Annotated in this window: 55 protein-coding genes and 1 pseudogene (2 of these 56 only partly in view); 24 read left to right on the forward strand and 32 right to left on the reverse strand. The window is 62.2% G+C overall.

Annotated elements, in window-relative coordinates:
- The 3 genes in view from spoT to BLX42_RS19355 are tightly spaced (at most 55 nt apart) and all read left to right on the forward strand, a layout consistent with a single transcriptional unit that may run on beyond the window.
- Positions 1 to 1700: the 3' portion of a bifunctional GTP diphosphokinase/guanosine-3',5'-bis pyrophosphate 3'-pyrophosphohydrolase gene (spoT, locus tag BLX42_RS19345; RefSeq protein WP_046786862.1), read on the forward strand. 409 nt of this gene lie to the left of the window's left edge; only the last 1700 of its 2109 coding nucleotides appear in the window; its start codon lies beyond the left edge, outside the window; it ends in the stop codon at positions 1698 to 1700.
- 23 nt (positions 1701 to 1723) lie between these two features.
- A complete protein-coding gene (locus tag BLX42_RS19350; protein WP_012312121.1) occupies positions 1724 to 2104 on the forward strand; it encodes a RidA family protein in 381 nt (126 codons plus the stop codon).
- A 55-nt stretch (positions 2105 to 2159) separates the two neighbouring features.
- Positions 2160 to 2885 (forward strand): hypothetical protein, encoded by a 726-nt coding sequence (locus BLX42_RS19355; RefSeq protein WP_161872411.1) that lies wholly within the window; start codon positions 2160 to 2162, stop codon positions 2883 to 2885.
- A 74-nt stretch (positions 2886 to 2959) separates the two neighbouring features.
- On the opposite strand, the gene BLX42_RS19360 is transcribed toward BLX42_RS19355, so the two are convergent.
- A complete protein-coding gene (locus BLX42_RS19360) occupies positions 2960 to 3817 on the reverse strand; it encodes an SDR family oxidoreductase (RefSeq protein WP_161872412.1) in 858 nt (285 codons plus the stop codon).
- A gap of 191 nt (positions 3818 to 4008) precedes the next feature.
- On the opposite strand from BLX42_RS19360, the gene exbB reads away from it, so the two are divergent.
- From exbB to BLX42_RS19390, 6 genes are all read left to right on the forward strand, one after another.
- Positions 4009 to 4980 carry a tonB-system energizer ExbB gene (gene exbB, locus BLX42_RS19365; protein ID WP_046786859.1) on the forward strand — a complete coding sequence of 324 codons (972 nt, stop codon included), beginning with the start codon at positions 4009 to 4011 and terminating at the stop codon, positions 4978 to 4980.
- A gap of 3 nt (positions 4981 to 4983) precedes the next feature.
- Positions 4984 to 5412: a TonB system transport protein ExbD gene (gene exbD, locus BLX42_RS19370; protein WP_046786858.1), complete on the forward strand. Its 429-nt coding sequence runs from the start codon at positions 4984 to 4986 to the stop codon at positions 5410 to 5412.
- On the forward strand, positions 5409 to 6143 hold the full coding sequence (locus BLX42_RS19375; protein WP_125924405.1) for an energy transducer TonB: 735 nt from the start codon (positions 5409 to 5411) through the stop codon (positions 6141 to 6143). Before exbD ends, BLX42_RS19375 begins: the two co-directional genes overlap by 4 nt.
- 94 nt (positions 6144 to 6237) lie before the next feature.
- Positions 6238 to 7164: a hydrogen peroxide-inducible genes activator gene (locus BLX42_RS19380; RefSeq protein ID WP_046786856.1), complete on the forward strand. Its 927-nt coding sequence runs from the start codon at positions 6238 to 6240 to the stop codon at positions 7162 to 7164.
- A 3-nt stretch (positions 7165 to 7167) separates the two neighbouring features.
- Positions 7168 to 9246: an ATP-dependent DNA helicase RecG gene (recG, locus tag BLX42_RS19385; protein ID WP_161872413.1), complete on the forward strand. Its 2079-nt coding sequence runs from the start codon at positions 7168 to 7170 to the stop codon at positions 9244 to 9246.
- 78 nt (positions 9247 to 9324) lie between these two features.
- Positions 9325 to 10728, forward strand: coding sequence for an aminoacyl-tRNA deacylase and HDOD domain-containing protein (locus BLX42_RS19390; protein WP_115273271.1), 1404 nt, complete (start codon positions 9325 to 9327; stop codon positions 10726 to 10728).
- Between the two features lie 32 nt (positions 10729 to 10760).
- Here BLX42_RS19390 and BLX42_RS19395 read toward each other — a convergent pair whose 3' ends face one another.
- From BLX42_RS19395 to BLX42_RS19410, 4 genes are all read right to left on the reverse strand, one after another.
- Complete coding sequence (locus BLX42_RS19395) at positions 10761 to 11138, reverse strand: helicase (protein WP_039605049.1); 378 nt, start codon at positions 11136 to 11138, stop codon at positions 10761 to 10763.
- A 147-nt stretch (positions 11139 to 11285) separates the two neighbouring features.
- Positions 11286 to 11585, reverse strand: coding sequence for an HU family DNA-binding protein (locus tag BLX42_RS19400; RefSeq protein WP_039605050.1), 300 nt, complete (start codon positions 11583 to 11585; stop codon positions 11286 to 11288).
- 188 nt (positions 11586 to 11773) lie between these two features.
- A complete protein-coding gene (locus BLX42_RS19405; RefSeq protein WP_161872414.1) occupies positions 11774 to 12922 on the reverse strand; it encodes an NAD(P)/FAD-dependent oxidoreductase in 1149 nt (382 codons plus the stop codon).
- Positions 12923 to 12956: 34 nt separating this feature from the next.
- The gene (locus BLX42_RS19410; RefSeq protein WP_012312109.1) at positions 12957 to 13124 is read right to left on the reverse strand and encodes a rubredoxin; all 168 of its coding nucleotides are present in this window, start codon (positions 13122 to 13124) and stop codon (positions 12957 to 12959) included.
- A 131-nt stretch (positions 13125 to 13255) separates the two neighbouring features.
- On the opposite strand from BLX42_RS19410, the gene BLX42_RS19415 reads away from it, so the two are divergent.
- Together BLX42_RS19415 and ubiA are read left to right on the forward strand one after the other, a co-directional pair.
- The gene (locus BLX42_RS19415) at positions 13256 to 13813 is read left to right on the forward strand and encodes a chorismate lyase (RefSeq protein ID WP_161872415.1); all 558 of its coding nucleotides are present in this window, start codon (positions 13256 to 13258) and stop codon (positions 13811 to 13813) included.
- Complete coding sequence (gene ubiA, locus BLX42_RS19420) at positions 13813 to 14703, forward strand: 4-hydroxybenzoate octaprenyltransferase (protein ID WP_046786850.1); 891 nt, start codon at positions 13813 to 13815, stop codon at positions 14701 to 14703. Before BLX42_RS19415 ends, ubiA begins: the two co-directional genes overlap by 1 nt.
- Positions 14704 to 14775: 72 nt before the next feature.
- Here the strand turns inward: ubiA and BLX42_RS19425 are convergent, their stop codons facing one another.
- Positions 14776 to 15147, reverse strand: a complete 372-nt coding sequence (locus BLX42_RS19425) for a hypothetical protein (RefSeq protein WP_039604143.1) — start codon at positions 15145 to 15147, stop codon at positions 14776 to 14778.
- 174 nt (positions 15148 to 15321) lie between these two features.
- Between BLX42_RS19425 and phoB the strand changes: the two genes are divergently transcribed.
- The 3 genes from phoB (at position 15322) to BLX42_RS19440 (ending at position 18913) form a co-directional block, all read left to right on the forward strand.
- Positions 15322 to 16011 carry a phosphate regulon transcriptional regulator PhoB gene (phoB, locus tag BLX42_RS19430; protein WP_012312105.1) on the forward strand — a complete coding sequence of 230 codons (690 nt, stop codon included), beginning with the start codon at positions 15322 to 15324 and terminating at the stop codon, positions 16009 to 16011.
- A 137-nt stretch (positions 16012 to 16148) separates the two neighbouring features.
- On the forward strand, positions 16149 to 17456 hold the full coding sequence (gene phoR, locus BLX42_RS19435) for a phosphate regulon sensor histidine kinase PhoR (RefSeq protein ID WP_161872416.1): 1308 nt from the start codon (positions 16149 to 16151) through the stop codon (positions 17454 to 17456).
- Between the two features lie 116 nt (positions 17457 to 17572).
- A complete protein-coding gene (locus BLX42_RS19440) occupies positions 17573 to 18913 on the forward strand; it encodes a hemolysin family protein (RefSeq protein WP_046786848.1) in 1341 nt (446 codons plus the stop codon).
- A gap of 33 nt (positions 18914 to 18946) precedes the next feature.
- On the opposite strand, the gene BLX42_RS19445 is transcribed toward BLX42_RS19440, so the two are convergent.
- From BLX42_RS19445 to BLX42_RS19480, 8 genes are all read right to left on the reverse strand, one after another.
- Positions 18947 to 19849 carry a peptidoglycan DD-metalloendopeptidase family protein gene (locus BLX42_RS19445; RefSeq protein WP_161872417.1) on the reverse strand — a complete coding sequence of 301 codons (903 nt, stop codon included), beginning with the start codon at positions 19847 to 19849 and terminating at the stop codon, positions 18947 to 18949.
- Positions 19850 to 20074: 225 nt separating this feature from the next.
- Positions 20075 to 20977 (reverse strand): response regulator, encoded by a 903-nt coding sequence (locus tag BLX42_RS19450; protein ID WP_046786845.1) that lies wholly within the window; start codon positions 20975 to 20977, stop codon positions 20075 to 20077.
- Positions 20978 to 21142: 165 nt separating this feature from the next.
- Positions 21143 to 21913, reverse strand: a complete 771-nt coding sequence (phoU, locus tag BLX42_RS19455; RefSeq protein WP_012312100.1) for a phosphate signaling complex protein PhoU — start codon at positions 21911 to 21913, stop codon at positions 21143 to 21145.
- Positions 21914 to 22044: 131 nt separating this feature from the next.
- Positions 22045 to 22878: a phosphate ABC transporter ATP-binding protein PstB gene (gene pstB / locus BLX42_RS19460; RefSeq protein WP_012312099.1), complete on the reverse strand. Its 834-nt coding sequence runs from the start codon at positions 22876 to 22878 to the stop codon at positions 22045 to 22047.
- Between the two features lie 102 nt (positions 22879 to 22980).
- Entirely contained in the window at positions 22981 to 24651 is a 1671-nt protein-coding gene (pstA, locus tag BLX42_RS19465) for a phosphate ABC transporter permease PstA (protein WP_119688039.1), read from the reverse strand.
- Positions 24652 to 24668: 17 nt separating this feature from the next.
- Complete coding sequence (locus BLX42_RS19470; RefSeq protein WP_161872418.1) at positions 24669 to 26957, reverse strand: ABC transporter permease subunit; 2289 nt, start codon at positions 26955 to 26957, stop codon at positions 24669 to 24671.
- A gap of 138 nt (positions 26958 to 27095) precedes the next feature.
- Positions 27096 to 28094, reverse strand: a complete 999-nt coding sequence (locus BLX42_RS19475; RefSeq protein WP_012312096.1) for a phosphate ABC transporter substrate-binding protein PstS — start codon at positions 28092 to 28094, stop codon at positions 27096 to 27098.
- 165 nt (positions 28095 to 28259) lie between these two features.
- The gene (locus BLX42_RS19480; protein ID WP_046786842.1) at positions 28260 to 29549 is read right to left on the reverse strand and encodes an MFS transporter; all 1290 of its coding nucleotides are present in this window, start codon (positions 29547 to 29549) and stop codon (positions 28260 to 28262) included.
- Positions 29550 to 29906: 357 nt separating this feature from the next.
- On the opposite strand from BLX42_RS19480, the gene BLX42_RS19485 reads away from it, so the two are divergent.
- The gene (locus BLX42_RS19485; protein WP_003253317.1) at positions 29907 to 30305 is read left to right on the forward strand and encodes an acyl-CoA thioesterase; all 399 of its coding nucleotides are present in this window, start codon (positions 29907 to 29909) and stop codon (positions 30303 to 30305) included.
- A gap of 71 nt (positions 30306 to 30376) precedes the next feature.
- Positions 30377 to 31273, forward strand: a complete 897-nt coding sequence (locus BLX42_RS19490) for a D-hexose-6-phosphate mutarotase (protein ID WP_161872419.1) — start codon at positions 30377 to 30379, stop codon at positions 31271 to 31273.
- Positions 31274 to 31355: 82 nt separating this feature from the next.
- On the opposite strand, the gene BLX42_RS19495 is transcribed toward BLX42_RS19490, so the two are convergent.
- From BLX42_RS19495 to purE, 4 genes are all read right to left on the reverse strand, one after another.
- Positions 31356 to 31889 carry a DUF3299 domain-containing protein gene (locus tag BLX42_RS19495; protein ID WP_371316821.1) on the reverse strand — a complete coding sequence of 178 codons (534 nt, stop codon included), beginning with the start codon at positions 31887 to 31889 and terminating at the stop codon, positions 31356 to 31358.
- Between the two features lie 48 nt (positions 31890 to 31937).
- Positions 31938 to 32183 carry a GlsB/YeaQ/YmgE family stress response membrane protein gene (locus BLX42_RS19500; protein ID WP_046786839.1) on the reverse strand — a complete coding sequence of 82 codons (246 nt, stop codon included), beginning with the start codon at positions 32181 to 32183 and terminating at the stop codon, positions 31938 to 31940.
- Positions 32184 to 32291: 108 nt separating this feature from the next.
- Entirely contained in the window at positions 32292 to 33374 is a 1083-nt protein-coding gene (locus tag BLX42_RS19505) for a 5-(carboxyamino)imidazole ribonucleotide synthase (RefSeq protein WP_046786838.1), read from the reverse strand.
- Positions 33375 to 33384: 10 nt separating this feature from the next.
- Entirely contained in the window at positions 33385 to 33876 is a 492-nt protein-coding gene (gene purE, locus BLX42_RS19510; protein WP_003253304.1) for a 5-(carboxyamino)imidazole ribonucleotide mutase, read from the reverse strand.
- Between the two features lie 271 nt (positions 33877 to 34147).
- Between purE and BLX42_RS19515 the strand changes: the two genes are divergently transcribed.
- Positions 34148 to 34768: a hypothetical protein gene (locus tag BLX42_RS19515; protein ID WP_046786836.1), complete on the forward strand. Its 621-nt coding sequence runs from the start codon at positions 34148 to 34150 to the stop codon at positions 34766 to 34768.
- On the opposite strand, the gene BLX42_RS19520 is transcribed toward BLX42_RS19515, so the two are convergent.
- Positions 34760 to 35677: a LysR substrate-binding domain-containing protein gene (locus BLX42_RS19520; protein ID WP_046786835.1), complete on the reverse strand. Its 918-nt coding sequence runs from the start codon at positions 35675 to 35677 to the stop codon at positions 34760 to 34762. The two genes, BLX42_RS19515 and BLX42_RS19520, sit on opposite strands and share 9 nt — an antisense overlap.
- A gap of 182 nt (positions 35678 to 35859) precedes the next feature.
- Here BLX42_RS19520 and aspA point away from each other — a divergent pair, with 182 nt between their 5' ends.
- The 4 genes from aspA to BLX42_RS19540 all read left to right on the forward strand — a co-directional run bounded on the left by aspA (position 35860) and on the right by BLX42_RS19540 (position 40692).
- Entirely contained in the window at positions 35860 to 37284 is a 1425-nt protein-coding gene (gene aspA, locus BLX42_RS19525) for an aspartate ammonia-lyase (protein WP_042111854.1), read from the forward strand.
- A gap of 157 nt (positions 37285 to 37441) precedes the next feature.
- Complete coding sequence (locus BLX42_RS19530; protein WP_161872420.1) at positions 37442 to 38434, forward strand: AraC family transcriptional regulator; 993 nt, start codon at positions 37442 to 37444, stop codon at positions 38432 to 38434.
- A 111-nt stretch (positions 38435 to 38545) separates the two neighbouring features.
- A complete protein-coding gene (locus tag BLX42_RS19535) occupies positions 38546 to 39589 on the forward strand; it encodes a histone deacetylase family protein (RefSeq protein WP_161872421.1) in 1044 nt (347 codons plus the stop codon).
- On the forward strand, positions 39589 to 40692 hold the full coding sequence (locus tag BLX42_RS19540) for a polyamine ABC transporter substrate-binding protein (protein ID WP_046786832.1): 1104 nt from the start codon (positions 39589 to 39591) through the stop codon (positions 40690 to 40692). Before BLX42_RS19535 ends, BLX42_RS19540 begins: the two co-directional genes overlap by 1 nt.
- A gap of 97 nt (positions 40693 to 40789) precedes the next feature.
- Here BLX42_RS19540 and BLX42_RS19545 read toward each other — a convergent pair whose 3' ends face one another.
- The 5 genes and pseudogenes from BLX42_RS19545 to BLX42_RS19565 form a co-directional block, all read right to left on the reverse strand.
- Positions 40790 to 41422, reverse strand: coding sequence for an SCO family protein (locus tag BLX42_RS19545; protein ID WP_161872422.1), 633 nt, complete (start codon positions 41420 to 41422; stop codon positions 40790 to 40792).
- Positions 41419 to 42307: pseudogene (cyoE, locus tag BLX42_RS19550) on the reverse strand (heme o synthase). Before cyoE ends, BLX42_RS19545 begins: the two are co-directional and overlap by 4 nt.
- Positions 42292 to 43365 carry a heme A synthase gene (locus BLX42_RS19555; protein WP_161872423.1) on the reverse strand — a complete coding sequence of 358 codons (1074 nt, stop codon included), beginning with the start codon at positions 43363 to 43365 and terminating at the stop codon, positions 42292 to 42294. The pseudogene cyoE and the gene BLX42_RS19555 overlap by 16 nt, the downstream one beginning before the upstream one ends.
- Positions 43366 to 43375: 10 nt before the next feature.
- Positions 43376 to 43960, reverse strand: a complete 585-nt coding sequence (locus BLX42_RS19560; protein WP_046786830.1) for a hypothetical protein — start codon at positions 43958 to 43960, stop codon at positions 43376 to 43378.
- A complete protein-coding gene (locus tag BLX42_RS19565) occupies positions 43926 to 44666 on the reverse strand; it encodes an SURF1 family protein (protein ID WP_161872424.1) in 741 nt (246 codons plus the stop codon). Before BLX42_RS19565 ends, BLX42_RS19560 begins: the two co-directional genes overlap by 35 nt.
- A gap of 51 nt (positions 44667 to 44717) precedes the next feature.
- Between BLX42_RS19565 and BLX42_RS19570 the strand changes: the two genes are divergently transcribed.
- A complete protein-coding gene (locus BLX42_RS19570) occupies positions 44718 to 44921 on the forward strand; it encodes a twin transmembrane helix small protein (protein ID WP_012312078.1) in 204 nt (67 codons plus the stop codon).
- 32 nt (positions 44922 to 44953) lie between these two features.
- On the opposite strand, the gene BLX42_RS19575 is transcribed toward BLX42_RS19570, so the two are convergent.
- Genes BLX42_RS19575 through coxB form a run of 4 tightly spaced genes read right to left on the reverse strand, consistent with a single transcriptional unit; the run spans position 44954 to position 49195 of the window.
- Positions 44954 to 45841, reverse strand: a complete 888-nt coding sequence (locus tag BLX42_RS19575) for a cytochrome c oxidase subunit 3 (protein WP_161872425.1) — start codon at positions 45839 to 45841, stop codon at positions 44954 to 44956.
- 16 nt (positions 45842 to 45857) lie between these two features.
- The gene (locus tag BLX42_RS19580) at positions 45858 to 46424 is read right to left on the reverse strand and encodes a cytochrome c oxidase assembly protein (RefSeq protein WP_161872426.1); all 567 of its coding nucleotides are present in this window, start codon (positions 46422 to 46424) and stop codon (positions 45858 to 45860) included.
- Positions 46425 to 46434: 10 nt separating this feature from the next.
- A complete protein-coding gene (gene ctaD, locus BLX42_RS19585; protein WP_012312075.1) occupies positions 46435 to 48024 on the reverse strand; it encodes a cytochrome c oxidase subunit I in 1590 nt (529 codons plus the stop codon).
- A 43-nt stretch (positions 48025 to 48067) separates the two neighbouring features.
- Positions 48068 to 49195, reverse strand: coding sequence for a cytochrome c oxidase subunit II (gene coxB, locus BLX42_RS19590; protein WP_046786826.1), 1128 nt, complete (start codon positions 49193 to 49195; stop codon positions 48068 to 48070).
- Between the two features lie 369 nt (positions 49196 to 49564).
- On the opposite strand from coxB, the gene BLX42_RS19595 reads away from it, so the two are divergent.
- Positions 49565 to 50206: a hypothetical protein gene (locus BLX42_RS19595; RefSeq protein WP_012312073.1), complete on the forward strand. Its 642-nt coding sequence runs from the start codon at positions 49565 to 49567 to the stop codon at positions 50204 to 50206.
- A gap of 115 nt (positions 50207 to 50321) precedes the next feature.
- Positions 50322 to 51410: a hypothetical protein gene (locus tag BLX42_RS19600; protein WP_161872427.1), complete on the forward strand. Its 1089-nt coding sequence runs from the start codon at positions 50322 to 50324 to the stop codon at positions 51408 to 51410.
- 2 nt (positions 51411 to 51412) lie between these two features.
- On the opposite strand, the gene BLX42_RS19605 is transcribed toward BLX42_RS19600, so the two are convergent.
- The 4 genes from BLX42_RS19605 to BLX42_RS19620 all read right to left on the reverse strand — a co-directional run.
- Positions 51413 to 52939, reverse strand: coding sequence for a SulP family inorganic anion transporter (locus tag BLX42_RS19605; RefSeq protein ID WP_046786823.1), 1527 nt, complete (start codon positions 52937 to 52939; stop codon positions 51413 to 51415).
- A 192-nt stretch (positions 52940 to 53131) separates the two neighbouring features.
- Positions 53132 to 53851, reverse strand: coding sequence for a carbonic anhydrase (locus BLX42_RS19610; protein WP_012312070.1), 720 nt, complete (start codon positions 53849 to 53851; stop codon positions 53132 to 53134).
- A 271-nt stretch (positions 53852 to 54122) separates the two neighbouring features.
- Positions 54123 to 55181 carry a PA0069 family radical SAM protein gene (locus BLX42_RS19615; RefSeq protein ID WP_161872428.1) on the reverse strand — a complete coding sequence of 353 codons (1059 nt, stop codon included), beginning with the start codon at positions 55179 to 55181 and terminating at the stop codon, positions 54123 to 54125.
- Positions 55182 to 55246: 65 nt separating this feature from the next.
- Positions 55247 to 56381, reverse strand: partial view of a M3 family metallopeptidase gene (locus BLX42_RS19620; RefSeq protein WP_161872429.1) — the 3' portion only. Its footprint extends 860 nt past the window's final position; only the last 1135 of its 1995 coding nucleotides appear in the window; its start codon lies off the right edge, out of view — the gene reads right to left on this strand; it ends in the stop codon at positions 55247 to 55249.

Raw genomic sequence — 56381 nt, forward strand, 5'->3', positions numbered from 1 at the left:
TGGCCGACCGCCTGCACAACATGCGCACCCTGGAAGTGCTGTCTGGCGAAAAACGCCGACGCATCGCCAAGGAAACCCTGGAAATCTACGCGCCCATCGCCAACCGGCTGGGCATGCACACTGTGCGCGTAGAGTTTGAAGACCTCGGCTTCAAGGCCATGCACCCGATGCGCTCGTCGCTGATCCACCGGGCGGTCAAGAGCGCGCGCGGCAACCGTAAAGAGATCGTCGCCAAGATCGAACACTCGCTGGCCAACTGCCTGGCCGCCGACGGTATTCAAGGCGAGGTCAGCGGCCGGCAGAAACACCTCTATGGCATCTACAAGAAGATGCGCGGCAAGCGCCGCGCCTTCACCGAGATCATGGACGTGTACGCCTTCCGCATCATCGTCGACAAGGTCGACACCTGCTACCGCGTGCTCGGCGCCGTACACAACCTGTACAAGCCGCTGCCCGGGCGCTTCAAGGACTACATTGCGATCCCCAAGGCCAACGGCTATCAGTCGTTGCACACCACGCTGTTCGGCATGCACGGCGTGCCCATCGAAATCCAGATCCGCACCCGCGAAATGGAAGAGATGGCCAACAATGGCATCGCCGCACACTGGCTGTACAAGTCCAACGACGACGAGCAGCCCAAAGGCAACCATGCGCGCGCGCGCCAGTGGGTCAAGGGCATCCTCGAGCTGCAGCAGCGTGCCGGCAACTCGCTGGAATTCATCGAGAGCGTGAAGATCGACCTGTTCCCTGACGAGGTCTATGTCTTCACGCCCAAAGGCAGGATCATGGAGCTGCCCAAAGGCTCCACCGCCGTTGATTTCGCCTATGCGGTGCATACCGATGTGGGCAACAGCTGCATCGCCTGCCGCATCAACCGGCGCCTGGCGCCGCTGTCCGAGCCGCTGCAGAGCGGTTCGACGGTCGAGATCGTCAGCGCCCCGGGCGCGCGGCCCAACCCGGCCTGGCTCAACTTCGTGGTCACCGGCAAGGCCCGTACGCACATCCGCCACGCACTCAAGCAGCAGCGACGCTCCGAGTCGATCAACCTTGGCGAGCGCCTGCTGAACAAGGTGCTGACCGGTTTCGACAGCAGCCTCGAGCAAATCCCTCAGGAGCGTATCAACGCGATTCTCGCCGAGTACCGCCTGGAGCTGATCGAAGACCTGCTCGAAGACATTGGCCTGGGCAACCGCATGGCCTATGTGGTGGCCCGCCGCCTGCTGTCAGCCGAAGGCGAACAGCTCCCAGCACCGGAAGGCCCTCTGGCGATCCGCGGCACCGAAGGCCTGGTGTTGAGCTATGCCAAGTGCTGCACGCCCATCCCAGGCGACCCGATCGTCGGCCACCTGTCGGCAGGCAAGGGCATGGTCGTGCACCTGGAGAACTGCCGCAACATCAGTGAAATCCGCCATAACCCGGAGAAGTGCGTACAGCTTTCCTGGGCCAAGGACATCACCGGCGAATTCAATGTCGAGTTGCGTGTCGAGCTGGAACACCAGCGCGGCCTGATTGCCCTGCTGGCCAGCAGCGTCAATGCCGCCGACGGCAACATCGAGAAGATCAGCATGGACGAACGCGACGGCCGCATCAGCGTTGTCCAACTGGTGGTCAGCGTGCACGACCGCGTGCACCTGGCTCGTGTGATCAAGAAGCTGCGTACGCTGACCGGCGTGGTCCGCATCACCCGCATGCGTGCGTAGTCCGCCAACCGCAAGGAGTCATCATGAGCAAGACCGTCATCAACAGCGACAAGGCCCCTGCCGCCATCGGTACCTACTCGCAAGCGATCAAGGCCGGCAATACCGTTTACATGTCGGGCCAGATTCCGCTGGACCCGAACACCATGGAACTGGTTGAGGGCTTCGAAGCCCAGACCGTACAGGTCTTCGAGAACCTCAAGGCCGTTGCCGAAGCTGCGGGCGGTTCGTTCAAGGACATCGTCAAGCTGAACATCTTCCTCACCGACCTGAGCCACTTCGCCAAGGTCAACGAAGTGATGGGCCGCTACTTCGAGCAGCCGTATCCAGCCCGTGCCGCCATTGGCGTTGCCGCGCTGCCAAAAGGCGCCCAGGTAGAAATGGACGCCATCCTGGTCATCGATTGATGCCGCAGGTGACGGGCGCCTTGCCCGTCACCTTTCAGTTCAAGGTTAACCTACCATGCGTCAAGCACTGCCCCTCGCGCTGGCAGCCCTGCTTCTGAGCGGCTGCGCCAGCCACAAACCCGAAGATTTCAACGGCACCTGGATCAACCAGGACGCCATCAACGCCGCCGTCAAAGGTGGCAGCCTGCGCCAGGCCCTCAATGAGCACGGCCCCATCTTCGAGTGGAAACTCGATGTGGCCAGCCAGCAGGCCAGCTACAGCAATGGTTTCGAGGCCGCCGACGGCCAATTGAGCGCCGCTGACAAGCAATGGCAGGCCAACTTCCCGGGCGGCCAGACTGAACAGCTGGCGCTGGATGGCGACGAGCTGAAAGCCACGGACACAACCGGTGCCGAACGCAGTTTCGTCCGCGCCAAACAGCCCGGTAATGTGCCGTTGGGCAGCAGCTTCGAGAAAGCACTGTACCAAGCGTACCTCGGCGGGGACTGGAAGATTGTCGAAGGCCAGGGCACAGGTAGCGTCGTCCGGTTCACCGATAACGGCGGCGTCACCGGCCTGCCCGGCCCTGACCGCTACGCCCTGTGCCTGGCCGGCGATTGCGCAAGCATGGGGGGCAGCAACGACAGCCTTTGGCTTGAGCGCAACCAACGTGGCGCGCCATTCATCTTCAAGCGCGATGGCGACAAGCTGGAGATCTTCCAGGCGCTCAACCGCGCACAGCCCGATGAAATCCCGCAACTGGCAGCCGGTACCCGCCAGTGGGTGCTGGAGAAAGACTGACCCAAGTCGCGCCTGGTTTCACTGGCCTAATCGCCGGCTTGCCGGCGATAGGGCCAGCAGCAACACAGCAGGCTTCAGCCTTCGCCTTTCAGGATCGCCGCGTATCCTTCCTTGTAACTCGGATACTCCGGCACCCAACCCAATGCCCGCACCCGGGCATTGCTGCAGCGCTTGCTGCCGGTGCGGCGCACCCGCTGCTCATCGGACCATTCGGTAACGCCCATGTAAGCTCGCAACCAGCCAACCACATCGGCCAGTGGCGCAGGGTCGTCATCAACACCTATATAGCAATCGTCCAACGCCACACCATCGGCATCGGCCTGCAGCAGGAACGCCAGCAGGCTTGCGGCATCCTCGGCATGGATACGGTTGCCATACAGCGGCGGCTCGGTCGCCACCCGATAGCCCTGACGCACCTGGCTGAGGAGCCACTCACGCCCTGGGCCGTAGATCCCCGTCAGGCGCACGATGCTTGCCGGCATGCCGCCAGCCAGGGCCAGCCGCTCAGCCTCCAGCATCACACGCCCCGAATAGCCTTGCGGCTCGGTAGGTGCGGCCTCATCGATCCACTCCCCATCCTTTTGTGCAAACACACTGCTGCTGGACACGAACAGCAGGCGGCGCGGGCGCTGCCCACGCTCGGCCAGCCAACCCAGCACGTGACGCAAGCCTTCAACGTAAGCGCTTTGATAACCCGCCTCATCGTGCTGGCTGGCGGCTACGCAATACACCAGATAATCCGGGGAATGCTGTGGCCAAGCCTGGGGCATGCCCGGATCGGACAGGTCGGCAGCGATCGGTACAACACCCTGTGGCAGGTGTTCGACCGAACGGCGCAGGCCGCTTACCTGCCAGCCACGGGCGAGCAATTGGCGGGCCAGCCGGCCGCCGACATCACCACAACCTACGATCAATACGGAACGGTCTGACATCACTTAACTCCCTAGACCAAAGGATCAGGCTAGCCGGATTACACGATAGGCGGCTAGACCATGGGCGAAAAAAGCAACGAGATTACTTTTGTTAACAAGAATTACTTGCAATAATGGCACCCCTATCTGTTCTCGGCCTATCTCGAGGCCTTGGAGAACGCACACTTTTTTCTTCATCAGGTCCGGCCAGCATGACACGTACTCACACTTCCGCTTCGCCAACCCCGTCACGCGCCTGGCGCGCCATTGCCGCGCTGATGTTCAGCCTGGTGCTGGCCCCAGCGGCTATGGCCGATGAGCCCAATACCAACGTCAGCGCCCCAGCAGCTGCAAGCGCACCGGCCACCCCAGCCACCGAAAGCCAGGCACCTGCTGGCGACGCTCAGGCCGCTACGCCGGTCGATGCGCCAGCGGCAGCGGCCCCAGGCACCGAAGCCGTGGTCGAGAACACTTCGCTGGGCATGGCCCATGACCTGTCCCCATGGGGCATGTACAAGAACGCCGACGTGGTGGTGAAAGCGGTCATGATCGGCCTGGCCATTGCCTCGATCATCACCTGGACCATCTGGATCGCCAAGGGCTTCGAACTGATGGGCGCCAAGCGTCGCCTGCGCGGCGAAATTGCACAGCTGAAGAAGTCTGCCAGCCTCAAGGAAGCCAGCGAGGTCTCCAACAAGGAGGGCACCCTGGCCCACACGCTGGTCCACGACGCCCTGGAAGAAATGCGCCTGTCGGCCAACGCCCGTGAAAAAGAAGGCATCAAGGAACGCGTGAGCTTCCGCCTGGAGCGCCTGGTGCATGCCAGCGGCCGCAACATGAGCAGCGGCACCGGCGTGCTCGCCACCATCGGTTCCACCGCGCCGTTCGTCGGCCTGTTCGGTACCGTGTGGGGCATCATGAACAGCTTCATCGGCATCGCCAAAACCCAGACCACCAACCTGGCCGTCGTTGCCCCGGGTATCGCCGAAGCCCTGCTGGCCACCGCCCTGGGCCTGGTCGCAGCGATCCCGGCCGTAGTTATCTACAACGTCTTCGCCCGCTCCATCGCCGGCTACAAAGCCCAGGTTTCCGACGCTTCGGCGCAGGTCCTGCTGCTGGTCAGCCGTGACCTGGACCACCAGGGTGGCGAGCGCGTCGCCCCGCACATGGTGAAAGTGGGGTAAGCCATGGGCCTGCATCTGAACGAAGGTGGCGACGACCTCGCCGAAAACCACGAAATCAACGTCACGCCGTTCATCGACGTGATGCTGGTACTGCTGATCATCTTCATGGTGGCCGCGCCCCTGGCCACGGTCGACATCAAGGTCGACCTGCCGGCCTCGACCGCCAAGCCGGCACCGAGGCCGGAGAAACCGGTGTTCGTCAGCGTCAAGGCCGACCAGAAGCTGTATGTCGGTGACGATCAGGTGCCTGCCGCCGACCAGCTTGGCCCGATGCTCGATGCCAAGACCAAGGGCGACAAGGAAACCACCATCTTCTTCCAGGCCGACAAAGGCGTGGATTACGGTGACCTGATGGAAGTGATGAACAACATGCGCGCGGCCGGCTACCTCAAAGTCGGTCTGGTAGGTCTCGAGACGGCAGCCAAGAAATGACGAAGACGCGGCACAATATGGCGCGTTACAGCGGCAGCCTGGCACTTGTGCTGGGTGTCCATGCCGTCGCTGTGCTGCTCACGCTCAACTGGTCGGTGCCCCAGGCCGTCGAGCTGCCCCCGGCAGCCATGATGGTCGAACTGGCACCGCTGCCCGAGCCCGCACCGCCACCACCACCGAAGGCCGCTCCACAGCCACCGGCACCGGTCGAAGAGCCGCCGCTGCCCAAGGTGGCCGAAGCGCCCAAACCAAAGATCGCCATCGCCAAGCCGCCCAAGCCCAAACCCAAGCCTCAACCGCCGAAGCCTGAGAAAAAGCCTGAGCCGCCAAAGGATGAGCCACCGACCAAAGAACAGGTCGTGGACACGCCGCCAACCAACACGCCACCGCAGAAGTCGGCGGCACCGGCACCCAGCATTGCCGCGAACAGCAAAGCGTTGCCTACGTGGCAGAGCGACCTGCTGCGCCACCTGGCGAAGTACAAGCGCTACCCGGAAGACGCACGCCGCCGGGGCCTTCAGGGCATCAACCGCCTGCGCTTCGTGGTCGACGCCGAAGGCAAGGTGGTCTCGTACTCCATGGCCGGTGGTTCGGGCAGCGCGGCGCTGGACCGGGCAACCCTGGAAATGATCCGTCGGGCCGGCAAGGTACCCAAGCCGCCTGCCGAATTGCTGAACAATGGCACGATCGAAGTAGTGGCACCGTTCGTCTACTCGCTGGACCGTCGCTGATACTTTTGTTTCTGTCACAAATCGGCAAGTCTGATAACGTGCGTCTATCGATTGCAGCCGCTATGCTGGGCTCGCAACTTCATGGACGCACGTTATGACCCTCACAGAATTACGCTACATCGTCACTCTCGCCCAGGAGCAGCACTTCGGCCACGCCGCCGAGCGTTGCCATGTCAGCCAGCCCACCCTGTCCGTCGGTGTCAAAAAGCTTGAGGACGAGCTTGGCGTGCTGATCTTCGAGCGCAGCAAGAGCGCGGTACGCCTGACGCCAGTCGGTGAAAGCATCGTCGCCCAGGCACAGAAGGTACTGGAGCAGGCGCAGGGCATCCGCGAACTGGCCCAGGCCGGCAAGAACCAACTCACCGCGCCGCTCAAGGTCGGTGCTATCTACACCGTCGGCCCTTACCTCTTCCCGCACCTGATCCCGCAGCTGCACCGCGTGGCACCGCAGATGCCGCTGTACATCGAAGAGAACTTCACCCATGTGCTGCGCGAAAAACTGCGCAATGGTGAACTCGACGCAGTGATCATCGCCCTGCCGTTCAACGAAGCCGACGTGCTGACCCTGCCGCTGTACGATGAGCCATTCTGTGCCCTGATGCCCGCCGACCACCCCTGGACGGCGAAAAAGACCATCGACACCGCCATGCTCAACGACAAGAGCCTGCTGCTGCTCGGCGAGGGCCACTGCTTCCGCGACCAGGTTCTGGAAGCCTGCCCGACGCTGAACAAAGGCGGCGAAAGCGCCAAGCACACCACGGTGGAGTCCAGCTCGCTGGAAACCATACGCCACATGGTCGCTTCGGGCCTGGGCGTGTCGATCCTGCCGCTTTCGGCGGTGCACAGCCACCACTACGCACCAGGGGTCATCGAGGTGCGGCCGCTTACCGCACCGGCACCGTTTCGCACCGTAGCCATCGCCTGGCGCGCCAGCTTCCCGCGGCCCAAGGCCATCGAGATCCTTGCCGACTCGATTCGCCTCTGCTCGGTAGCCAAGCCCGCTGTGGAACAACCGGCCTGAGTCATGACTGAGCTGTCGAAGGTCTCTGTCACCGCGCTCAAGGGCGTAGGCGAAGCCATGGCGCAGAAGCTCGCCAAGGTGGGCCTGGAAAACCTGCAGGACGTGTTGTTTCACCTGCCGCTGCGTTACCAGGACCGCACCCGGGTGGTGCCTATCGGCGCCCTGCGCCCCGGCCAGGACGCCGTGATCGAAGGGGTGGTCAGTGGCGCCGATGTGACCATGGGCAAACGCCGCAGCCTTGTCGTGCGCCTGGGTGATGGCAGCGGCGTGCTCAGCCTGCGCTTCTATCACTTCAGCAATGCGCAGAAGGAAGGCCTCAAGCGCGGTACCCACCTGCGCTGCTATGGCGAGGCCCGCCCCGGCGCCTCGGGCCTGGAGATCTACCACCCGGAGTACCGTGCACTCAATGGCGACGAGCCGCCACCGCCGGTCGAGCAGACCCTGACGCCGATCTACCCGTCCACCGAAGGCCTCACCCAGCAGCGCCTGCGCCTGCTCTGCCAGCAGAGCCTGGGCATGCTTGGCCCACGCAGCCTGCCGGACTGGTTGCCGGACGAACTGGCCCGGGACTACCACCTGGCACCGCTGGACGATGCCATCCGCTACCTGCACAACCCGCCGGCCGATGCCGACCTTGATGAGCTTGCCGAAGGCCAGCACTGGGCCCAGCACCGCCTTGCCTTCGAAGAGCTGCTCACCCACCAGCTGTCGCAACAGCGCCTGCGTGAAAGCCTGCGCAGCTTGCGCGCTCCGGTTCTGCCCAAGGCCAAGCGCCTGCAGGTGCAGTACCTGGCCAACCTGGGCTTCAAGCCGACCGGCGCACAGCAGCGGGTAGCCGATGAAATCGCCTATGACCTGAGCCTGGCCGAGCCGATGATGCGCCTGGTACAGGGCGATGTCGGCGCCGGCAAGACCGTGGTTGCCGCACTGGCGGCGCTACAGGCACTGGAGGCCGGCTACCAGGTGGCGCTGATGGCGCCCACCGAGATTCTCGCCGAGCAGCACTACATCACCTTCAAGCGCTGGCTGGAGCCGCTGGGCCTGGAAGTCGCCTGGCTGGCCGGCAAGCTCAAGGGCAAGGCCCGCGCCAGCGCCCTGGAACAGATCGCCAACGGTGCGCCGATGGTGGTGGGTACCCACGCGTTGTTCCAGGAAGAAGTGCAATTCAAGCACCTGGCCCTGGCGATCATCGACGAACAGCACCGTTTTGGTGTGCAACAACGTCTGGCCCTGCGCAAGAAGGGTGTTGCAGGCGAACTGTGTCCGCACCAGCTGATCATGACCGCCACGCCGATCCCGCGCACGCTGGCGATGAGCGCCTATGCCGACCTCGACACCTCGGTGCTCGACGAACTGCCGCCAGGGCGCACGCCGGTGAACACCGTGCTGGTCGCCGACAGCCGGCGTTTCGAAGTGGTGGAGCGGGTGCGCGCCGCTTGCGCCGAAGGGCGCCAGGCCTATTGGGTCTGCACCCTGATCGAAGAGTCCGAAGAGCTCACCTGCCAGGCAGCCGAGAGCACCTACGAAGAACTGGGCAGCGCCTTGGGTGAACTGCGCGTGGGCCTGATCCACGGGCGCATGAAGCCTGCGGAAAAGGCCGCAGTGATGGCCGAATTCAAGCAAGGCGACCTGCAACTGCTGGTCGCAACCACGGTGATCGAGGTGGGTGTGGACGTGCCCAACGCCAGCCTGATGATCATCGAGAACCCTGAACGCCTGGGCCTTGCCCAACTGCACCAGTTGCGCGGCCGGGTTGGCAGGGGCAGTGCGGTGAGCCACTGCGTGCTGCTGTATCACCCGCCCCTGTCGCAGATCGGCCGCGAACGCCTGGGGATCATGCGCGAAACCAACGACGGTTTCATCATCGCTGAAAAGGACCTGGAGCTGCGCGGCCCCGGCGAGATGCTCGGGACGCGTCAGACCGGCCTGTTACAATTCAAGGTCGCCGACCTGATGCGCGATGCCGACCTGTTACCAGCCGTGCGCGACGCCGCACAGGCCCTCATTGCACGCTGGCCCGAGCACGTCAGCCCGCTGCTCGACCGTTGGCTGCGCCACGGCCAGCAATATGGCCAAGTGTGACGCCAGTACCAGAATGGATCCAGCTTTGCGACCAGACTGGTTATACTTCGCGTTTAAAAGAATCAGTGGATACGGACCATGACTGAAGCTGCCCTGGACACCGCAACCCCACACGCACCGTCTGTTATCCGGCTGTTGCTCGAAAAACTGGGCGTTGCCTATCGCGAGGTGCCAGAGCATACGCAACTGCCGGCTGCTTCACGGGTACAGGCGATCCTGCTGGATGACGAGATCGGCGCATTGATGGTGCTGTTCCCGCAGAGCAAGCTGCTGGACCTCAATCGTCTGGAAGAGCTGACGGGCCGCAAGCTCAAAGCCGTGCCGGTACAACGCCTGAAACAGATGCTCGACAAGCACCATCTGAAGGCCTTGCCTGCGATTCCGGCGCTGACCAGTTCGCCCTGCCTCTATGAAGGCAAGTTGCTCGATGCCGAACGCCTGCTGATCCAGTCCGGTGAAGCCGGTCTGTTGCTGGAAATCCAGCGTGACGACTTCAAGCACATGATGCAAAAGGCCAGCGCTGGCACTTTCGGCCAACCCGTCAGGGAAATACGCCCCAATCTCGACCGCCCGGATGATGACTCCAGGGAGATTACCCTAGCAGTGCAGGCATTCACCGCCCGCCGCATCCAGAAGCGCCTGGAAGAAACCATCGAGATACCGCCGCTGGCCGATACGGCGCAGAAAATCATCAAGCTGCGGGTCGACCCCAATGCCAGCATCGACGACATCACCGGCGTGGTCGAAACCGACCCGGCCCTGGCCGCACAGGTGGTCAGCTGGGCTGCTTCACCCTATTACGCCTCCCCAGGCAAGATCCGCTCGGTGGAAGATGCCATCGTCCGCGTCTTAGGCTTCGATCTGGTGATCAACCTGGCCCTGGGCCTGGCATTGGGCAAGACGTTGAGCCTGCCCAAGGACCACCCGCAACAGGCGACGCCGTACTGGCAGCAGTCGATCTACACTGCGGCGATCATCGAAGGCCTGACCCGGGCCATGCCTCGGGCCGAACGCCCTGAAGCCGGCCTGACTTACCTGGCCGGGCTGTTGCACAACTTCGGCTATCTGCTGCTGGCGCATGTGTTCCCGCCGCACTTCTCGCTGATCTGCCGCCATCTGGAGGTCAACCCGCACCTGTGCCACACCTATGTGGAGCAGCACCTGCTGGGTATCAGCCGCGAGCAGATCGGCGCCTGGCTGATGAAGCTGTGGGACATGCCCGAAGAGCTGTCGACCGCGCTGCGCTTCCAGCATGATCCTGCCTATGACGGCGAATACTCGGCGTACCCCAATCTGGTGTGCCTGGCGACCCGCCTGCTGCGCTGCCGCGGCATCGGCTCGGGGCCGCAGGAGGCAATCCCCGACGAATTGCTGGAGCGCCTGGGCATTACCCGGGAGAAAGCTGAGGACGTCGTGAACAAGGTGCTCGAGGCCGAGAGTTTGCTGCGCGAACTGGCGTCGCAGTTCAACGCACCGCACTGAAAACGTTGGGGCTGCACAGCAGCCCCAGCTGTTCAGCCTTTTTTCTTCTTCGGTTTCAGGTATTTCATCAAACCCTGGAACCACATCACCAGCGCCGGATTGCCCTTGATCTGGATGCTCTTGTCCTGGATGCCCTGCATGAACGCCAACTGCTTGTTGCTCGCCTGCATCGTGGCGAAGCCATAGGCAGCGTCCTTGAAGGCAATGGCAAAGGCTGGCTGCGGATGAGCGCCACCTTTGCTGCTGATGCGTTCGCCACTGACGATGAAGTGCCGGGCAACCTTGCCATCGAGCGTCTGCATCTGGAACACCAGGTCCTTGTCCTTGAGTTGCTGCTGAAATGCCGGGTTGTTACGGCTGGCCTTGGCCATCAACAACCCCATGGCCCAGAGAAGAAAGCGGAACTTCATCAACGCGCCTCGAATATAAAATGACCGAAGCGCACAGTTTATCCGTTTCCTGAACTATTTACGCACATTCGCAGCTCGATGCTTTCCGAAAGCACAACGGGCGCACTGAGGCGCCCGTTTGAGCAGAGGCTGCAAGTCAAGCGTCGGTCATTTGGCTTTCTTGGCCGGCTTGGCGGGCACATTGACGCTGTCACGCAGGTTTTTGCCAGGCTTGAAGGCCACAGTATTGCTGGCCTTGATCTTCACTGGCTCACCGGTCTGAGGATTCTTGCCGGTACGGGCGCCGCGATGCCGTTTTTCAAAAGTGCCGAAGCCGACGAGGGTCACGGTGTCTTTGTCCAGCGCACCGGTGATGCTGTCGAGAATGGCATTGAGCACCTGATTGGCCTTTTCCTTGGTCAGATCGGCCTTTTCGGCGATGACGGCGGCGAGTTCTGGTTTACGCATAATGAAGCCTCTTTGACGGGAATTCTTGTTGTTATTGCCGTGCTGCCCGTGAAGCAGCGTTCAAGGCACCGCAGGCTCTAATCTGCGGCAGACGGAAGTGAGAATGGCACGCCGACCGGGGCCGCGCCAGTATCTGGGCGGCCATTGTGCGGTCAACTACAGGATAAATCCGACAGAACGCCCGCTGTTTACGCCATCAGCGCAGGCAGCTGCCGATTCAGGGCCAGTTTTTCCATGACGGCGCTGCCTGTCAGGGCATAGCCCAGCAACTGGCCGTCAGCAGCGTGACAGAGCACTTTCAGGTCACTGCCCTGCCCTTGCACCTGCCAGGTACCTTCGCAACCAGGCGGCGGCGGCGAAACCACCAACGGGCAAGCCGGTGTTTTCACAGTGATGGGCATCGGCCCGTAACTGACCTGCGTCGGGTTGCCTGTCAAAGTCTGGGCCAGGGCTCGAGCGCAGGCCATCAATGGCATCACATAGAGCAGGTTGATACCCTCGACTTCAGCGCAGTCGCCCAGCGCGAAAATGTTGCCGTGGGAGGTGCGCAGTTGGCGGTCCACGACTACGCCGCGGTTGGTCTGCAGGCCCGCTGCAGCGGCCAGGTCGGTACGCGGGCGCAGGCCGATGGCCGATACCACCAGGTCGCAGGCGATCACGCTGCCATCGGACAAATGCGCCTCAAGGCCCTCACTCACCTGCTGCAGGCGAGTGAGTACGGGGCCCAGGTGAAAACGCACACCCAGCCCTTGCAACCCACCCTGAACGGCAGCGGCAGCGGCAGGATGCAACAGGGTCGGCATGACCTGCTCGCACGGCGCCACCACATCGACCTCAAAACCACCCAGGCGCATGTCATTGGCGAACTCGCAGCCGATCAGGCCGGCCCCGAGGATCAATACACGCTGCTTGCCAGCCGCGGCAGCACGCAAACGTGCGTAGTCTTCCAGATCATTGACCGGGAACACATGATCTGCCCCGTCACCCTCCACCGGCACCTGCACGGTCTGCGCGCCCCAGGCCAGCACCAGATCGCGATACTCCACCGCTTCTTCACCAATCCACAGGCGCTTGTGGCCAGGGTCGATACCGCTGATGCGCGTGTGGGTGCGGATAACCGCCTTGAGTTGCTCGGCCATGGCCCCCGGCTCGGCCATGCACAGGCCGTCCGCGTCCTTTTGCTTGGCGAAGCCGGTGGAAAGCATGGGCTTGGAATAGGAGCGACCGTCGTCGGCCGTAATCAGCAGCAGCGGCGTATCGCCATCGAGCTTGCGAAACTCACGGGCGAGGTTATAGCCGGCCAGGCCGGTCCCGATGATGACCACGGGGGACGTCATGTCGTGCTTTCCTCTTGGTTGAACAGCATGGCGATCAGCCGATGGCGATCATTTCAAAGTCGCTTTTGCCGACGCCGCAATCGGGGCACAGCCAATCTTGCGGCACATCCTCCCAGCGGGTACCCGGCGCGATGCCGTCATCCGGCCATCCTTGGGCCTCGTCGTAGATCAGGCCACAGACAATACACTGCCACTTCTTCATGATTTGTCGTTCCTCGGTACAGGCTCAGGCTTTGTCATTCGGGCTCAGGGCCCTTACGCGGGCATTATGCAAGCAGTTGGGGCAATCATGCTAAGCTCGCCGCCTCTCTGGCTGTAATCAAGCATACCGACGTGTCGTACGAATCCCCGCAAGCAGCCGCTGTCGCGTGGCTGGCGTATCCACAACTGGCGGTCGATACCGACCAGCCTGCCCTCGACTGGCTGTTCGACGAAGGTTCCCTGACCCGCCGCCTGACCCGACTGTCCAACGATCATTTCAGCGTGACGCCACTGTTCGAGGGCTGGCAGGCGCTGCGCGATGACGAATGCCTGGCGCTGGGTATCGCGCCAGGCGCTGAAGGCTGGGTGCGCGAGGTGTACCTGCGCGGCCATGGTCAGCCCTGGGTCTTCGCCCGCAGCGTGGCCAGCCGTAGCGCCCTGGAGCGCGGCGGTTTGCACCTGGAGACCTTGGGCAGCCGTTCGCTGGGCGAGTTGTTGTTCTGCGACCAGGCGTTCATCCGCCACCCCATCGAAGTGTGCACTTATCCACAGCAGTGGTTACCTGTCGAGGCGGCGCACGCAGGGTTGTGGGGGCGGCGCTCGCGCTTCGAGCGCGATGGCCTCGACCTGCTGGTGGCCGAAGTATTCCTGCCGGCACTGTGGCAAGCCGCCAAGGGGGAAAACCGCTGATGTACCTGCAACTGCTCAAGTCGCTCAACCGCGTGCACCCGCGCGCCTGGGACTTCATCCAGCTCAGCCGCATGGACCGGCCGATCGGCATCTACCTGCTGCTGTGGCCGACCCTGACGGCGGTGTGGATTGCAGGCCTTGGTTCACCAACCTTGGCCAACGTGCTGATCTTTGGCCTGGGCGTGGTGCTGATGCGTGCCGCTGGCTGCTGCATCAATGACTTCGCCGACCGCAAGGTCGATGGCCACGTCAAACGCACCGCCGACCGCCCGCTGGCCAGTGGCCGGGTCAAGCCGCGCGAGGCGCTGGCGCTGTTCGCGGCCCTGGTGGCGGTGAGCTTCCTGTTGGTACTGTGCACCAACAGCCAGACCGTGTGGCTGTCATTCGGCGCGGTGGCTTTGGCGTCTTGTTACCCCTTCATGAAGCGCTACACCTACTACCCGCAGGTGGTGCTGGGGGCTGCGTATTCGTGGGGCATCCCCATGGCCTTCACGGCCGCCGGCGGCGAATTGCCGGCCAGCGCCTGGCTGCTGTACATCGCCAACCTGCTGTGGACGGTGGGCTACGATACCTACTACGCCATGGTCGACCGGGACGATGACCTTAAGATCGGGGTGAAATCGACCGCGATCCTGTTTGGCGAGTCCGACCGGGTGATCATCCTGACCCTGCAGATGCTGTCGCTGGGCTGCCTGTTGCTGGCGGGAAGCCGCTTCGAGCTGGGTGGCTGGTTCCACCTTGGGCTGCTGGGTGCCGCACTGTGCTTTGCCTGGGAGTACTGGTCGACACGCAAACTGGACAGGGAGTCGTGCTTCAAGGCGTTTCTGCACAACCACTGGGCGGGGCTGCTGGTGTTCATGGGTGTCGTGCTCGATTACGCCCTGCGCTGAACACAACCCCGGCAAGCCACCCTGTGGAAGCCGGCTTGCCGGCGATTGGGCCGCAAAGCGGCCCCAGCCACCTCAAGGCTTGGCGACGTGCCAGACGTCTTTCAAACCATCACCGGTCATGTCCCCAGCCTTCTTGTCCTTCACGAAGGTATACAGGGGCTTGCCGTCATATGCCCACTGCTTCTTGCCATCGTCGCGCATCACCACCGACCACTTGTCCTTGGCAGGCTCGTCATCGGCCTTGACCAGCAGCGGCGGCCAGTTGGTGGCGCACTCGCCATTGCACATCGACTTGCCGCCAGCATCCTTGTCGAAGGTGTACAGCGTCATGCCCGCGTGATCGACCCACATGCCGTCCTTCTCCATGGCATGGTGGGCCGACGCTACCCCGGGCAGTGCCAGTGCAGCGCAAAGGGCCATCCAGCTCAGCGTGTGTCGTGTCATTGGAATCACCGTGAATTCGGGGGTGGAATGAGTTCGAACAGCCGCCGCAGCGGCCCCTCAAAGCCTAGCCCAGTCATGCAATGTCGCCAGAATGGCCAACACCCTGTCACACAGCTGCAATAATTCCGTTATCTAATGCGGGCCAGACCCGATATTCCAGGAGAGGTTTAAAGCATGGTTGGCAGAAACATTCTGATCGTCGACGACGAAGCGCCCATTCGCGAGATGATCGCCGTTGCATTGGAAATGGCCGGCTATGACTGCCTGGAAGCCGAGAACTCCCAACAGGCCCACGCAATCATCGTCGACCGTAAACCGGACCTGATCCTGCTCGACTGGATGCTGCCGGGCACTTCCGGCATCGAGTTGGCACGCCGCCTCAAGCGCGATGAACTCACCGGCGATATCCCGATCATCATGCTCACCGCCAAAGGCGAAGAGGACAACAAGATCCAGGGCCTGGAAGTCGGCGCCGACGACTACATCACCAAACCCTTCTCGCCTCGCGAGCTGGTGGCGCGCCTGAAGGCCGTGCTGCGCCGCGCCGGCCCGAGCGACAGCGAAGCCCCTATCGAAGTCGGCGGCCTGCTGCTCGACCCGATCAGCCACCGCGTGACCATCGACGGCAAGCCGGCCGAAATGGGCCCCACCGAATACCGCCTGCTGCAGTTCTTCATGACCCACCAGGAGCGCGCCTACACCCGGGGCCAGTTGCTCGACCAGGTCTGGGGCGGCAACGTCTATGTCGAGGAACGCACCGTCGATGTGCACATCCGCCGCCTGCGCAAGGCACTGGGTGAAGCCTACGAAAATCTGGTACAAACCGTTCGGGGCACTGGCTACCGCTTCTCGACCAAAAGCTAGCTGCGAGCTTCCAGCCTCAAGCTGCAAGGAAAAGCCAGCAGCATCCAGGCTGGAAAAAGGACTATCAGCATCACCGATCCGCTTCTTCTTGCAGCTTGTAGCTTGCAGCTTGCGGCTGGATCCGAAGGATCTGTCAATTGAACCAGAACTGGCACGCAACCCTGATTCGCCACCTGCTCCTGCTGATCACTGTCTGCCTGATAGGCGGCCTGGTCAGCGGTTTTTACGGCTGGAGCCTGGCCATCGGCCTAGGCCTGTACCTGGGCTGGACCCTCAAACAGTTGCTGCGCCTGCATGACTGGTTGCGCAACCATCAGCCCGACGAAGCACCGCCCGACGGCTATGGCCTGTGGGGCGAGGTATTCGACAGCATCTACCACCTGCAACGCCGCGACCAGCGCGTACGCGGCCGTCTGCAGGCAGTGATCGACCGGGTACAGGAGTCCACGGCAGCACTGCGCGACGCGGTGATCATGCTCGACAGCGACGGCAACCTGGAATGGTGGAACCGCGCCGCAGAAACCCTGCTGGGCTTCAAGACTCCGCAAGATGGCGGCCAGCCGGTCACCAATCTGGTACGCCACCCGCGCTTCAAGGAATACTTCGAGGCGCAGAACTTTGCCGAACCGCTGGAAATTCCCTCCCCCATCAATGACCGCATGCGCGTGCAGCTGCACCTCACCCGCTACGGCAACAACGAACACCTGATGCTGGTGCGCGACGTTACTCGCATCCATCAGCTCGAACAGATGCGCAAGGACTTCGTGGCCAACGTCTCGCACGAGTTGCGTACACCGCTGACGGTGATAGCCGGTTACCTGGAAACCCTGCTGGATAACGTCGAAGACGTGAACCCGCGCTGGAACCGGGCGTTGCAGCAGATGAGCCAGCAAGGCTCGCGCATGCAGGCCCTGCTCAACGACCTGCTGCTGCTGGCCAAGCTGGAAGCCACCGATTACCCGTCGGACAACCAGCCGGTGGCGGTCGACACCCTGCTCGGTGCGATCATGAGCGACGCCCAGGCGCTGTCCGGGCCGCGCAACCAGCGCATTACCCTGGAGGCAGCCCCGGGCCTTCGCCTCAAAGGCAGCGAGTCGGAGTTGCGCAGCGCTTTCTCCAACCTGGTGTTCAACGCGGTGAAGTACACCCAGGACGAAGGCAACATCCGTATCCGCTGGTGGGCCGACGACCAGGGCGCCCACCTGTCAGTGCAGGACTCGGGGGTCGGTATCGACGCCAAGCACCTGCCGCGCCTGACCGAACGTTTCTACCGCGTCGACTCCAGCCGCGCGTCCAACACAGGAGGCACCGGCCTGGGGCTGGCGATCGTCAAGCATGTGCTCATGCGCCATCGCGGGCGCCTTGAGATCAGCAGCGTACCGGGCCATGGCAGTACCTTCACCTGTCACTTTGCCCCCGCACAACTGGCTAACGGTGACGGTTGATTCCAAGGGCCACTTTGCTTTTGCCGCCCCAGCCGCTACATTGACCCCCCTGTGCCAGCAAAAGCTGGCACTTTTTTTCTACCTTCCCCAAAGACGGACCCCGTAAAAAATCCATCATGGACCCTTCCCCTGGTATCAGCCTCACCTCGTTATTCGCCGATTTCGGCATGATTCTCTTTGCCCTGTTCCTGGTGCTGCTCAACGGCTTTTTCGTAGCCGCCGAGTTCGCCATGGTCAAGCTGCGCTCCACGCGTGTCGAATCCATTGCCGAGCAGCACGGCTGGCGCGGCAGCATCCTGCGCAAGGTACACAACCAGCTCGACGCCTACCTGTCGGCCTGCCAGCTGGGTATCACCCTTGCCTCCCTGGGCCTTGGCTGGGTCGGTGAGCCGGCATTCGCCCACCTGCTCGAACCGCTGCTGGCATACCTGGGCGTGGACACGCCAGAGTTGATCAAGGGTGTCTCGTTCTTCGTCGCGTTCTTCGTCATCTCGTACCTGCACATCGTGGTCGGTGAACTGGCGCCCAAATCCTGGGCGATCCGCAAGCCCGAACTGCTGTCGCTGTGGACCGCGGTGCCGCTTTACCTGTTCTACTGGCTGATGTACCCGGCCATCTACCTGCTCAACGCCAGTGCCAACACCATCCTGCGCTTTGCCGGCCAGGGCGAGCCTGGCCCGCACCACGAGCACCATTACAGCCGTGAAGAGCTCAAGCTGATCCTGCACTCCAGCCGTGGCCAGGACCCGAGCGACCAGGGCATGCGTGTGCTGGCCTCGGCCGTGGAGATGGGCGAGCTGGAAGTGGTCGACTGGGCCAACTCGCGCGAAGACATGGTCAGCATCGACGCCCATGCGCCACTGAAGGAAATCCTGGCCCTGGTGCGCCGCCACAAGTTCAGCCGCTATCCGCTGTACGACGCCGAGCGTGAGGAGTTCACCGGGCTTTTGCACATCAAGGATCTGCTGCTGGAACTGGCCGAGCTCGAGCACCTGCCCGAAACCGTCGACCTGGAAGACTTGGCCCGCCCGCTGGAGCGTGTATCGCGGCACATGCCGTTGTCTCAACTGCTGGAGCAGTTCCGCAAGGGTGGCGCGCACTTCGTGCTGGTCGAGGAAGCCGATGGCAAGGTGATTGGCTACCTGACCATGGAAGACGTGCTGGAAGTGCTGGTGGGCGACATTCAGGACGAACACCGCAAGACCGAGCGCGGCATCCTGGCCTACCAGCCAGGCAAGCTGCTGGTGCGTGGCGACACGCCGCTGTTCAAGGTGGAGCGCTTGCTGGGCATCGACCTTGACCACATCGAAGCGGAAACCCTTGCCGGGCTTATCTACGAAACGCTCAAGCGCGTGCCTGAGGAAGAGGAAGTGCTGGAAGTCGAAGGCCTGCGCATCATCATCAAGAAGATGAAAGGGCCCAAGATCGTGCTGGCCAAGGTGCTCAAGCTCGGCTGAGCTGGCGGGGCCGCTTGGCGGCCCCTGACAATTTCAGGGATTACCCGCAGTAAAGTTCGGCAAACCGCCAATCGGCCGGTCGAACTGGAAGGGGATCGACTCCAGCGCCAAGCCGACGTTGCGCTGCACCACGAAATGCAGGTGGGGGCCAGTGCTGTTGCCGGTATTGCCCGACTTGGCCAACGCCTGCCCCAACGCCACCTGCTGCCCCTCGGCCACTACCACTGAACCGCGCAGCAGGTGCAGATACACTCCCATCGTGCCGTCCGGGTGAAGGATACGCACGAAATTACCCGAGGGGTTGGTACCTCGTCCGCTCTGGTTGTTCTCGATCTTCACCACCATCCCACCCCTCGCCGCAATGATCGGGGTGCCCTCCGGCATGGCGATGTCCATGGCATGACGGCCCTTGGGACCGTAATGGCTGAAGCGGCCGTTGGGCCCTTGAGTCAGGCGGAAAGGGCCGCCTTTCCATGGGAAAGGATAACGATAAGCCTGCGAGCGCTGACCGGGGTCACCCATGGCGTACTGAAATTTGCTGGCATAACGGAGCGGCCCGCCGGGTGCCGCCAGCACCGAGCTGAGCACCTTGGTCGAGCGTGGCCCGACTACGGCCCGCACGATCCGCGGGCCGTTGCCGCCGAAGGCATTGGCCAACTGATCGACGCGCAGTTCAACCTGCATGGGCACGTACAGCTCATTACGCACCAGGAAGCGCACGCCGCCCGGAAACGGCTCGGTTTGCAGGCGTACCTGGCCCTCAACCTGCTCGAACATCGGCTCGCCCAGCTCCAGAGCCTTTGCCCCTGGGCTGGGGCGCTCGGAATAGGAAGCCACCCCGAAATTGTCAGTGGTCTTGTAAATGGTCATGCCCAGGCTCGACGCCGAGGCCGTGAGCGAGGCACAGAACAGCAGCAGGCGGGCGGCGGCGGGCATGATAGTGGCTTTTTGACAGTGATGTTCTGTCGAAGCCTAGCAGTGGGATCTGGGAGCGGTATGACAGTTGGTCGGAAGACCGCCGCAGCCCTGTAGGAGCGGCCTTGCGTCGCGAAAGGGCTGCAGCGCAGCCCCAGCCATGCTTGCCGCGCTGCAAAACGGGGGACGCTGTACAGCGCTTTCGCGGACGCAAGGCCGCCCCTACAGGATCGGAGTACGACGAAACTAGGCGCCGGGGGTGAAGTGCTTCTGCGTGGTGCCGCGGGCAATCAGCCGCGACAGGTAGTCGAGCTTCTGTGCATCCTGGTCGACGAATTTGAAGGTCAGTTGCAGCCAGTCGCTTTCAGGTTTCGGCTCCAATGCCGCAATGGCATGCAGGTAACCGTTCAGGCGGGCAACTTCAGCGCTCTCGCCCTGCTCAAGGTCCAGTACAGCGCCTTCGAGCACCTGTGGCAGCACTGCACTGCGACGTACCACCAGCAACGCCTCCTTAAGGCTCAGCGCCTTGATCACACAAGGCTGAGTACCACTGGAAAGGCGCAGCTGGCCTTGTCCACGCCCGGTCTGCGCAGCGGCTGCGGCGGCCGTCTGCGGTTTCGGTGCGTTGATCAACGGCTTGGCCGGCGCAGCCGCAGCAGGCGCGGCCTTGACCGCTTCAGGTTTGCCCCCGGTCAGCGCGCTCAGCGAATCGTTGGCGAACGCCGAATTCACTCGCGCCTGGCCACCGGCGACCAAGCTTTCAAGCTTGCCGATCTTGGTCAGGGCTTTCTTCACCTTGGTCAGCAACTGCTCGTTGGTGAACGGCTTGCCGACAAAATCGGAGACGCCCGCCTGAATGGCCTGGATGACGTTTTCCTTGTCGCCGCGGCTGGTCACCATGATGAACTGCAGGCTCTTCATTTCTGGCTGCTGGCGGCACCAGGTGAGCAGCTCAAGGCCGGACATCTCGGGCATTTCCCAGTCGCACAGCACAAGGTCGAAGGTTTCCTTGCCCAGCATGGCCATGGCCTTGCGGCCGTTGACCGCATCTTCGATGACCATGCCCGGGAAGGCATTACGCAGGCACTTCCTCACCAGATCACGGATGAACGGGGCGTCATCCACGACCAGCACATTGACTTTACTCATCGATACTCCTCTTGAATCCCGACTAGCCTACCGCCGATTGGTGGCCATTTGCCAACACCTGGATCACGCCGGGACTTCTTTGCATCGTTCGCGGGTGCCTGCTGACTGCTCAAGCGCAAACGAAAACGCCCGGCGAAGGCCGGGCGTCGATGCTCGGGAGCAATCTTATTTATCGTCCGGTTCAGCCGGAACATTAGCAATTTCGGCCTCATCGCCAGCGGTGCCCTGAACTTCGGCTTTCATGCGCTTGAGGCCCATGTGGCGTACATCGGTACCGCGCACCAGGTAGATCACCAGTTCCGAGATGTTACGCGCGTGGTCGCCGATACGCTCCAGCGAACGCAGGGCCCAGATGACGCTCAGCACCCGCGAGATCGAGCGCGGGTCTTCCATCATGTAGGTCACCAGTTCACGCAGGGCGGTCTTGTACTCGCGGTCGATGGTCTTGTCGTACTGGGCAACCGACAGAGCCAGGTCGGCATCGAAGCGGGCGAAGGCATCCAGTGCGTCGCGCACCATGTTGCGCACCTGGTCGCCAATGTGGCGCACCTCGACGTAGCCGCGCGGCGACTCGCCTTCTTCGCACAACTGGATGGCGCGGCGGGCGATCTTGGTCGATTCGTCACCAATACGCTCCAGGTCGATCACCGACTTGGAAATGCTGATGATCAGGCGCAGGTCGGAGGCCGCCGGCTGGCGACGGGCGAGGATGCGCACGCACTCCTCGTCGATGTTGCGCTCCATCTGGTTGATCTGCTCGTCGACTTCACGCACCTGCTGGGCCAGGCCCGAGTCGGCCTCGATCAGCGCGGTGACCGCGTCATTGACCTGTTTCTCGACCAGCCCGCCCATGGCCAGGAGGTGGCTGCGCACCTCTTCGAGTTCGGCGTTGAACTGCTGGGAAATGTGGTGCGTCAGGCTTTCTTTGTTGATCATCGTTTAGCTCCGCGAAGCTGCAAGCTGCAAGCCTCAAGTAGTTCGTGTCGTTTCCTGGCTCCGCGCTGGCTGCTTTTTCTTGAAGCTCGAAGCTTGAAGCTCAAAGCCCGCAGGCGCGCCCAACAGCGCCGTTAGCCGTAGCGACCGGTGATGTAGTCTTCGGTCTGCTTCTTCGCCGGGTTGGTGAACAGGGTGTCGGTATCACCGAATTCGACCAGTTTGCCCATGTACATGAACGCGGTGTAGTCCGAAACACGGGCCGCCTGTTGCATGTTGTGGGTCACGATAACGATGGTGTACTTGGATTTCAGTTCGTAGATCAGCTCTTCGACCTTCAGCGTCGAGATCGGGTCCAGTGCCGAGCAAGGCTCGTCGAGCAGCAGCACTTCAGGCTCGACGGCGATGGTACGGGCGATCACCAGACGCTGCTGCTGGCCGCCGGACAGGCCCAGCGCCGAGTCATGCAGGCGGTCCTTGACCTCCTCCCACAGGGCCGCGCCCTTCAGTGCCCACTCGACCGCTTCGTCCAGCACGCGCTTCTTGTTGATGCCCTGGATACGCAGGCCATACACCACGTTCTCGTAGATAGTCTTGGGGAACGGGTTTGGCTTCTGGAACACCATGCCCACGCGGCGGCGCAGCTCGGCCACGTCCTCGCCCTTGCGGTAGATGTTGTTGCCGTACAGGTTGATGGCGCCTTCGACACGGCAACCGTCAACCAGGTCGTTCATGCGGTTGAAGGTGCGCAGCAGGGTCGATTTGCCGCAGCCGGACGGGCCGATGAAAGCCGTCACGCGTTGCTTGGGGATGTTCATGCTGACATCGAACAACGCCTGCTTGTCACCGTAATACAGGCTCAGGCCGGGTACTTCGATGGCCACGGTCTCTTCGGCCAGGCGCAGGCTCTGCTTGTCGCGGCCCAGGGCAGCCATGTCGATGCCGTGGGTGTGGGATTCTTGCTGCATGGTCTCACTCCGTTTGTAGCTGCAAGCTTTGAGCTGCAAGCTGCAAGTTAGGGCAAAGCGGCACTCCTCTTGGAGCTTGCCGCTTGTGGCTTAAAGCATCAATCAGTGGTCGAGGGCCTTGTACTTCTCGCGCAGGTGGTTACGGATCCACACCGCCGAGAGGTTAAGGGTGGCGATTACCATCACCAGCAGCAGCGCAGTGGCGTATACCAACGGCCGCGCGGCCTCGACGTTGGGGCTCTGGAAGCCGACATCGTAGATGTGGAAGCCCAGGTGCATGATCTTCTGGTCCAGGTGCAGGTACGGGTAGTTACCGTCCAGCGGCAACGACGGCGCCAGCTTGACCACGCCGACCAACATCAGCGGCGCCACTTCACCAGCGGCACGGGCCACGGCGAGGATCATGCCGGTCATCATCGCCGGGCTGGCCATTGGCAGCACGATTTTCCACAGGGTCTCGGCCTTGGTCGCGCCAAGCGCCAGCGAGCCTTCACGCACGGTGCGTGGAATACGCGCCAGGCCTTCCTCGGTGGCCACGATCACCACCGGCACAGCCAGCAGCGCCAGGGTCAGCGATGCCCACAGCAGGCCTGGCGTGCCCAGGGTCGGTGCCGGCAGCGACTCGGGGAAGAACAGACGGTCGATCGAACCACCCAGCACATAGACGAAGAAGCCCAGGCCGAACACGCCGTAGACGATGGCCGGAACGCCCGCCAGGTTGTTCACGGCGATGCGGATCAGGCGCGTCACCGGGCCTTGCTTGGCGTATTCGCGCAAGTAGACCGCCGCCAGCACGCCGAACGGGGTGACGATCACGGCCATGATCAGGGTCATCATCACGGTACCGAAAATGGCCGGGAAGATACCGCCTTCGGTGTTGGCTTCACGAGGATCGTCGCTGAGGAACTCCCAGACCTTGGCGAAGTAGGTGCCCATCTTGGTAAAGCCGGACATGGCGTTAGGCTGGATGGCGTGCACGACCTTGCTCAGGTTGATCTCCACTTCGCGGCCGTTGCCGTCGCGAGCGACCAGGCTGTCGCGGGAGAAGGCCTGATGCAGGCTGCTGAGGCGGTCTTCGATGGCCTTGTAGCGGCTGTTCAACTCGGCACGTTCGGCATCCATGTCGGCCTGGGCCGTAGCGTCCAGCTTGCCTTCCAGCTCCAGCTTGCGGCCATGCAGACGCAGGCGCTCAAGGCCATGGTTGATGGCACCGATGTCTTTTTTCTCAAGCTGCTGCAGCTCGCTGTTGAGCTGGTTGGCGCGTTTCAGGCGTGCCTGCAGCTCGTTCCAGGCGCCAGCGCCCTCGGCGACCACGCGGCCTTGTTCCTTGACGCTCACCAGGTAGCCGTAGAAGTTGCCCCATTCGCGGCGCTCCAGGGCGATCAGGTCGACCGGGCGCTGCTCGTCGACCAACCATTCACCGACCACCCAGGTGAAGTCACTGCCGTTGAGGTCACGGTTACCCACCTTGATCAGCTCACGGGTCATGAACTCCGGGCCTTCGTCCGGCACCGGCAGGCCGGCACCCTTGAGGCGGACGCGGGGCACTTCTTCTTTCTGAACCACTTCACCGACGATGACGTGGTCACCCTGGCCCGGCACCTTGTAGGTGGCCTGGACCAGGTCGGCGGGCCAGAAGTGGCCCAAGCCGCGTACAGCGATCACGGCCAGCAGGCCGACGGTCATGATGACCGCCATGGCGACCGCGCCACCGCTGATCCAGACGCCTGGGGCGCCGCTCTTGAACCAGCCTTTGAGGGAATCCTTTTTCACGGATCTCTACCTTTCTATCAAAGCGACGAGTATTTCTTGCGCAGACGCTGGCGAATCAGCTCGGCCAAGGTGTTCATGATGAAGGTGAACATCAGCAGCACGAGAGCGGCGAGGAACAGCACACGGTAATGGCTGCCGCCGACTTCGGATTCGGGCATCTCCACCGCCACGTTGGCGGCCAAGGTACGCATGCCTTCGAACAGGTTCATCTCCATCACCGGGGTGTTGCCGGTGGCCATGAGCACGATCATGGTCTCGCCCACCGCTCGGCCCATGCCGATCATCAGCGCCGAGAAGATACCCGGGCTGGCAGTGAGGATGACCACGCGAGTCAAGGTCTGCCACGGCGTCGCACCCAGGGCCAGGGAGCCCAGGGTCAGGCTGCGCGGCACGCTGAACACGGCGTCTTCGGCGATCGAGTAGATGTTCGGGATGACCGCAAAGCCCATGGCGATACCCACTACCAGGGCGTTGCGCTGGTCGTAGGTGATACCCAGGTCATTGGTGATCCACAGGCGCATGTCGCCGCCGAAGAACCAGGTTTCCAGGTACGGGCTCATGGTCAGGGCGAACCAGCCGGTGAACAGGATCACCGGGATCAGGATGGCGGCTTCCCAACCATCCGGAACGCGCAGGCGAATCGACTCTGGCAGGCGGCTCCAGGTGAAGCCCGCCAGCAGGATGCCGAACGGCATCAGCAGGAACAGGCTGAACACACCCGGCAGGTGCCCTTCCAGGTACGGCGCGAGGAACAGGCCAGCGAAGAAGCCGAGGATCACCGTCGGCATCGCTTCCATCAGTTCGATCACCGGCTTGACCTTGCGGCGCATGCCCGGGGCCATGAAGTAAGCGGTGTAGATAGCTGCGGCAATGGCCAGCGGAGCCGCCAGGATCATCGCGTAGAAGGCGGCCTTGAGGGTACCGAAGGTCAGGGGCGACAGGCTCAGCTTAGGCTCGAAGTCGGTGTTCGAAGCCGTCGACTGCCAGACGTACTTGGGCTCGTCGTAGTTCTCGTACCAGACCTTGCCCCACAGTGCGCTGAAGGAAATTTCCGGGTGCGGGTTCTTCAGGTTCAGTGGCAGCAGCTTGCCGCCCTCTTCGATGAAGATACGGTTGGCACGCGGCGACAGGGCCAGGATACCCGGGCCTTCGGCAGCAGGCTCGACCAGCAGGGTGCGGTGCGCGGTGCTGTGGAAGACGCCCAGCTTGCCTTCGGCGTCCAGGGCGACGAAGCCCTTGCGGCGCTCTTCGGCGTCGATCTGGACGATCGGCGCCTTGCCCATCTGGAAGGTACGGATCTGCTTGAAACGCGATTCGCCATCCGGGTCACGGGCCATGAACCATTGGGCCAGGCCACCTTTGGAGTCACCGATGATCAGCGAGATGCCGCCGACCAGTTGCGCGGTGGCGGTGATCTCGGTGTCAGCGCTCTCGGACAGCTTGTAGCGGCCATTGAGGCTCTTGTCGCGCAGGCTGAAGACATCCGCGGTGGCTCGGCCGTTGATCACGTACAGCCACTGCTGGCGCGGGTCGATGAAGATGTTCTTCACCACCTCGGTCATTTGCGGCAGCTCGATGCGGCTCTGCTCGGTGGTGACCTCTTCGGTCATCAGGTTTTCGGTGCGCGTCAGCTCGACCACCTGCAGGTGCGCGCCGGTGGAACCGGCCAGCATCAGGGTATCGCCGTTTACGTTGACGCTGACGTGCTCCAGCGCGCGGCCCTGCTCATCCAACACGAACGGCTCCTGGCCGTACGGGTAGTCGATGCCTGGGGTGATGGTCTTTTTGTTGTCCGGGTAAGTGATCTTATAGGTGTGGTGGAACACCAGCGCCTGACCATTGGACAAGCCCAGCACTACCAGCGGGCTGCCCGGCTGGTCGGTGCTGATCGAGCTGACCTGGGTGCCTGCCGGCAGCGGCAGGTCGACGCGGTTGAGCTCGTTACCAGTCTTGGTATCGAAGAACAGTGCCTGCCCCTTGTCCGAGACGCGCATGCCGACCAGGTTCTGCTCTTCGAGCGCGATCATCAGCGGCTTGCCGGCATCCTGCTGCAGCCAGGTCGGCTCCAAGGCCTTCTTGCTGGTCAGCTCGGCGCCCTGGAACAGCGGCAGCACCACATAGGCCAGATAGAAGAAGATCAGCGTGATGGCTGCCAGCACGGCAAGCCCGCCCACCAGTACATACCAGCGGGTCAGGCGGTCCTTGAGCGCGCGCATGCGGCGCTTGCGTTGCAACTCGGGCGTATTGAAATCAATCCGCTCGGGAGGGGATTTTTGGGTCATGGTGGAGTTGGCCAGATCATTCATGCGCACACCCTAGCGGTCCCGTATGACAAAAACATGACAGTGCGTTGACGCAAAAAAGCCCGCCGCTCAGGAGCCCTGGCTTCGGACCGAGAATTCGTGGAAAAGGCCGGCTTCAGTGCCGGCCTTTTCCTCAGTTACTTACTTCTTTGCAACGTTACCGGCGTGGGACAGGCCCAGGTCAGCCAGGGTCTTGTCGACCACCTTGGCCGGCAGCGGAATGTAGCCGTCCTTCACCACGACCTGCTGGCCAGCCTGCGACAGCACCAGCTTGACGAACTCGGCTTCCAGCGGGGCCAGAGGCTTGTTCGGGGCCTTGTTGACGTAGACGTACAGGAAGCGCGACAGCGGGTAGGTACCGTTCAGGGCATTGGCTTCGTTGTCTTCGATGAACTCGCCGCCTTCCTTCTTGGCCAGACCTACGGTCTTGACGCTGGCAGTCTTGTAGCCGATGCCCGAATAGCCGATGCCGTTCAACGAGGAGCTGATCGACTGCACGACCGACGCCGAGCCGGGCTGTTCGTTGACGTTAGGCTTGAAGTCGCCTTTGCACAGGGCTTCTTCCTTGAAGTAACCGTAGGTACCCGATACCGAGTTACGGCCGAACAGCTGAACTGGCTTGTTGGCCAGATCGCCGGTCACGCCCAGGTCGCCCCAGGTCTTGACGTCGGCCTTGGCGCCGCACAGGCGAGTGGAAGAGAAGATCGCGTCGACCTGAGCCATGGTCAGGCCCTTGATCGGGTTGTCCTTGTGTACGAACACGGCCAGGGCGTCGACGGCGACCGGGATGGCGGTCGGCTTGTAGCCATACTTCTGCTCGAAGGCCTGCAGCTCGACGTCCTTCATCTTGCGGCTCATCGGGCCAAGGTTGGCGGTGCCTTCGGTCAGCGCGGGTGGCGCGGTGGAGGAGCCAGCAGCCTGGATCTGGATGTTGACGTTCGGATATTCCTTCTTGTAGGCCTCGGCCCACAGAGTCATGAGGTTCGCGAGGGTGTCGGAACCGACGCTGGAGAGGTTGCCCGAAACACCGGTAGTCTTGGTGTAGGTCGGGATCGCAGGGTCGACGGCGGCTACCGCGTTGGCGGTTGCAACGCCAGCGGCGGCAAAGGTGAGGGCCGCCATCAAACGCTTCAGTTTCATGCCTTGCTCCTAGCAGGAATATTGGGATGTTGGATGGATCGGGCCCAAGTATCTGCAGGCCGCATGAATACGATATGACTCCAATATGACAATTGGATGAAAGGCCATCACTGGATACCCAGGATGGCCTTTCAAAATGTTGCAGGGGCAGGGGCTAGAGCGATATCAGCGTTTTTTCGACAGCAAATACAGCCCGACAACCAGACCGACGGCGCACAGGCCCGCTACGTAATAAGCAGGCGCCATCGGGCTGACCTTGAGCAGCGCAGTCACCACCATCGGCGTCAAGCCGCCGAAAATGGCGTAGGCCACGTTGTAGGAGAACGACAGGCCGCTGAAGCGCACCGCCGCCGGGAACGCCTTGACCATCACATAGGGCACCGCGCCGATCACGCCTACGCACAGGCCGGTGATGGCATACAGCGGGAACAGCAGTTGCGGGTGGGTCGGCAGGCTGTGGTAGAAGGTCCAGGACGTCACCAGCAGCAACAGGCTGCCGATCACGAAGACGCGGCCGGCACCAAAGCGGTCGGCCAGGCTGCCGGAGCCGATGCAGCCAAGGCTAAGCAGCACGATCGCCAGGCTGTTGGCCTTGAGCGAGTCGGTGGGGCTGATGTGGTAGATGCTCTGCAACAACGCCGGTGTCATCAGGATGACCACTACGATGCCGGCAGAAAGCATCCAGGTCAGCAGCATCGACAGGATGATCGGCCCGCGGTGATCACGCAGCACGGCCCGCAGCGGCAGCTCTTCGGCAAGCGCCTTGCGCTGCTGCATCTCGGCGAATACCGGCGTTTCGTGCAGCCAGCGGCGCAGGTACACCGAGAACAGGCCGAACACACCGCCAAGCAGGAACGGGATACGCCAGGCGTAGTCGGCGACTTCTTCAACGCTGTAGGCCGTGTTGATCAGCGTCGCCACCAGCGAGCCAAGCAGGATGCCAGCGGTCAGGCCGGCGGTCAGGGTGCCGCAGGCATAGCCGGTGTTGCGCGCTGGCACATGCTCGGACACGAACACCCAGGCGCCAGGTACTTCGCCCCCGATCGCCGCCCCCTGGATCACGCGCATCAGCAGCAACAGTATCGGTGCCCATAGGCCGATCTGTGCATAGGTCGGCAGCAAACCCATGATCAGCGTTGGCAGGGCCATCATGAAGATGCTCAGGGTGAACATCTTCTTGCGCCCGAGCAGGTCGCCGAAGTGGGCCATGATGATGCCGCCCAGCGGCCGGGCCAGGTAGCCGGCGGCGAAAATGCCGAAGGTCTGCATCAGACGCAGCCACTCGGGCATGTCGGCCGGGAAGAACAGCTTGCCGACCACCGTGGCGAAAAACACGAAAATGATGAAGTCGTAGAACTCAAGGGCTCCGCCTAGCGCGGACAGTGAGAGGGTCTTGTAGTCACTGCGGGTCAGCGGCCGCGAGGGCTGCTCGATACTGCTCGGCACGGAGGTCATTGCTTGTTCTTCTCTTGTAGGGCATGCAGGCCGCTTGGCACGCGGCTTCTGGCGGTGACAGGCGAAGATAGCAAATTGCCGGGGCGTGCTGAAAGCGATACAAAATCCATACAGATATTCATGACTGCACGGTCGTCGCTGAGCGTTTGGCTATATATACTGCCCGTTCGTAGGAAAACGTTGCCGCCACGGTGGGATGTTGTGCGAAAACGCCGGTCTTTTAAGTCAGGCGGTTTCGCAGAATTTCCCTACGGCCGTCCAGCGAAACGAAATCGGCGTAGTATGTTTCAAGCTGAATCGTTTACTCGGCCTTTGCGCCACACCAACGAAAGCGTCACGGGTCAGAGGCCCCACCGCATGATTGAGCTCGAACAAGAAGATCCTATCCCGCAAGGCGACCTGGCCCTGCAAATCACTGCGTTGCCCCGCGAAACCAACGGTTTTGGCGACATCTTTGGCGGCTGGCTGGTCGCCCAGATGGACCTGGCAGGCACTGCCATGGCGAGCCGCGTCGCGGGCGGCCGGGTGGCAACAGTGGCCATTGACCGCATGGCCTTCCTGGTGCCTGTGGCCGTGGGCGCACAACTGTCGTTCTATACCCAGACGCTGGAAATCGGCCGCAGCTCGATCCAGATGATGGTCGAAGTGTGGAGCGACGACCCGCTGTCCAGCGAATGGCGCAAGGTGACTGAAGCAGTGTTCGTCTTCGTCGCCATCGATGGCAGCGGCCGCACCCGCTCGGTGCCTCGTCGCTAAGCCATACGAGCGGTAAACTCATTGCAAGGCACCGGGTCCAAGGCCCACAGGCAATCAATGAGACGAGCGCAATGGCTACCTTCCAGGTCGTAACCGAGCAACACGGCGAACTCAACTGCTGGCGTATCACCAGCGACCGTGCCGAACTGCTGATCGCCCAGCAGGGTGCACAGATCCTCAGCTACCAGCACATTGGCGAGCCGCCGCTGCTGTGGCTGAGTGACCAGGCCATGTTCCGTCAGGGTAAGTCGGTGCGCGCAGGTGTGCCGGTGTGCTGGCCGTGGTTCGGCAACCTGCAGCGCAACCCCGAATCCGTTCAGGGCATGTACCGTGGCACGCAGGCTCCCGCCCATGGGTTGGCCCGCACACGTGACTGGCAACTGTTGGGCATCGAAGAGGCAGCCAGCGCGCTGCGCATCGAATTCGAACTGCCGGAGGCCCAGGGCGATCTGCCGGAGTGGCCGCATGATGTGGAGCTGAAGCTGCTGATCGTCATGGGGGATACGCTTGAACTGACCCTCACCAGCCGTAACAGGGGCAATACCCCTGTCACCATCAGCCAGGCCCTGCACAGCTACTTTGCCGTCAGCGATGTGCGTCAGGCGCGTGTCGAGGGTGTCGACGGGCTGGGCTACATCGAGACCCTGGCTGACTGGGAACAGCGCCAGCAGCAGGGTGCGCTGACGTTCACCGGTGAGACCGATCGCATCTACCTGAATACGCCTGCGCAACTGAGCATTGTCGACCCGCACTGGAACCGGCGCATTACCCTGACCAGCAGCGGTTCACGTTCAGCGGTGATCTGGAACCCATGGACCGACAGAGCCCGGGAATTGCCTGACATGGCCGATGATGGCTGGCAGCGGATGCTGTGCATCGAGACGGCGAATGTCTGGGACGATGTGGTGGAGTTGAAACCTGGGGCGGTTCATTCCCTGCAAGTGGCAATTGGCAGCGTAGCGCTTTGATTCAACTGCCTGGGACCGCTGTGCGGTCCTTTCGCGACACAAGGCCGCTCAGAGATCGCGCATACCTGCAGGAGCAGCCCCTTCACAGGTCAGCGTCCTCCACTACCCTTACCTTCCCGGCTTCCAGCGCATACGCCGCATCGGCCAGGTCGTTGCTGACCTTTTCCACCTTCAACGTCCCGCTGACCCACAACGGCGTGTAGATGTCATCGATCTTCAAGCCCTTCGGATAGCGCACCAGCACCAGCTGGTTGGGTGGCGGCGGCGGTACATGGATGCAGGCGCCCGGGTACGGCACCAAGAAGAACAGCGTGCTGTTGCCCTTGGCATCGCTTTCAAGCGGCACGGGGTAACCACCGAGACGAATTTCCTTGCCGTTCATGGCGGCCACGGTCTTGGTCGAGTACATCACCGCCGGCAGGCCCTTGCTTTGCTTCAAGCCGCCCTTGTCGGTGAAGGTACCCATCGCCTCCGGCGAGTTGTGGTCGATCTCGGGCATTTGCTCGAGGGCTTTCTGGTCCGACTTGGGCATCAGCTCGAGCCAGTCGGTTTCAGGCAGTTCGGCATGGGCCAGGGAGCTGGCCAGGAGCATGGGGATGAGGAATAACGCACGCATGAAGATGCTCGGCAACTCGGATGAATTGCCGGGCATTCTAACCAGTATTCAGCGTTTCTTGATGAATCCGTAGATCACCAGAAGGACGATGGCACCCACCAGCGCGCCGAAGAAGCCCGCTGCCTGCCCGGCCTGGTAAATACCCAGCGCCTGGCCGCCATACGTGGCGATCAAGGAGCCGGCAATACCCAGCAGGATGGTCATGATCCAGCCCATGCTGTCGTCGCCGGGCTTGATGAAGCGCGCCAGCAGACCAACGATGAGGCCGATGAAGATAGTTCCAATGATACCCATGGCAATCCCTCTGCAGTGAAGATGGAGCAAGCCAAAGCCTAGACAGCGCTTTGGCTTGTTGCCATTTCAGAGGGCGAACCGCTTGCAGAAGTTCGATCAGATGCCCGATCAGTTGCTGATCAGGGCCTCTACTTCGGCAATCTTGCGCTCGAGGGTGGCCATGTCCTGGCAACGCAAGGTGGCGTGGCCTACCTTGCGCCCGGCCTTGAAGGCCTTGCCATAGTGATGCAGGTGGCAGTCATCGATGGCGATGACCTTGTCCACTGCCGGCACTTCACCGATAAAGTTGAGCATGGCGCTCTCGCCAACCTTGGCAGTCGAACCCAGCGGCAGGCCGGCAACGGCGCGCAGGTGGTTTTCGAACTGGCTGCACTCGGCGCCTTCGATGGTCCAGTGCCCGGAGTTGTGCACACGCGGCGCGATCTCGTTGGCCTTGAGGCCACCGTCGACTTCAAAGAACTCGAAGGCCATCACACCCACATAGTCCAGCTGCTTGAGCACACGGCCGACATAATCTTCGGCCAGGCCCTGCAGAGGGTGCGCCTGGCTTGCCACGGACAGGCGCAGGATGCCGCTCTCGTGGGTGTTGTGCACCAACGGGTAGAAGCGGGTTTCGCCATCGCGTGCTCGCACGGCCACCAGGGACACTTCGCCAGTGAACGGCACGAAGCCTTCCAGCAGGCACGGCACGCTGCCCAGCTCGGCAAAGGTACCCACCACATCTTCAGGGGTGCGCAGAACCTTCTGGCCCTTGCCGTCGTAACCCAGGGTCCGGGTCTTGAGCACGGCCGGCAGGCCGATGCTGGCCACCGCCGCATCAAGGTCGGCCTGCGAGAGGATGTCGGCGAAGGCCGGGGTTGGAATGCCCAGGTCGCGGAACATGCTCTTCTCGAACAGGCGGTCGCGGGCGATGCGCAGCGCTTCGGCGCTCGGGTACACCGGGACGAACTGCGAGAGGAAGGCGACGGTCTCGGCCGGGACGCTTTCGAACTCGAAGGTCACCAGGTCGACTTCGTCTGCCAGCTGGCGCAGGTGGTCCTGGTCGCCGTAGTCGGCACGCAGGTGCTCGCCAAGTGGCGCCGCGCAGGCGTCCGGCGCCGGGTCGAGGAAGGCGAAGTTCATGCCCAGCGGGGTGCCCGCCAGAGCCAGCATGCGGCCCAGCTGGCCGCCACCGATAACACCGATCTTCATGGGTTCAGCCTCAAGCCTGACGTGGGTCTGGATTGTCCAGCACAGTGTCGGTCTGCTCGGTGCGGAACTGCTTGAGCGCCGCGTGATACTGCGGGTATTTGGCACCGAGGATGCTCGCCGACAGCAGCGCGGCGTTGACCGCGCCGGCACGGCCGATGGCCAGGGTGGCAACCGGTACGCCGGCAGGCATCTGCACGATCGACAGCAGCGAGTCGACACCCGACAACATCGACGACTGTACCGGCACACCCAGCACCGGCAGGTGGGTCTTGGCGGCGCACATGCCAGGCAGGTGCGCAGCGCCACCAGCGCCGGCGATGATCACCTCGATGCCGCGCCCTTCGGCTTCTTCAGCGTACTGGAACAGCAGATCCGGGGTGCGGTGGGCGGAAACCACCTTCACTTCGTAGGGAATGCCGAGTTTTTCCAGCATATCGGCGGTGTGGCTAAGGGTGGACCAATCGGACTTGGAGCCCATGATCACGCCAACCAGTGCACTCATCGTCGAGCCTCTCCTGCAAGCGCCTTCTGGCGCGCTAAAAGCAACAAGCCACGCAGGTGGACCGGCGTGGCTTGTCATACGGATTCTGAATCGACCGGGTCGGCCGAAGGCGCGGGATTGTAGCGTATTTCAAGTCGGCCCGCCCACCCCTACAAGCACATGTCGGATCAAAGGGCAAGCTGTCTCGTGGGACAACTTTTTCCGACTGCCGAAAGGCAGCCCGGGTGGTGACGATTGCGCCCGCCAATTTCAATCTCCTTGGAGAATCGCCATGCCCAAGACCCTCGCGTTCTTTTTCAGCCTCCTGCTGTCCCTGCAGCTGCCTTGCGCAGTAGCGGCCAAGTCGCTGGTTGTGACCGTTTACCTTCACGACGAACTGGCCAGCATCAGCGACGAGCAATTGCACAACGATTACTTTCAGCACTGGCTCGATGAGATGCGCAGTTTCACCTCCCACCCCACGGAACTGATCTTGCGACGCAACGTGCCCGGCATCACCGATATTGATTATCAAGGCGTGCCATCGAGTCAGATTCTTGAGGCGTTCACCCAAGGAGTGCTTGAACTGACCTCGAACCACCCCTTCTCGTTCATGAACAAGCACCTGCTGATGACGCGCAACAGCTATGACCACAGCGGGCTTAACTACAATGCGGGCCTGGCGTACTTCAAACAGAACACCGCCATCGCCTCATTGGCCGCTTACAGCAGCGCCGCCCATGAAATCGGCCATCTGCTTTCCGCCACGCATGAAGACGCCGAACTGAAGTTCAACGGATGGGTGTGCGAAACCTACACACACCCCCGAATTCCGGCCCGATCGAACTGCTACCGGTACAGCGACAAGAACCGGGCGAACATCGCCGACTACCTCAAGTACAACTCACACTGAGCCTTCACCTTGAGCACCAGCGGACTCGAGCTTGCGCCAGAGCAGGCGCACGTTGGCCTTGCGCACCAATGCACAGCGATACAAGCGGATTTCCAGTGGCACATGCCACTGGGCCCCTCCGCAGATGGCCAACTCGCCACGCTCCAGTTCGCCACGCATTGAAAGCCGGGGCACCCAGGCAACGCCCATGCCTTCCAACGCCATGCTCTTCAAACTGTCGGCCATGGCTGTCTCATACACCGTGGTGTAGCGCAAATTGCGCTGGCGCAGCAGCAGGCTCACAGAGCGGCCAAGGAAGGCGCCAGCACTGTAAGCAAGCAACGGCACGCTGGCATCGCCCTCAAGGTCGAACATCGGCTTTCCATCGGCCCCCACGGCGCAGACGGGAAGCATTTCGGTGGTCCCCATGTGCAGCGACGGGAAAATTTCGGCGTCCATCTGCAGCGCCGCATCCGGGTCATAGAAAGCCAGCATCAAATCGCAGCCGCCTTCGCGCAAGGCATGCACAGCATCACCGACGTTGGTGGCTACCAGCCGTGTGGCGATGTTCAAACCATCGTTGCGCAGTTGTGCAACCCAGCGAGGGAAAAAGCCAGATGCCAGCGAGTGCGCCGCCGCCACCTGGATCACCTCGCCCTGGCCACCTTCAAGATGATGCAAATGGCGTAGAACTTCGCTCAACTGGTCGACAACTGTGCGCGCTGTAACCAGAAAAAGTTGACCAGCCGCCGTCAGCTCGATGGGCGTGCGGGAACGATTCACCAGCGTCAGGCCAAGCGCCGCCTCCAGGCTACGAATACGTCGGCTGAACGCCGGCTGGGTGACGAAACGGCGCTCCGCCGCCTGGGAAAAACTACGGGTGGCGGCCAGCGCACTGAAGTCTTCCAGCCATTTGCTTTCTAGGTTCACTAAGCGAATCTCCCGGCATGCACCAAAATGGAACACGCTCGAATGTCAATTGGCGTCACATCAAACACTATGCCGTTTGTGCATAGGTTAGCGTGCAACAGCATTGGCCGCAAAATCCCCTTAAGGCCTAGGATTGGCGCCATTCCGGCATGTGCCGGGTCAAAATCGAGATGATATCCATCATGTCCTCCGCTGCATCGTTCCGCGTCGAAAAAGATCTGCTTGGTACCCTTGAAGTCCCTGCCGATGCCTACTACGGCATCCAGACTCTGCGCGCTGCCAACAACTTCCATCTCTCCGGTGTTCCGCTGTCGCACTACCCGAAGCTGGTCGTGGCACTTGCCATGGTCAAGCAGGCCGCTGCCGACGCCAACCGCGAGCTGGGGCACCTGAGCGATGCCAAGCACGCCGCCATCAGCGAGGCCTGCGCCCGCCTGATCCGCGGTGACTTCCACGACCAGTTCGTTGTGGACATGATTCAAGGTGGCGCTGGTACTTCCACCAACATGAACGCCAACGAAGTCATCGCCAACGTCGCACTGGAGGCCATGGGCCACCAGAAGGGTGAGTACCAGTACCTGCACCCGAACAACGACGTGAACATGGCGCAGTCGACCAACGACGCTTACCCGACCGCCATCCGTCTGGGCCTGCTGCTGGGCCACGACGCGCTGCTGGCCAGCCTCGACAGCCTGATCCAGGCCTTCGCTGCCAAAGGTAAAGAGTTCGACCACGTACTGAAGATGGGCCGCACCCAGCTGCAGGACGCCGTGCCGATGACCCTGGGCCAGGAATTCCGCGCCTTCGCCACCACCATGACCGAAGACCTGCAGCGCCTGCGCTCGCTGGCCCCGGAACTGCTGACCGAAATCAACCTGGGCGGTACCGCCATCGGCACCGGCATCAACGCCGACCCTGGCTACCAGGCCCTGGCCGTACAGCGCCTGGCGACCATCAGCGGCCAGCCGCTGGTACCGGCTGCCGACCTGATCGAAGCCACCTCCGACATGGGCGCCTTCGTGCTGTTCTCCGGCATGCTCAAGCGTACTGCGGTCAAGCTGTCGAAGATCTGCAACGACCTGCGCCTGCTGTCCAGCGGCCCACGCACCGGCATCAACGAGATCAACCTGCCAGCGCGCCAGCCAGGCAGCTCGATCATGCCAGGCAAGGTCAACCCGGTCATCCCGGAAGCCGTCAACCAGGTTGCCTTCGCCATCATGGGCAACGACCTGGCCCTGACCGTCGCCGCCGAAGGTGGCCAGCTGCAGCTGAACGTGATGGAGCCGCTGATCGCCTACAAGATCTTCGACTCGATCCGCCTGCTCCAGCGTGCCATGGACATGCTGCGCGAGCACTGCATCGTCGGCATCACTGCCAACGAACAGCGCTGCCGTGAACTGGTCGAGCACTCGATCGGCCTGGTCACCGCCCTGAACCCCTACATCGGCTACGAAAACGCCACCCGTATCGCCCGCGTAGCCCTGGAAACAGGCCGTGGTGTGCTGGAACTGGTGCGCGAAGAACAGCTGCTGGACGAAGTGATGCTCAACGACATCCTGCGCCCGGAAAACATGATCGCTCCACGTCTGGTTCCGCTGAAGGCGTAACCCGGCTGCTGCAAACAGTCTCACCAGGTTTGAGGGACTAGACACCTCTCGACCTTTCAAGGGCCCGAGCGCACGCTCCGGGCCCTTTTTTTCGCCCGCGAAATCCCGGCACACAACTTGCTCTGTAATGCCTCCCCGCCCCACGGAAATGCCGAGCATGCTGCACAGCCACCTGACCACCCTCAACGCGGTTTCGCTGATCCTCAACCTGTTTCAGGAACAGGGGTGCGAGGCAACGGCGCTGCTGGCTGGCAGCGGTATAGGCCCGGCAGACCTTGGCCATGCCGATGCGCGCATCACTACCCAGCAAGAGCTGCAGGTATGCGCCAACGCCGTGGCACGGCGTGAAGACATCGGCCTGGAGCTGGGCAGACGCATGCATGTGTCGTGCTACGGCATGCTGGGTTACGCCCTGCTCTCCAGTGCCACTTTGGGTGACGCCTTGCGCCTTGCTTTGCAGTATCCGGCACTGCTGGGAACAGTCTTTCGCTTACGCCTGATAGACGATGGCCAGCGCATCTGGCTTAGCGCCGATGAATATCGCGACCTCCCGGCGCTGGCCGCTTTCAATGCCGAGTTCTGCCTGGTGTCGCTCAAAGTCATATGTGACGACCTGCTGGGCCGCCCGCTGCCGCTGCTCGGCGCGCGTTTCGAACATGCTCGGCCCGACTATCACGCCCGCTATACCGATGCGTTCCCGTGCCCGCTCGGGTTCGGCGCGCCGGACAACGCCTTTGCTTTCGAGCGGCGCTGGCTGGACGCCCCACTGCCCCTGGCCGACCCGATCACCCACAAAGCCATGGGCGAGCGCTGCCGGCGCCTGAACCTTGAATTCACCGGGCGCCAGGCCTGGCTGGGGCGGATACGCCAATTACTGCTGCAGCAACTGGACGCTGCCCCCGGCCTGGAAGGCTTGGCGCGGCAGATGAACTGCTCGTCTCGTACCTTGCGCCGGCACTTGCAGGCGCTGGGCAGCAGTTATCAACAGCTGCTCGATGAGCTGCGATTCGAGCGAGCCAAGCAACTGCTGGCCGATGGGCAGATACCTATCTACCGAATTGCCGAGCGTTTGGGGTTCAGTGAGACGGCAAGCTTCCGGCATGCCTTCCAGCGTTGGAGCGGTGTGGCGCCCAGCCATTTCCGAGGTTGATCAAGGCCAGCGAGCTTGGCCACATCGATCCCCTTTTGGCCGTTTGCGTCGTTCTCCCGCGCCCGGCAGCCCGTGAAAATGAGCCAACGCCAGTACTACCGGAGAACAACAATGCTGACGATCTATTCCGATGACCACCGCCTGCACCACGGCCGCTGCGAGCTGATCGACGGCAAGCTGATGCCCTGCTTCGAAATGCCTTCGCGCGCCGACCATGTGCTCGATCAGGTGAAAAAGCGCAACCTCGGTGATGTCCAGGCCCCGACCGATTTTGGCCGTGCACCACTGCAGCGCATCCACAGCGCAGACTATCTCGACTTCTTCGAAGGTGCCTGGGCACGTTGGGCCGCGCTGGGTCAGGAGGGTGACTTGTTGCCCTTCACCTGGCCGGCACGCACCTTGCGCCAAGTCAAACCCACCGGCCTGCATGGCGAGTTGGGCTACTACAGTTTCGATGCCGGCGCGCCCATCACCGCAGGCACCTGGCAGGCCGCCTACAGCGCAGCACAGGTTGCCCTCACCGCCCAAGCTGCAATCGAGCAAGGCGCCCATGCGGCCTTCGCCCTGTGCCGCCCACCAGGGCATCACGCCGCCGCCGAGGTCATGGGCGGTTACTGCTACCTGAACAACGCCGCGATTGCTGCCCAGGCCTTCCTCGACCAAGGCAGGGCCAAGGTGGCCATCCTTGACGTCGATTACCACCATGGCAATGGCACCCAGGACATCTTCTACCAGCGCGATGACGTGTTCTTCGCCTCGATCCACGGCGACCCGCAAGACGAGTTCCCGTTCTTCCTGGGCTACGCGGACGAAACCGGCGCAGGCGCGGGCGAAGGCTGCAACATCAATTACCCGCTGCCTGCCGGCAGCGACTGGGCAGCCTGGAGCGCCGCGCTGGAAGACGCCTGCCGGCGCATCGCCGATTACGATGCCGACGTTTTGGTCATCTCTCTGGGCGTGGACACCTTCAAGGATGACCCTATCTCCCAGTTCAAGCTGGACAGCCCGGACTATCTTGAGATGGGCAAACGCATCGCCCAGCTCGGCAAGCCGACCTTGTTCGTGATGGAAGGCGGCTACGCTGTGGAAGAAATCGGTATCAACGCGGTCAATGTGCTGGAAGGTTTCCAGCTCGCCCAGCCAGGAGCCCGATAATGGCCCGACTCAAGCGCCTGCTCGCCCCACTCATAGCTGCCACCCTGTTCACCGGCGCCGTCCAGGCACAAGCCGAACAGCGCACCTTGCGCGTCTACAACTGGTTCGATTACATCACCCCGCAAACCTTGACCGGTTTCCAGAAGGACAGCGGCGTCAAGCTGGTCTACGACATCTTCGACACCAACGAAGCCTTGGAAGCGAAGCTGCTAACAGGCAACTCCGGCTACGACGTGGTAGTGCCGTCCAATGTGTTTCTCGCCAAGCAGATCGAGGCGGGAGTCTTCCAGCCACTGGACCGCAGCAAGCTGCCGAACTGGCAGCACCTGGACCCGGCACTGATGAAGCTCATCGAGGCCAACGACCCAGGCAACAAGTTCGCCGTGCCCTACATGTACGGCACGGTGCTGATCGGCTTCAACCCGGACAAGGTCAAGGCGGTACTGGGCGACAAGGCCCCCGTGGACAGCTGGGACCTGCTCTTCAAGGAAGAGAACATCGCCAAGCTCAAGCAGTGCGGTGTAGCGCTGCTCGACTCGCCATCAGAGATCCTGCCGCTGGCGTTGCAATACCTGGGGCTGGACCCCAACAGCAGCAAGCCGGATGACTACAAGCAAGCCGAGGCTCTGCTGCAGAAGATCCGCCCCTACATCACCTACTTCCACTCTTCCAAGTACATGGCAGATATCGCCAACGGTGACATCTGCGTTGCCGTTGGTTATTCCGGCAGTTTCTCCCAGGCAGCAAACCGCGCCCGGGATGCGAAGAACGGTGTGGTGGTGGACATGCGCCTGCCCAAGGAGGGCGCGCCGATCTGGTTCGACATGCTGGCGATTCCGAAGGGCGCCGCCAACCCGGAGGATGCGCATACGTTCATCAACTACCTGCTGCGCCCAGAGGTGATTGCGCCGATCAGCGACTTTGTCGGCTACCCGAACCCGAACAAGGATGCGACGGAAAAGGTCAGCCCAGCGATCCGCAACAACCCCAACCTGTATCCAACGGCGGAGGCGATGGCCAAGCTGTATACGCTCAAGCCTTTGACGCGTGAGGCAGAGCGGGCGCGGACGCGGGCCTGGACCAGGATCAAGTCCGGGACTTGATACCGTCTTGCAACAGGACCGCGCGCTCCTGCAGGAGAGCGCGGTTCCTTGTTGAGCGGCCTTGTGTCGCGATGGCCTGCAAAGCAGGCCAGCAATCTCAATCCCGCTTCACAAGGCCCGGCAACTGCGCCACCAGCTTCTGGTTGTTGAACGGCGCGCGTATGAACCCACGCTGACGCCCGTCCGGCCCGACAATCGCCAGGTTACCGCTGTGATCCACGGTATATCCGGGCTTGCTGGTATCCGCCGGAATGAACGGAATGCTCAAGGCATTGGCCAGCTTCTGGGTATCCTCGAGCGACCCCGCCACCCCGACGAAATCCTTGTCGAAATAACCCAGGTACTGCTTGAGCTGGTTCGGCGTGTCGCGGTTCGGATCGACACTCACCAGTACCACCTGCAGCCGGTCGACCGCTTCCTTGGGCAGCTCGCTCTTCACCTGGCGCAACTGGGCCAGGGTGGTGGGGCAGATATCCGGGCAATAGGTATAGCCAAAGAACAGCAGCGACCACTTGCCCTTGAGATCGTCAAGCTGCACCGGCTGGCCGTCCTGGTTGGTCATGGTCACGTCGGCAACCGTGCGGCTCTGCGGCAGGAGGATGATGCCGGCATCGATCAGCTCGGTGGGGTTTGGCTGGTCACTGCCATTTAGCACCTTGTTGACGGTCAGGCCCATGATCAACGCGACCAGGGCAACGAGGATGAAGACGGTTTTCTGGGTTCGGGTCATAGGTTCAGCAACAGGTAGTGGTCAACAAGCAACGCAATGAACAGCGCGAACAGGTAGCCGATAGAGTACTTGAAGGTGCCGATCGCCGCGTGCGGCCGGCTGCCACGGTACAACACCCAGGCCCATTGCAGGAAGCGCAGGCCAAGGGCGAGGGCGCAGGCCAGGTACAACGGGCCGCTCATGTGGATGGCGTAGGGCAGCAGGGTCACCGCCAGCAGTATCAAGGTATAGAGCAGGATGTGCAGCTTGGTGTAGCGCTCGCCGTGGGTTACCGGCAGCATCGGGATATCGGCCTTGGCATACTCCTCCTTGCGGTGAATGGCCAGGGCCCAGAAGTGCGGCGGCGTCCAGGCGAAGATGATCAGCACCAGCAACAAGGGCTCGGCACTGACTTGGCCACTTACTGCCACCCAGCCAAGCAGCGGCGGGGCCGCGCCTGCAAGGCCACCGATAACGATGTTCTGCGGGGTCGCACGCTTGAGAAANATAGAGCACCGCATAGCCGAGCAGAGAGGCAAGCGTCAGCCAGGCGGCGAGGGCGTTGGTGAACACCAGCAACAGGGCCATGCCCAGCAGCGCCAGGGCGAGGGCGAACAACAGCGCCGGCAGTGGCGCGACCCGCCCCTGGGCCAGCGGCCGCTTGTGGGTGCGGGCCATCAGCGCATCGATGCGCCGGTCCAGCACATGGTTGACCGCCGCAGCGCCCCCCGCGCACAGGGCAATCCCCAGGTTGCCGAACACCAGCACGCTCCAAGGTACCCCGGCACGGGTCGCCAGGAACATGCCCACCAGCGAGGTGATCAGCATCAGCACCACCACCTTGGGCTTGGTCAGCTCCAGATAGTCGCGCCAGCCTGCACGCTGCGCAGTTAGAAGCGTCGCCACGAGTCGTTCCTCAAGTGATGGGCCGCGCCCACGCCTGTCACCGGCGTCAGGCGCCAGCCCTGGCCCACGCGCACCTTGTCGACGACGCGGATACGGTAGTTGACCAGCACCATGCTCAGCAGCAACAGGGCGCCGCCTGCGTTATGCGCCACAGCCACCGCCAGAGGCAGGTGCAGCAGCACATTGCTGATGCCCAGGCCTACCTGCAGCGCCAGCACCAGCAGTACCAGGCGCTCCAACCCAGGCAAGCCACAGCGGTGCAGCTTCCAGCTGAGCATCAGCAGCACACCAGTGACCAGCAGCGCGCCCAGGCGGTGGCTGATGTGGATGGCCGTGCGCGCATCGCTGTCCAGTTGCCCGCCCAGGTAGTTGGGGCCGACGTGCTGGGTCAGGTGGAAACCGTTGCTGAAGTCCGCTGCCGGCCACCACTGGCCATGGCAGGTCGGCAAGTCTGTGCAGGCAACGGCCGCATAGTTGGAACTGACCCAGCCGCCCAAGGCAATCTGGCCGATCACCACCAGCAGCGCCAAGGCAGCAATCCGCCGCAAGCTCAGCGGTAATTTAGGTAACGGCGCAAAGGCCCGTGACAGGCGCAGCGACAGCAGGAACAACAAGGCCAGGGTAGTGAAGCCACCCAGCAGGTGTGCGGTGACGACCTGCGGCCACAGCTTGAGGGTCACTGTCCACATGCCGAATGCCGCCTGGGCCAGTACAACGCCTAGCAACAGCACCGGCAGGCGGTAGGGCTGGCCGTCGCGCGAATGCCGGCGCACGGCCTGGAAGGCGAGCAAGGCAATCACCAAGGCGAGCGTGCCGGCAAAGTAACGATGGACCATCTCGGCCCAGCCCTTGGCGACCTCCACCGGGTGCTCGGGGAAGTGCAGCTCGGCATGGGCCAGTTGCGCGTCGGTTTTCGGTACGCTGATGAAGCCATAGCAGCCAGGCCAGTCTGGGCAGCCCAGGCCAGCATGGGTCAGACGGGTATACGCACCGAGCAGTACGACCAGCAGTGCCAGCAGGGTGGCGAACACAGCGAGGCGGAATCCGGGTCTGGCCATGGCAGGGCTCCTAGCCGATGTTGGACAGCTTGAGCAGGTGGCGCAGGTCATCCAGTACATGCTTGCCACTGACCTTGCCGTCATAGCGCAGCACCAGGTTGCCGTGCGGGTCGACGATCCACAGCTGCGGCGCGGGGTCTCCTACCTTCTGAAGGTAGCGCTGTGTATCGAGTGGATAACGCTGCAGCTGTGGGTACTCGCGCCCCAGCAAGGCCTGGTAGCCGGCACTCAACGGTTGGGCAGCGGCCAGGGCATGGCTGGCACGGCTGGCGTCCCGGCCAAGGCCAATCTGGATCTGCCGCGCCAGGTAAACCAGGCGCTGGCAGTCTTCGGCACAGCTTTCTGGGGCGCTGACCAGCAGTTGCCAACGTGCGTCTTCGCCAGCGATGCCGATATCGCTGCGGCTCTGGCCATTGCCGATCATCGTCCCGTGATAGCTTCGGCCTTCCGGCACCCAGAACTTGAGCTTGTACATGCTGGTGGCCAGGATCATCGGGCCGAGCACCACCAGCAGAATCAGGATCAGCTGCAAACGCCCGCGGGCTCTGGGTTTGCGACGCTCAGGCAGGTCCAGTGGAGTGGTGGTGGCGGCCATGGCGGTTCTCCTTTTTGTTGTGCCAGCCAAAGTAGAGGTAGAGCAGCACCAGGGCGGTGGCCAGGGCGAACCATTGCACCGCATAACCCAGGTGTTTTTCCGGGCCCATGGCGACCACAGGCCAGTCCAAGCGGTAAGCCGCCGGGCCGGGTTGCAGGCGCAATTCATGGGCGAACCCTTCGCGCCGAAGCTGTTGCCACAGTTGTGCGGGGTTCACGGCCGTCAGCAGGTGCGGCCATTGGCCGCCAACGGGGTCGGGGTGCAATTGAAAGGTGTTGCCGGGCGCTACGTATACCGAGGCATCCAGGGCCAGAGCCTGCGCAGGGGTGTCGAAGGGCACCGGTACGCGGCGGTCGGGCCAGGGCAGCCACCCGCGGTTGACCAACAGCCACAAGCCGCTGGGTTGGTCGAGAAAGGGCTGCAGCAACTCGACGCCTGCCTGGCCGTCGCGCATGCGATTGTCCAGCAGCACGCTGTGCTCGGCATCGAAACGGCCGTAGAGGTGCACACGGCGGAAGGCGGTATCGTCGCTCGGCTGCAACTGGGCCGCGGAAAGCGGCGCGTCGACGCTGCGCTCGGCATGGCTGGCCAGCAATGCGCGCTTTTCGTCGGCTCGGCCCAATTGCCAGCAGCCAAGGGCAATCAACCCCGGCAGTAGCGCAAGCACTACCAGGGTGGGTACCCAGCCCGGGCGAAACGGGCTCACGGGTGCCTCGCTATACTTATCCACATCACCGCATCCCCCTGGAGAAACGCCATGCTCAAGGCCGCGATCGTCATGATGCTGTTGGCCACCATTGCCAGCCTGTTCAGCGGCCTGGTGTTTCTGGTCAAGGACGATGAAAACTCGACCCGCCTGCTCAAGGCACTGACCGTGCGTGTCACCTTGGCCTGCCTGACCATCGCGCTGGTTGCTTATGGCCTCATCAGTGGCCAGCTGGTCTCCCACGCTCCTTTTTAAGCCTCTCTGCACCACAAGGGCTGCGTCGCCCTTCACAGCACATACACAAAGATGAACAGCCCGACCCACACCACATCGACGAAGTGCCAATACCAGCTTGCCGCCTCGAAGCCGAAGTGTTTGTCCGGGTTGAAGTGCCCACGCAGGATGCGCACGAACATCACGATCAAAATGATCGTGCCCAAGGTCACGTGGGCACCGTGGAAGCCTGTGAGCATGAAGAAGGTTGCGCCGTAGATCCCCGAGCCCAGCGTCAGGCCCAACTTGGTGTAGGCCTCGAAGTATTCGTAGGCCTGCAGCGCGATGAAGCTCAACCCCAGCAGGATGGTGATTGCCATCCACAGCTTCAGCGCCCCACGGTGGTCACGTCGCAGTGCATGGTGGGCGATGGTGATGGTCACGCTCGAGCTGACCAGCAAAATGGTGTTGATCAAAGGCAGGTGCCAAGGGTCGATGACGTCCTTGGCCGGCGGGAACAGCTTGGGGTCCGGGGTATTGAGCAGGGGCCAGGTGAATTCGAAACTGGGCCACAGCATGTGTGCGACCCCCTTGTCGCCTTCACCACCGAGCCATGGCCCGGCCAGTACCCGCACGTAGAACAACGCGCCAAAGAAGGCCAGGAAGAACATCACCTCGGAGAAGATGAACCAGCTCATGCCCCAGCGGAACGAGCGGTCCAGCTGCGCGCTATACAGCCCGGCGTGGCTTTCCTTAACGACCGCCCCGAACCAGCCGAACAGCATGTAGGCCAGCAGCAGGGCACCGACGAAGAAAATCAGCGGCCCATGGGAGTCGGGGTGGCCAGCCTTGAGGTCGTTGAACCACGTGCCAAGGCCGTACACCGTGACGAACATGCCGATGGTGGCAATGATCGGCCACTTGCTCTGCGCAGGGACATAGTAGTGTTCATGACTTGCCATTGCTGTTCTCCTTCCCTTAACGGGCGCCATGAACGTCCTGGGGCGCGACATGCGCGACCGGCGGGTGGCGAGCGGTGATGTCGAACAAGGTGTAGGCCAGTGTCAGGTGCTTCACGCTGGCCGGCAGGTCCCGGTCGACGATGAAGCGCACAGGCATCTCGATACGTTCGCCGGGCTGCAGCACCTGCTGGGTAAAGCAGAAGCACTCGGTCTTGTGGAAATACGCCGCGGCCTCGGCCGGTGTGATGCTGGGTACGGCCTGGGCGCTCATCGGCCGGTCAGTGGTGTTGTGAGCCACGAAGATCATCTGGTTGACGGCCCCCGGGTTGACCGCGAGCTGGTCGGCAGTGGCATAGAAGTCCCAGACCATGTCGCCGGCATTGGTCGACATGAACTGCACCCGCACCGAACGCGTCGGATCGCTGACCTGGCTACCCTCATACTGCCCGCCGGTCTTGCCATTGATGCCGAAGGCCCTGCACATGACGTCGTAGATCGGCACCAGGGCAAAGCCGAAGGCGAACATCACCACCGTCAGCATCAGCAGGCGCAGCACCAGACGTTTGAGCGGTTGGCCGGTCATGGGCGGTTACCTATTTCACATCCGGTGGCGTCTGGAAGGTGTGATACGGCGCCGGCGAAGGGACCGACCACTCAAGGCCCTCTGCACCATCCCAGGGTTTGGCCGGGGCCGGCGCGCCGCCGCGAATGCACTTGATGACGATGAACAGGAAGAAGATCTGCGTGGCACCAAACATGAACGCACCGACCGATGACACCATGTTGAAGTCGGCGAACTGCAGGTTGTAGTCAGGAATGCGCCGCGGCATGCCGGCCAAGCCAACGAAGTGCATGGGGAAGAAGGCCAGGTTCATGCCGATGAACGACAGCCAGAAATGCAGCTTGCCGAGGGTTTCGTCGTACATGTGGCCGGTCCACTTCGGCAGCCAGTAATAGGCCGAGGCGAAGATGCCGAAGATCGCCCCAGGCACCAGCACGTAATGGAAGTGCGCCACCACGAAGTAGGTGTCGTGGTACTGGAAGTCTGCCGGCGCGATGGCCAGCATCAGCCCGGAGAACCCACCGATGGTGAACAATATGACGAAGGCGATGGCGAACAGCATCGGCGTCTCGAAGGTCAGTGAGCCTTCCCACATGGTGCTGACCCAGTTGAACACCTTCACCCCGGTGGGCACGGCAATGAGCATGGTCGCGTACATGAAGAACAACTCACCCACCACCGGGATGCCGACCACGAACATGTGGTGCGCCCAGACGATGAACGACAGGAAGGCGATCGCACCCGTGGCATAGACCATCGAGGTGTAGCCGAACAGCGGCTTGCGCGAGAACGCCGGGATGATCGAGCTGACCGCGCCGAAGGCCGGCAGGATCATGATGTACACCTCTGGGTGGCCGAAGAACCAGAACACATGCTGGAACAGCACCGGGTCACCGCCACCGGCGGCACTGAAGAAGCTGGTGCCAAAGTGGATATCCATCAGCATCATGGTCACCACACCGGCCAGCACCGGCATCACCGCGATCAGCAGGAAGGCAGTGATCAGCCAGGTCCAGACGAACAGCGGCATTTTCATCAGGGTCATGCCCGGTGCGCGCAGGTTGAGAATGGTGGCGATGACGTTGATGGCCCCCATGATCGAACTGATACCCATCAAGTGGATGGCAAAGATGAAGAAGGTCACGCTGGCGGGGGCATAGGTGGTCGATAGCGGGGCGTAGAAGGTCCAGCCAAAGTTCGGCCCGCCACCAGGGCTGAACAGGGTCGATACCAGCATCAGAAACGCTGCCGGCAGCAGCCAGAAACTGAAGTTGTTCATCCGCGGCAGGGCCATGTCCGGCGCGCCGATCATCAGCGGGATCATCCAGTTGGCCAAGCCGACGAAGGCCGGCATCACTGCGCCGAACACCATGATCAGGCCGTGCATGGTGGTCATCTGGTTGAAAAATGCCGGCTCGACGATCTGCAGCCCGGGCTGGAACAGTTCGGCGCGTATCACCATGGCGAACGAGCCGCCAAGGAGGAACATGATGAAGCTGAACCACAGGTACATCGTGCCGATGTCCTTGTGGTTGGTGGTCAGCACCCAGCGCATCAGGCCCTTTGCCGGGCCGTGGGCATGCTCATGGCCGTGGGCGTGGTCGTCGATCACTGCACTCATGTCCTGTCTCCTGCAGCCCACTGACTGCCGCGAGTAACCCGGTTCATTGCGCTTGTGCCTGCTTGAGCGCCAGCACGTCCTTCGGTGTGACCATGTCGCCTTTGTCATTGCCCCAGGCGTTGCGCTCGTAGGTGACCACGGCGGCGATATCGACCTCAGACAGCTGCTTGCCGAAGGCCGCCATGGAGGTGCCGGGCTTGCCATGGAAGACGATGTTCAGGTGGGCCTCTATGGGGCCGGTGGCGATCTTCGAGCCCTTGAGAGCCGGGAACATCGGCGGCAAGCCCTGGCCTTCGGCCTGGTGACAGGCCACGCAGGTGGTGTGGTAAACCTTGTCGCCGCGCGCGACCAACTCTTCAAGGGTCCATTCCTTGCTGGTCAGCTCCTTGAGTTTGGCCGCCTCGGCCTTGCGCTCGCCGAGCCAGGTGTCGTAGTCGGCCTTGGACTTGACCTCCACCACCACCGGCATGAAACCGTGGTCCTTGCCACACAGTTCGGTGCATTGGCCGCGATAGATGCCGGGCTTCTCGACGCGCGTCCAGGCTTCATTGACAAAGCCTGGGATGGCGTCACGCTTGACCGCGAAAGCCGGTACCCACCAGGAATGGATGACGTCGGCGGCCGTCACCAGAAAGCGCACTTTCGCCCCTACCGGCAGCACCAGCGGCTGGTCGACCTCAAGCAGGTAGTGCTCATCCTTGGGCGCCTTGTTCTGGATCTGGTCGGCAGGGGTGGCCAGGTTGCTGAAAAACTCCACGTCCTGGCCCAGGTATTTGTAGTGCCATTTCCACTGGTAGCCCGTAACCTGGATATCAATGTCCGATTCGCTGGCGTCGTAGATATCGATCAGGGTCTTGGTGGCGGGGATGGCCATGGCCACCAAGATGAGCAAGGGGACCACGGTCCACAGGATTTCCACCCAGGTGTGCTCGTGAAAATGCGCAGCTTGCTGGCCGGTGGAACGGCGGTGGATGACCATGGACCAGAACATCGCGCCGAACACCACGACGCCGATGATCACGCAGATCCAGAAGATGGTCATGTGCAGGTCGAACACGGCGTTGGAGACTTCCGTCGCCCCCGGCGCCATGTTCACGGTCCAGGCGGCGTTGGCCTGACCTAAAACCAACCACAACAGGAGGCCCATCCAGACTGGTGGATGTCGCATCATTGCGGGTTCCCCTTCTAATTCTTGTTGTCCCGGAGGCATGGCCTGCGGCAAGAGGGAACGGCGGTCAAGACTGCCTGGCTTCGACGACCGAGCCCCTGCGAAAAGCAGTCGGGCCTCATCAGCGAATCACGTTCAACCCGAGTATAGACAGCGACCAATGGCACGCAACGACGCAGGTGAAATGATCTTCATGAAATCGTGAAATCGCCTGCAAGGCCTGCTCTAGACGCTAAGTGGCATAATGGTGGCATCTGCATATACCCAACAGCGCACACGTTTGCGCGATTTATAACAAATGCGTCTTAGGTATTCTGTATACCGAGCTAATTTAGTGTCTTCCGTTTGAAACGTATTGTCCCTGGAGTTGTCATGAACATCGCTGCTGTACGCGAGCAAATAAGCCAAGCCCACGATCACGAACGCCACACCGGCCAACTGAAAGAGCGTCTCGAGCTGCAACTGCCCCACCTGCACCCCTCGATCCAACTGCCTGAGCAGGACGCCCAGGGTACTTTGGCGCGCTTCGTCAGCGCCTATATCGACCAGGTGCCGGAGTTGCTGGAGGCTGCCCACGCGGTGGCGCTCGAGGCCGGTATCGAGTCGCAGATCAAACCTGTACTGAAGATCGCCGAAGCCTATTTCCTGCAGCCGCCGAGCGTGATGCAAGGGCACGTGGGCCTGGACTGCCTGCTGGATGAAGCCTACCTGGCGCACCGTCTGGTGGAGGAGGTGAACGACCTTTATATCCGCCACTTCCAGCAACCACTGATCCCATTCGATACCACCATGGCCAACTTGATTGCCCATCAACTGATCGGAGAGACCTTCGCCAACCAGCTCGATGAGGTGGTGCACCACTCGGTGGATGAAATGCTCAACGAGGAAAGTTTTGCTACCGAATCCGTAGAAGCCTACCGGGAAACCTTGAGCAGCCCGAAGACTGGCGAGGCCTGGAAACGCTGGCCATGCCTGTCGCGCCAGCTGGGTGTCGAACTGGGCCAGCCGGCCTGAGCGCTGCCAGCAGCCCCATGGGAACAGGCTCCAACTGATCGGCTGTACCGCGCACGGATAGATTCTTCCCGCCCCCTATCGGGTAGGCATTGACCTAACAAGGCGAGGAAGAACCATGAGCATCAAATGGAACAGGCTTTACACGGACCTGTTACGCGGCAGCCGCTCCACCCTTTGGGGCAACTGGGCCCTCAACCCGGTCATCAAACCCGGTGCAGTAGGCATCATCGACCCGGCTTCCGGCGATTTCACCCTGGTCAACGAAGCGTTGCCCACCGTGCAGATTTCCAATGTTCAGCAAGGGCGCCGCTGGGCCATCAGCTCCAAGGATGTATCCCGCAGGGAGACCAAGGCCAATGTTTCAGGGACGGTGATCGACCCTGCCACCGGCGCTCAGGTCAAGCCAGACCTGACGCTAGAGTGGAACTTCGGTAAAGAGGAGTCGATCGCTTCGGAGTTTGCCCTTCATGGTGAGCAACGTCTGAGTGACCTGGCCTTGATCCACGACCAGTACGATTGGCTATATGCACAGGCCGAGAAAGTCGGCATGGCCAGCAATGGCAGGATTGCAGAAGGTTTTGGCGTGGTAACGAGCGTCATTCTGGCCAGTAGCGGCGTGAATGCCGGGGCCAAGAGCAAGAATGCCAAATTCGCCCTTTCGGGTTCAGCCAGCGGCCTGAACACCTTGCTGGGCGAAGACGGTATTTCAGGCAAAGGTGGGGCAACGTTCATTTCCATCCGCGATACCGCTTCGGTGGAATCGCACACGCTGCCTGCGCAAGATGGCCAGGTTGCGACCATCCCGCTGCCTGTGGCCTACAGCTTTGCCTCTTTTGGCCCCGACAGGATGATCATTCCGATCTGGGTGCGCAAAGTTGGCAGCTTGCAACTGCATGTCGACAGCAAGGCCACTTCCGCCACCACCTACATCACCAAAGTATCGATTGCCTATGATCTGCCAGGTGAACGCCGCACCACGATTGGCCCGATGACCATTACCGGCGGCCTGTCGCATAACTTCACCATTCCGCTCGGCGCCAGGAACCTCGACTTCAGCGCCGAATTCGTCAACCTGGGCGACAATCAAACACTCAAAAGGTATTGGGCGACACCGCTCAGCCAGTGGGTTGGCGGCAGCCGGACCATCAACCTGTATGGTACGTGGCCCGGCTCGCCCTCCATGCGTGTCGTCGAGGAAGACTGACCTCAACATTCTGCCGCAGTGCGCAAGCCCCCCTCGATACGCCGCTTGAGCCCACGCGGCTCGATGAGCAGGCGTGAACCGGCGCTGCGCTGAGTACGCCCCCAGTCTTCCAATAACTCCAGCACCGAGTGGTCTATGTAACTCAGGTTGGCCAGCGGTACGTGCAGCTGAGTGCCAGGGGGCACCGTTTCCAGCACCTGGGTCAGTGCCGGCACCTTGAGAAAGGTGGCGGCGCCGGTGAGCCGCAGCTCCATGTGCCCAGGCCGGTCCAGGCTGAGCAGGTTGATCTTCAGGCGGGCCGCTTTGAGTGCCAGCTTCAGCAGCGTCAGGGCAAAGCCCAGCAGTACACCGGTCAGCAGGTCCGTGAAGATGATCGCCAGCGCGGTAGCTGCATAGGTGAACATGGGCATGCGACCGTAGCGGCCAAGCCCACGAAAGGCCTTGAAGTCCACCAACTTGATACCGGTGTAAACCAGCACGCCCGCCAGGCTTGCCACCGGGATCTGCTGCAGCACACTGCTCAAGACCACCACGAAAGCCAACAGCCACAAGCCGTGGAGGATCGCCGATGCACGGGTTTGCGCGCCTGCCTGCACATTGGCCGAACTGCGGACGATCACTCCGGTCATCGGCAGCGCGCCCAATACACCGCATAGCATGTTGCCGATACCCTGCGCGGAAAGTTCACGGTCGAAGTCCGAGCGCTGGCCGCTGTGCATGCGGTCCACCGCCGCGGCAGACAACAGCGTTTCGGCACTGGCGATGAAAGCCAGGGCGAAGGCGGCCACCAGCAAGGTCGGATCAGCCAGTTGCAGCAAATCTTCGGGGCGCAGCCAGTCGATGGCCTCGGTCAAGTCTGCCGGCACCTGCACGCGATTGACGGGCAGTGCCAGCCACATGCTGACCAACGTCATGCCCGCCACACCGAGCAAGGCCCCAGGTACGAACCGCAGACGCTGTGGCCGCAAGCGTTCCCAACCCCACATCACGGCGATGGTCCCCACACCGAGCAGGCCGGCCTGCCAGCCACTGCCGGCACTTTCAAAGGGCAGGGCGCTAGCCACTGTAGCGGGGAACCCGATCAGGTTCTGCAAGCCCGAAGGTTGCGGCGCGGTGTCGAACATCACATGCACCTGTGACAGCACGATCAGCACACCGATACCTGCCAGCATGCCGTACACCACCGCCGGGGCGGTGACGCGGAACCAGCAGCCCAGGCGCAAACGCCCGGCCAGCAATTGCAACAAACCCGCCAGCAGCAGGATCGGCCCGAGCATCGCCACGCCGTGTTGGCGCACCAGTTCGAACACCAGCACGGCCAAGCCCGCGGCAGGGCCACTGACCTGCAGTGGCGAACCGGCCAGAAAGCCCACCACGATACCGCCGATGATGCCGGTTATCAGGCCTTTGGCAGGAGGCATGCCCGAAGCGATCGCAATGCCCATGCACAAGGGCAGGGCCACCAGGAAGACCACAACCGACGCCAGCAACTCTCGCGGCAAGGCCGCTTTCAACTGTGTAATGTTCACCGTGTTTCTCCTTTCTCTGTCACATGGCCTTTCCTCTGGCCATGGGCACGTTTGGCCCCTGACAAACGCGCAGGCGCGGGCCGCCAGCGAGCATGCCGGCAGGGCAGTCAGGGAATTCAAGGCAGCCGAAGGCCGCGCCACACCCCTGCGGGGTGCAGCCGGCTATCAAGGTTCTAGCGGTGGATGGGTCGCTTAGTAGCGGCCTCTCGGAGTCGCGCAGGGCACCGGCTCACCGGCGGCCAGGGGCATGAAGCTGTCGCTGGCGGCATCGTAGGCTTCGATCCGGCTGGTCTCGATGTCATAGACCCAACCATGGATGTACAGCTCGCCAGCCGCAAGGCGCGACGCCACCGACGGGTGGGTGCGCAGGTGGTGCAACTGGGCAATGACGTTTTCGCGGGTCAGCACCTGCATGGTTTCATGCTCGCTGCCGCAGGAGCAGTTGTTCTCGACCACGGTGCGTGCCACTTCGGCATGACGCAGCCAGGCGGAAACGGTCGGCATCTTGGCCAGCGATTGCGGGTTGAGTACCGCACGCATCGCGCCGCAGTCGGAGTGGCCACAGATGATGATGTGGTGCACGCCCAGCGCCGACACGGCGTACTCGATGGCGCTGGAAACGCCGCCGTTCATCTGGCCATATGGCGGTACCACGTTGCCAACGTTACGGGTCACGAACAGGTCGCCTGGCGAGCTCTGGGTGATCAGCTCGGGGACGATACGCGAGTCGGCACAGGTGATGAACATGGCGCGCGGCGTTTGCGCGGTGGCGAGCTTCTTGAACAGCTCTTGCTGCTCGGGGAAGACGTCATGGTGGAAACGCAGGAAGCCGTCGACGATGTGCTTGAGGGCGGCATCGGCGCTCTCCGCGGGGGCCTGCGGAACGACCTTGGATGGGTCCTTGACGGGCATGATTCATCCTCTTGACGGTGAGTTGGTAAATCCATTTTACCGGTGAAAGATTCTGGCTATGCGAGGAATTAGATGACACGCACAGGCCATAGATCACAGTCTTCGTGGACTGGTTTCCTACGCTAGCGGGGAAAACTTAACTGAAACTTAATTCGGAGGCTCTAGAACGGGTGTTCCAGATAGATAAGGCGGGAATTGAATAATAGCAAAAACACATCAAATGCCAAGAGCCCTGAATAAGATTATGTGCTTGGATTAGTTGCATTGAGGGTCAAAACAATGCCATTTGCCCACCGGGGGGACAGAACGCCGAACAATCCAGCATTTGCCCCTCCCGCCCCTCCAAACCCAGCTTGCGCATGGCCTTGGCAAAGCGTTGCGCCAGCAGCTCTGCGAAAATGCCCTCACCACGCATGCGCGCACCGAAGCGGCTGTCATACAGCTCGCCACCCCGGCTCTGGCGAATCAGGCTCAACACATGGCTGGCGCGCTGCGGGTAATGGTCCTGCAGCCACTGCTCGAACAGCGGTGCCACTTCCAGCGGCAGGCGCAACATCATGTAGGCTGCGTTCTGCGCGCCAGCCTCCTTGGCGGCGTCCAAAAGGTGCTCCAGTTCGCTGTCGTTGATCATGGGAATCATCGGCGAACACAACACGCCCACCGGCACACCCGCCTCGCGCAGCACCCGGATTGCCCGCAACCTGGCCTTGGGCGAGGCCGCACGCGGCTCGAGCACCCGCTTGAGGCCGTCGTCCAGCGTGGTCAGGCTGATCATCACCCGCACCAACCGCTGGCTGGCCATTTCGGCCAGCAAATCCAGGTCACGCAATACCAGCGAACCTTTGGTGACGATGGTCACCGGGTGGCGAAAACGCAACAGCACTTGCAGCAAGCGCCGGGTCAATAGGTGCTCACGTTCGATCGGCTGGTAGGGGTCTGTGTTGGCACCCAGGTTGATGGGGGCGCACACATAGCCCGGCTTGCTCAGTTGCTCGGCAAGCACCTCGGCGGCGTTGGTCTTGGCGATCAGTTTGGTTTCGAAATCCAACCCTGGGGACAAGTCCCAATAGGCGTGCGAGGGGCGGGCATAGCAGTAGATGCAACCATGCTCGCAGCCTCGGTAGGGATTGATGGAGCGATCGAAGGGCAGGTCGGGTGAGGTGTTGCGGCTGATGATCGTCTTGGCCGTTTCAGCCCGCACCTCGGTGCCTTGGGTCAATGGAACCTCCTGATGCCAGCCGTCATCCTCAGCCACCGAATGGCTCGGGGCAAAGCGGTTGTGTGGATTATGCGCCGTCCCACGGCCTTTCTGTGGTGCTGGAGGATTCATCGCCAAGCCCTATGCTGTACATATGAACAGTATAGGGGCAAGGCTCATCTTGCCAGCACCTCCGGTCAGGCCAGCCCGTGCCAACTCAGGTAGGGGGCAAGGCTTGGGGCGCGCCCAAGGAAGGCTTCAAGGCCCTCGCGCAGTGGCCGCGAAGCGCCAGGCTCGAACAATGCCTGCGCAAGCGCCTGGCCCGTTGCGCGGTCAAGCAAACCGTTCGTTTCAAAACGGGTAAACAGGTCAAACGCGTGCACATCGGCCCACAGGTAAGCGTAATAGCCAGCATCGTATCCGCTGACCAGATGGTCGAAGGCATGCGCGGGGTGCTCGAAATCTGCCAATGGCCAATAGCCGCATCGCTCCCGGGCATCGTCGAGCCGCTGCTCGAGCGTTCTGCCGTCATACGGCGTGCCGTGCAGGTCCAGGTCGAACAGCGCCAGGCTCAGGTCGCGGCCAATTTCCTCGATCCCCTGCTGCTTGAACTGTTTCAGGTACGCTGCAGCGCCAGCCGTGCTCAGCCTACTGCCAGACTGGTCCGGCACGGCGATGCTGGCCAGGTAGCCTGCATCCCACACCCAGCGCTCCACCAACTTGCCGAACAGTTCCATGCCATCGGTGCCCAGTTCCGAAACATTGGACATGGCATTGTTGCTGGTGCGGACCAGCAAGTGATGCAAGGCATGGCCAAACTCGTGATAAAGCTTGCGCAATGCCAGGTGGTCCAAAAGCGGCTCACTCTCGCCCAGCGCTGCGGGGATGTCACTGTTCACCACCACCACCGCTGCATGGTAGATACCCTCGGCATCAATACGCCGGTTGCGCACATACGTGGTGAACACGGCGTCAGCCTGTTTCCCGGCGTGTTGCACGGCGTCCAGATAGAACAGGCCGATAGGCGCGTGGTCTTGCCAGACCTCAAAGGTCTGCACGCTGGCATCCCAGGCAGGCATTCGGGCTGGACGCAGCTCAAGCCCAAACAGCTGCTGCGCCAGCCGGGCCAGTGCAGTGACCACGGCACTCAAGGGGAAGTGCTCGCGAAACACCTCACTCGGTTGCGCATGCGTCGGCAATGCCTGCAGGTGAATGACATCCCAAGGCTGCACGCGCGTGAGGCCCTGCACGAGCGCCTTCTGCCCAATGCCCTCACGCCATTGTTGCAGGGCGGGTTGTACGCTGGCTGCGAGGGTTTGCAGAAAACCCCGA

This window comes from Pseudomonas sp. SG-MS2, assembly GCF_009933855.1.
Taxonomy (GTDB): domain Bacteria; phylum Pseudomonadota; class Gammaproteobacteria; order Pseudomonadales; family Pseudomonadaceae; genus Aquipseudomonas; species Aquipseudomonas putida_E.

Coding starts and splice junctions, on each gene's coding strand:
- BLX42_RS19450 (WP_046786845.1), bottom strand. CDS start 20,977: ATGAGTAAAGTCAATGTGCTGGTCGTGGATGACGCCCCGTTCATCCGT.
- BLX42_RS19595 (WP_012312073.1), top strand. CDS start 49,565: ATGAACATCGCTGCTGTACGCGAGCAAATAAGCCAAGCCCACGATCAC.
- BLX42_RS19400 (WP_039605050.1), bottom strand. CDS start 11,585: ATGCGTAAACCAGAACTCGCCGCCGTCATCGCCGAAAAGGCCGATCTG.
- aspA (WP_042111854.1), top strand. CDS start 35,860: ATGTCCTCCGCTGCATCGTTCCGCGTCGAAAAAGATCTGCTTGGTACC.
- BLX42_RS19615 (WP_161872428.1), bottom strand. CDS start 55,181: ATGAATCCTCCAGCACCACAGAAAGGCCGTGGGACGGCGCATAATCCA.
- recG (WP_161872413.1), top strand. CDS start 7,168: ATGACTGAGCTGTCGAAGGTCTCTGTCACCGCGCTCAAGGGCGTAGGC.
- phoU (WP_012312100.1), bottom strand. CDS start 21,913: ATGATCAACAAAGAAAGCCTGACGCACCACATTTCCCAGCAGTTCAAC.
- BLX42_RS19540 (WP_046786832.1), top strand. CDS start 39,589: ATGGCCCGACTCAAGCGCCTGCTCGCCCCACTCATAGCTGCCACCCTG.
- BLX42_RS19555 (WP_161872423.1), bottom strand. CDS start 43,365: ATGGCCAGACCCGGATTCCGCCTCGCTGTGTTCGCCACCCTGCTGGCA.
- exbD (WP_046786858.1), top strand. CDS start 4,984: ATGGGCCTGCATCTGAACGAAGGTGGCGACGACCTCGCCGAAAACCAC.
- BLX42_RS19490 (WP_161872419.1), top strand. CDS start 30,377: ATGGCTACCTTCCAGGTCGTAACCGAGCAACACGGCGAACTCAACTGC.
- BLX42_RS19580 (WP_161872426.1), bottom strand. CDS start 46,424: ATGACCGGCCAACCGCTCAAACGTCTGGTGCTGCGCCTGCTGATGCTG.
- BLX42_RS19425 (WP_039604143.1), bottom strand. CDS start 15,147: ATGACACGACACACGCTGAGCTGGATGGCCCTTTGCGCTGCACTGGCA.
- BLX42_RS19560 (WP_046786830.1), bottom strand. CDS start 43,960: ATGGCCGCCACCACCACTCCACTGGACCTGCCTGAGCGTCGCAAACCC.
- BLX42_RS19405 (WP_161872414.1), bottom strand. CDS start 12,922: ATGACGTCCCCCGTGGTCATCATCGGGACCGGCCTGGCCGGCTATAAC.
- BLX42_RS19575 (WP_161872425.1), bottom strand. CDS start 45,841: ATGGCAAGTCATGAACACTACTATGTCCCTGCGCAGAGCAAGTGGCCG.
- BLX42_RS19390 (WP_115273271.1), top strand. CDS start 9,325: ATGACTGAAGCTGCCCTGGACACCGCAACCCCACACGCACCGTCTGTT.
- BLX42_RS19375 (WP_125924405.1), top strand. CDS start 5,409: ATGACGAAGACGCGGCACAATATGGCGCGTTACAGCGGCAGCCTGGCA.
- ubiA (WP_046786850.1), top strand. CDS start 13,813: ATGTACCTGCAACTGCTCAAGTCGCTCAACCGCGTGCACCCGCGCGCC.
- BLX42_RS19410 (WP_012312109.1), bottom strand. CDS start 13,124: ATGAAGAAGTGGCAGTGTATTGTCTGTGGCCTGATCTACGACGAGGCC.
- BLX42_RS19475 (WP_012312096.1), bottom strand. CDS start 28,094: ATGAAACTGAAGCGTTTGATGGCGGCCCTCACCTTTGCCGCCGCTGGC.
- BLX42_RS19440 (WP_046786848.1), top strand. CDS start 17,573: ATGGACCCTTCCCCTGGTATCAGCCTCACCTCGTTATTCGCCGATTTC.
- coxB (WP_046786826.1), bottom strand. CDS start 49,195: ATGATGCGACATCCACCAGTCTGGATGGGCCTCCTGTTGTGGTTGGTT.
- BLX42_RS19470 (WP_161872418.1), bottom strand. CDS start 26,957: ATGAATGATCTGGCCAACTCCACCATGACCCAAAAATCCCCTCCCGAG.
- purE (WP_003253304.1), bottom strand. CDS start 33,876: ATGAGTGCACTGGTTGGCGTGATCATGGGCTCCAAGTCCGATTGGTCC.
- BLX42_RS19610 (WP_012312070.1), bottom strand. CDS start 53,851: ATGCCCGTCAAGGACCCATCCAAGGTCGTTCCGCAGGCCCCCGCGGAG.
- BLX42_RS19530 (WP_161872420.1), top strand. CDS start 37,442: ATGCTGCACAGCCACCTGACCACCCTCAACGCGGTTTCGCTGATCCTC.
- BLX42_RS19445 (WP_161872417.1), bottom strand. CDS start 19,849: ATGCCCGCCGCCGCCCGCCTGCTGCTGTTCTGTGCCTCGCTCACGGCC.
- BLX42_RS19500 (WP_046786839.1), bottom strand. CDS start 32,183: ATGGGTATCATTGGAACTATCTTCATCGGCCTCATCGTTGGTCTGCTG.
- BLX42_RS19545 (WP_161872422.1), bottom strand. CDS start 41,422: ATGACCCGAACCCAGAAAACCGTCTTCATCCTCGTTGCCCTGGTCGCG.
- BLX42_RS19480 (WP_046786842.1), bottom strand. CDS start 29,549: ATGACCTCCGTGCCGAGCAGTATCGAGCAGCCCTCGCGGCCGCTGACC.
- BLX42_RS19505 (WP_046786838.1), bottom strand. CDS start 33,374: ATGAAGATCGGTGTTATCGGTGGCGGCCAGCTGGGCCGCATGCTGGCT.
- BLX42_RS19395 (WP_039605049.1), bottom strand. CDS start 11,138: ATGAAGTTCCGCTTTCTTCTCTGGGCCATGGGGTTGTTGATGGCCAAG.
- BLX42_RS19535 (WP_161872421.1), top strand. CDS start 38,546: ATGCTGACGATCTATTCCGATGACCACCGCCTGCACCACGGCCGCTGC.
- BLX42_RS19380 (WP_046786856.1), top strand. CDS start 6,238: ATGACCCTCACAGAATTACGCTACATCGTCACTCTCGCCCAGGAGCAG.
- ctaD (WP_012312075.1), bottom strand. CDS start 48,024: ATGAGTGCAGTGATCGACGACCACGCCCACGGCCATGAGCATGCCCAC.
- BLX42_RS19570 (WP_012312078.1), top strand. CDS start 44,718: ATGCTCAAGGCCGCGATCGTCATGATGCTGTTGGCCACCATTGCCAGC.
- phoB (WP_012312105.1), top strand. CDS start 15,322: ATGGTTGGCAGAAACATTCTGATCGTCGACGACGAAGCGCCCATTCGC.
- BLX42_RS19355 (WP_161872411.1), top strand. CDS start 2,160: ATGCGTCAAGCACTGCCCCTCGCGCTGGCAGCCCTGCTTCTGAGCGGC.
- BLX42_RS19600 (WP_161872427.1), top strand. CDS start 50,322: ATGAGCATCAAATGGAACAGGCTTTACACGGACCTGTTACGCGGCAGC.
- exbB (WP_046786859.1), top strand. CDS start 4,009: ATGACACGTACTCACACTTCCGCTTCGCCAACCCCGTCACGCGCCTGG.
- BLX42_RS19485 (WP_003253317.1), top strand. CDS start 29,907: ATGATTGAGCTCGAACAAGAAGATCCTATCCCGCAAGGCGACCTGGCC.
- BLX42_RS19360 (WP_161872412.1), bottom strand. CDS start 3,817: ATGTCAGACCGTTCCGTATTGATCGTAGGTTGTGGTGATGTCGGCGGC.
- BLX42_RS19515 (WP_046786836.1), top strand. CDS start 34,148: ATGCCCAAGACCCTCGCGTTCTTTTTCAGCCTCCTGCTGTCCCTGCAG.
- pstB (WP_012312099.1), bottom strand. CDS start 22,878: ATGCAGCAAGAATCCCACACCCACGGCATCGACATGGCTGCCCTGGGC.
- BLX42_RS19495 (WP_371316821.1), bottom strand. CDS start 31,889: ATGCGTGCGTTATTCCTCATCCCCATGCTCCTGGCCAGCTCCCTGGCC.
- BLX42_RS19350 (WP_012312121.1), top strand. CDS start 1,724: ATGAGCAAGACCGTCATCAACAGCGACAAGGCCCCTGCCGCCATCGGT.